The sequence below is a fragment of the Kribbella sindirgiensis genome (assembly GCF_004331435.1).
GTDB classification, from domain to species: Bacteria; Actinomycetota; Actinomycetes; order Propionibacteriales; family Kribbellaceae; genus Kribbella; species Kribbella sindirgiensis.
In genome coordinates, this window is the sequence record NZ_SJKA01000025.1 from 1 (window position 1) to 57,671 (window position 57,671).

Sequence of the window (57,671 nt, forward strand, 5' to 3'; positions counted from 1 at the left end):
GGGCTGTGGATCGTCCACACCGCCGACAAGATCCAGCAGATGTGGGTCACCATCCAAGCCATCGCCGCCCTCGCCAAACGCGGCACCAACCCCAACCCCGCCACCAACCCCACCACCGACGCCGGCGCGCTCGTGGATCCCGGTCTACCGGCGCCCGCGGCCGCCGGCCCAGGATCCTGGGACACCAGACCCGATCCCGATCCGGGCGCCACCCCCGACGACACCCCCGACGACACCCCCGACGACAACACCGCCACCAGCACCGCTACGAGTGCCGCTACGAGTGCCGGTGCGGGGGCGGATGCTGGCGCGGGTGCGGGTGCTGGTGCGGATGCCGGTGCGGGGAGGGATGTGCGCACCGCCGAGCAGCGGCGCGCGGATGTGGCCGCGGACCTGTTCGAGCACATCCTGCGCAACGGGCTGGACTGGCTCGACCGCCGGCTACCCGACCAGCACCGCCGCCGCCCCCACATCGAGGTCCTCGTCCCCGCCTCGACCCTGCTCGGCCTCGACAACGACCCCGCCGAACTCACCGGCTACGGACCTATCCCCGCCGAGATGGCCCGCCGCATCGCCGCCGACGGCACCTGGCGCCGGCTCCTCACCGACCCCGCCAACGGCACTGTCCTCGAGGCCTCCACCACCCGTCACGACCCGGGGGTAATGGTCACCGAGACCCTGCTCGCCCGCCACCCCGTCTGCGCGTGGCCCGGCTGCAATCGCACCTCCCGCGAATGCGACCGCGACCACCTCACCCCGTTCGCACAATCCCGACACACAACCCTGACCGGACTCGCGCCCTACTGCGAATACCACCACGTCATCAAGGACACCAAAACCTGGGGCTGGAAAACCACCGCCCACCCCAACGGCTCCATCACCCTCACCACCCCCACCGGCCACCACTACACCACCGTCCCACCTGCCCGCGGACCCATCACCCAGCAGCCCGACGCACATCCCACCGCCCGCCCCCGGCAGGCAGTTCACGACCCGCCACCGTTCTGAAGGCAGGAGGCATGCCGGCTCCGGCGCCATCACGGGCAACGCCGGCTCCGGCAAACGCCATCGCCGGCACGCTATCGGCGAACTCGGATTTCGCGATCACCGCCACAACCAGCCCGCGCAACCACGCACAACTCTCAATGCACCGACACGGCCCAGCTCTCGCCCGTCGAGCTTCGGCCACCGCTCTTAACGGGCTTCGGGCGCTGATCGGACCGTCGCGAGGTACTCCGCAACCTCTGCCTGCTTGAACCAGTTTGCCCAGCCGAGTACGTCGGCGTTGAAGCGGGGATCGGTCAGGGACAGGTCCGCGCCGTGTTCTACCAGGACGCGGAGGGTGTCGAGGGAGCCGTTGCCTGCGGCCAGATGAGCAGGGGTGAAGCCGTCCTTCGTGCGCTCGTTGACAGGAAAGCCGAGGTCGGCGAGTTGCGGGACGACCTCCCAGCGCTGGGCCGCGGCGGCTTCGGCGAGGAGGGCGGGGCGATCGGCCGGGGTGAGTTCGCCGGCGAGGGCGGCCGCGAACGGGTCCTCGGGATGGGCGCCGCGGTAGAAGTCGCGGACCGTGCCGACCTCGGCGCCGTGGTGGATCAGCTCGTCGAGGATGTGCAGCGCGAACGAGGCCCCGTCGTGCTCGGCGTACGCCCCTGCGGGCTCGCCCATCGGGCGGTCGAGTTCATCGGCGCTGACCGCGGCGAGCCGGCGGCGCCAGACGGCGTACGCGTGATCCAGAGCTGCGAGGGCGTCCGCCGCGGATGTCGGCGTCGGCGGCTGGCCGTCCTCGGCGAGAGGCTGGTGGCCGAACCAGGTGGCCGTGCGGTCCTCCTGCAGGATGTCGACGATGTGGGTGATCCGCCACGCGAGGGTGGTGAACGGCGCCGGATCCGGCGGGATTCGAAGACCGTCGGCGGAGAAGCCATCGGCCGCATACCCGCCGTCGGACGGCCGGATCGTCCAGCAGCCGTCGAACGGTTCCCAGAAGTACTCCTCGTCGGTCAGTCCTTCGACCCGGTTGCGGAGCCGTTGCCACGCGAAGTCGGAAAGGTCCAGGAGGTTCTGCGAGAGCGTCGTCATGAAATCCACCGTACGACGACCTGCGGACAGGATCGGTCCGCAGGTCGAGGCAGAATGGACGAATCATGGACACGGCGGCCCGTCTGCTCCGACTGCTCTCGCTGCTCCAGTCGCGCCCGCAGTGGGACGGCGCGGACCTGGCGGCGAGGCTCGACGTCACGCCTCGGACCGTACGACGTGATGTCACGCGACTGCGGTCACTCGGGTACCCGGTCGACGCCGAAGCCGGGATCGGCGGCGGCTACCGTCTCGGGCCCGGTGGACGGCTGCCGCCGCTGCTGCTCGAGGACGAGGAAGCGGTCGCGATCGCAGTCGGACTCCGCGTCGCGACGACCACGACGGTGTCGGGGGTTGAGGAGGCCGCGATCTCCGCACTGGCGAAACTCCACCAGGTGTTGCCGGCGCGGCTACGCGAACAGGTCGCGGCGATCGCCGCGCACACCAGTCAGCTGCCGCAGGGAGAGTTGCCGACGGTCGACGGCGAGGTGCTGATCCTGCTGGCCGCCGGGTGCCGTGACACCGAGGGGATCCGGTTCCGCTACCGCACCCACGGCGGCGACGAATCCGAGCGCAGTGTCGAGCCGCTGCAGATCGTCCACACCGGACGGCGCTGGTACCTGGTTGCCCGCGACCGGGACCGCCAGGCCTGGCGGACCTTCCGCGTCGACCGGATCACCGAGCCCGTGCTTACCGGCGCGCGCTACCGCTTCGAGGATCCGCCCGACCCGATCGCCCTCGTTGCCGAAGGCACCGGAGTGGCGCCGTGGGACATCGTCGCCCGGATCCGCGTCCAGGCTGACGCCGCCACGGTCAGCAAGGTCTTCCCTGCCCGCGAAGGCATCGTCGACCCGATCGACGCCAGCACCTGCGAACTCCGCTTCGCCGCCAACGACCTCGGCCCCCTGATCGCCCAGACCCTCCGCATCCGCTGGCCGTTCGAGATCCTCGGCCCACCCGAACTCCGCACCGCCGTCCACGACCACGGCCGCCGCCTGCTTGACTCCTAGCTGTCGGCCAGTGCCTTGCGGATGCGTTTCTCCGAGACCGGGTACGGCGTGCCGAGGGTCTGGGCGAACAGGCTGATGCGGAGTTCTTCGAGCATCCAGCGGACCTCGAGCAGTTCGGGACTCGGGTACTTGCCGGTCGGTACCGCGCGGAGTCTCTTGCGGTACTCGTCGGTGAGCATGTCGACGACGGCCATGCCGGAGCGGTCGCGGGCGGCGTTGGTGCCGAGCTTCTCCAGGCGTTGCTCCATGCCGCGCAGGTAGCGCACCAGGTCGGGCAGTCGCTTCGCGCCGGTCTCGGTGATGAACCCCGGATGAACGAGTCCTTCGAGCTGCCCCCGGACGTCCGACAACGCGGCGAGGAGAGCCGGAGAAGACGCGCGGGAGATCTGCTTGTCCACGGTTCGCGCATGCCCCAGCACCTGCTCGACCTGCTGCAGGATCGTCAGCACGGTGTCGGCGAGCTCCGACCGTACGGCGTCCCGCAGGATCGAGAACGCGGTGAGATTCCACGCCGGCCCGCCCGCCGCTGCCATCAGCTGATCGACGGCGGCCGCGATCGCGTCGTCGAGCAGTTCGCCGACGTTGCGATGCGGGCCCGCCATCAACGTCATCTTCTGCTGATTGCTCAGATTCCGTTGTACGACGTCGATCACCGAAGGCATCGTGAGGAGCAGAAGCCGCCGCGTGCCCGCCCACATCGCGGCAGCCTGGTCGCGCTCGGTCTCCTGCAGGCGGATCGCGACACTCTTGCCCTCGTCGACGAGCGCGGGGTAGCCCGCGACGGTCAGCCCGTTGCGGTGCTCGGAGAAGCTGCGGGGGAGATCACCGAACGTCCAGTCGGTCAGCCCGGACTTCTCGAGCCCGCTGACGGCCTTGGACGCGACCTGCGAGATCGCGGCCTTGGTCTTCGGCTTCAGCTTCTCCTTCAGCTTGGCGAGATCCTTGCCCTCGGCCACGGTCTTGCGCTTGTCGTCCTCGACCCGGAACGTCATCCGCAGGTGTTCGGGCACCCGTGTCCAGTCCCAGTCCTCCGGCTCGATCACCACGCCGCGCAGCTCCCGCAGTGCGCGCGCCATCGCGTCGGTGAGCGGCCCGGACGCCGGGTCGAGCTCGGGGAGGATCTGCCGGGCGTGGTCGGGCGCGGGCACGATGTTGCGCCTGATTGCCTTCGGCAAAGATTTGATCAGGGTCGTGACGAGCTCCTCGCGGAACCCGGGCACGCTCCACTCGAAGCCGTCCGCGCTCACCTGGTTCAGTACCAGCAGCGGAAGGTGCACGGTGACACCGTCGGCGTCGGTGCCGGGCTCGAAGGCGTACGTCAGGTCGAACGTCATCCCGTTCTGCGTCCAGCGCAGCGGGAACTCGTCCTCCTTCACGTCCGCGCCCTCGCGGACCACCAGCGAGCGCTCGAAGTCGAGCAGGTCGGCGTCCCGCTGCCGGGCCGTCTTCCACCAGGTGTCGAAGTGCCGGCCGGTGACGACCTCGGGGCCGAGACGCTCGTCGTAGAACGCGAACAGCGTCTCGTCGTCGACCAGCAGGTCGCGCCGCCGGGTGCGTTCCTCGAGCTCCTCGACCTCTGCGATCAGCTTGCGGTTCTCGTGGAAGAACTTGTGGTGCGTGTCCCAGTCGCCCTCGACCAGCGCGTGCCGGATGAACAGCTCGCGCGACACCTCCGGGTCGACCTTCCCGTAGTTGACCTTGCGCCGCGCGACGATCGGTACGCCGTACAGCGTGACCTTCTCGTACGCCATCACGGCACCGGCCTTGCGTTCCCAGTGCGGTTCGGAGTACGAGCGCTTGATCAGGTGCGGGGCGAGATCCTCGGCCCACTCCGGCTCGATCTTCGCGTTCACCCGCGCCCACAGCTTCGACGTCTCGACCAGCTCCGCGGCCATCACGAACTGCGGCGGCTTCTTGAACAGCCCGGAGCCGGGGAAGATCGCGAACTTCGTCCCGCGCGCGCCGAGGTACTGGTGCTGGTTCGCGGGGTCCTTCATGCCGAGGTGGCTGAGCAGACCGGACATCAGCGCGATGTGGACGCTCTGTGGGTCGGCCGGCTCGCCGCTGTTGAGTTTCACGCCGATCTGGGACGCGACCTGACGCAGTTGCGCGAAGATGTCCTGCCACTCGCGGACCCGGAGATAGTTCAGGTACTCGCTGCGGCACATCCGGCGGAACTGGTTCCCGGACAGCTCCTTCTGCTGCTTCTTCAGGTACCCCCAGAGGTTCAGGTACCCGAGGAAGTCGCTGTTCGGGTCCCGGAACCGGGCATGCGCCTGCTGGGCCTGCGCCTCGGCGTCGGTCGGGCGCTCGCGCGGATCCTGGATCGAGAGCGCGGCGGCGATCACCATGACCTCGCGAACGCAGGCGTGCTTGTCGGCCTCGACGATCATCCGGGCCAGCCGCGGATCGAGCGGGATCTGCGCGAGCTGCCGCCCGATCGGGGTCAGCCGGCCGCCCTTCGGGGTGTCGATCGCGCCGAGCTCGGTGAGCAACTGCAGGCCGTCGGTGATACTGCGCTTGTCGGGTTCGTCGATGAACGGGAACGCGGCGATGTCACCGAGCCCGATCGCGGTCATCTGCAGGATGACCGACGCGAGGTTGGTGCGCAGGATCTCCGGATCGGTGAACTCCGGCCGTCCGGTGAAGTCCTCCTCGGAGTACAGCCGGATGCAGATACCGTCGCTGGTCCGGCCGCTGCGGCCCTTGCGCTGGTTCGCGCTGGCCTGCGACACAGGTTCGATCGGCAGGTGCTGGACCTTGGTGCGGTGGCTGTAGCGCGAGATGCGCGCCGTACCGGGGTCGATCACGTACTTGATGCCGGGGACGGTCAGCGAGGTCTCGGCGACGTTCGTGGCGAGGACGATCCGGCGGTTCGGGTGCGGCTGGAAGACCCGGTGCTGCTCCGCGTTCGAGAGCCGGGCGTAGAGCGGGAGGATCTCGGTCGTCCGGCGCTCGCCGCGGAACTTGTCGTTCAGTGCGTCGGCGGTGTCGCGGATCTCGCGCTCGCCGGACAGGAACACCAGTACGTCGCCGTCCGCCTCGTACTCGAGCTCGTCGACGGCGTCCAGGATCGCCTGCGTCTGGTCGCGGTCGATCGTGCTCGGGTCCTCGGGATCGTTGACCGGGCGGTACCGCACCTCGACCGGGTAGGTCCGGCCGGACACCTCGACGATGGGCGCCGGCGTGCCGTCGGCAGCCGCGAAGTGCGCGGCGAACCGCTCCGGGTCGATGGTCGCCGAAGTGATGATGACCTTCAGGTCCGGACGGCGGGGGAGCAGGCGTTTGAGGTACCCGAGGATGAAGTCGATGTTCAGGCTGCGCTCGTGCGCCTCGTCGATGATGAGCGTGTCGTAACGGGTCAGGTCGCGGTCGCGCTGCAGTTCGTTCAGCAGGATGCCGTCGGTCATCAGCTTGACCAGCGAACGCTCGCTGACCTTGTCGGTGAACCGGACGGCGAAACCGATCGTCTCACCGAGCTCCGAGCCGAGCTCCTCCGCGATCCGCTCCGCGACCGTGCGGGCGGCGAGCCGGCGGGGCTGGGTGTGGCCGATCATCCCGTGCACGCCGCGGCCGAGCTCGAGGCAGATCTTCGGGATCTGGGTGGTCTTCCCGGACCCGGTCTCGCCCGCGACGACCACGACCTGGTGGTCCCGGATCGCGGCCGCGATCTCGTCCTTCAGCTGGCTGACCGGCAGCTCTTCCGGGTACGTGATCTCGGGCACGGCGTTGCGCCGTACGTCGACCCGCCGCTCGGCCTGCTCCACGGCCCCGGCCACGCTCTGCAGCTCGGCGGCGCGCTTGCGAGCATCCGTCGTACGCCGAACCCGCTCGAGCCGCCGCCCGAGATGCTCCCGGTCGTACGCCGTCAAACCGTCCAGCCGAGCCGCGACCTCGCCGAGGTTCACGTCGGTGACAGCAGTCTGATCCGAGGAGGGTTTCCGCCCACCACGCCGCCGCGACGGACGCCGCCGCTTCGCTGGGTCCTGGGAGAGGGCTGGGGTAGGACTCGTGGACTCGGTCCGGGCATCAGGCATAACCAGACCAGTTTAGGCGGCCCACCCCAGCACCTCATCCGGATTTCACTTGTGCTCAGTCGTGGGGTGACGGGACCTTCACCGCGAGGACCGGGACCGGGGACTCGAGGAGGACGCGTTGGGCGGTGCTGCCGAGGATGAGTTTGCCGACCGGGCTGCGGCGGCGCAGGCCGAGGACGATCAGGCCGACGTCCTCGGCGGCGGCCGCCTTGAGGAGCGCGCCGGCCACGTCGCCCTCGGAGACTGCCTGCTGGATCGTCACCTCGACGCCGTGCTCGCGCAGCTTGGCCTCGGCGGCTGCCAACTCGTCGGCGTTGGCGTAGCGGGCGTCGATGTAGGCGTCGCCGCGGCTCGTGTTCAGCAGCAGGATCGAGGCCCCGCGTAGCTCGGCCTCGGCCGCCGCAGCGGTCAGCGCCGCCTCACCCTCGGGCGTTGGTACGTATCCGACGAGAATCTTCACGGGCCCACTCTCCCATCAATCGTCCTCGCCGAAGGTCAGGCGGTCGCGGGTGGGCCGGGTGCCGCGGATCCGCGCGACGATCCGGGGCAGGTACGGGACGAACAGCGCGAGCACCGTCAGCACGATGATCACCGCGCTCAGCGGGCGGGTCACGAACACGCTCGCGTCGCCGTTCGAGATCACCAGCGCCCGGCGGAACTGTTCCTCCATCGTCGGCCCGAGGATCACGCCGAGGATCACCGGCGCGATCGGGAAGTCGAGTTTCCGCATGAAGAACCCGGCCACGCCGATCACCAGCGCCATCAGCACCTCGTAGCCGGAACCGGACAGCGAGTACACCCCGAGGCACGCGAAGACCAGAATTCCGGCGTACAGCAACGGCCGGGGGACCTTGAGGACCTGGACCCAGATCTGGATCAGCGGCAGGTTCATGATCAGCAGGATCAGGTTGCCGATGTACAGCGACGCGATCAGCGTCCAGACCAGGGTGCTCTGGTCCTCGAACAGCTGCGGCCCCGGCTGCACGTTGAAGATCTGGAACGCCGCGAGCATCACCGCGGCCGTCGCCGACGTCGGCAGGCCGAGGGTCAGCAGCGGTACGAGGACGCCCGAGAACGACGCGTTGTTCGCCGCCTCCGGTCCGGCCACGCCTTCGATCGCGCCGTCGCCGAACTCGTCCCGGCCCTTCTTGCGCGCCTGCCGCCGCTCGATCGAGTACGACAGGAACGTCGGGACCTCGGCGCCGCCGGACGGGATCGCCCCGAACGGGAACCCGAGCGCGGTGCCCCGCAGCCACGGCTTCCACGACCGCCCCCAGTCCGACTTGTTCAGGTACCCGGTCCGCAGCCGGCCCTTCTCGAGTACGGCGGGACGCTCCGGCGTGGACCGTAGCTTCGAGGCCACGTGCAAGGTCTCGCCGATCGCGAACAAGCCGACGATCACGATCACCACGTCGATCCCGTCCAGCAGCCGCAGCGTGCCGAACGTGTACCGCGGCGCGCCGGACAGGCTGTCCAGACCGATGAGCCCGATGAACAGCCCGACCACCAGGGACAGCAGCCCGCGGACCAGCGAGTGCCCGACGAGCGCGGTCACCGCGACCATCGCGAGCAGTGTGATCGCGAAGTAGTCGGTCGCCTGGAAGTGGCTCGCCAGGCTCCCGATCGGCTTCGCGACGAACGTCAGCAGCACCGTCGAGATCGTCCCGGCCACGAACGACCCGATCGCCGCGGTCGCCAGCGCCGCCCGGGCCCGGCCCTTCAGCGCCATCTTGTGACCCTCGATCGCGGTCGCCACCGAGGCCGACTCGCCGGGGGTGTTGATCAGGATCGACGTGGTCGACCCGCCGTACATCGCGCCGTAGTAGATCCCGGCGAACAGGATGAACGCGCCGATCGGGTCGGAGAAGTTGAACGTGATCGGCAGCAGCAGCGCGATCGTCAGCGCCGGGCCGATCCCGGGCAGGATGCCGACGAGCATGCCGAGCGTCACGCCGAGGATCGCCCACAGCAGGTTCATCGGATCGAGCACCGTGCCGAAGCCGTGCAGCAGGTCGCCGAAAACACTCAAACCGATCACAGGCCCAGCACCCCTCCCGGCAACGAGATGTCCAGGAACTGCGTGAACGCGATGTAGACGACGACGGTCAGTACGACGGCCACGATCGCGTCCCGTACCACCTGCCTGCTACCGAGCACCCGGGCCGCCGCGAAGAACAGCAGTGCGGTGGCGATCACGTACCCCAGCGGGACCACGAGCAGCGCGTACAGCACCAGCAACGCAGACACCGCCACCGGCTCGAACCAGGTCCGCCCGCTCTCGCGCGCAGTCCTAGGCGCCCGCAAACCCTCCACCAGGTAGGCGATCGAAAGGACCAGCCACGCGACCGTAACGAGCAGCGGGAAGAAGCGTGGTCCCGCCGGGTCCAGCCCTTTCGGGCTCCGGATGTCGAAGACGCCGATCAGGAACGTCGTACTCAGCACGATCAGCACGAGGGCGGCGATGATCCGCACCAGCCGCGACGCCTCGACCTCGACCTCCGACGCCTTGACCGTCTCAGCCGGCGTGTTCACTGACTCTTCCGAGGTGCTCACAGGATCCGCAGCTCCTTCTCCAGCGCCTGGACGCGAGTGGTTTCCTCGGCGATGAACCTGGTGGCGTCGTCACCGGTCTTGAAGAAGTCGGTCCAGCCGTTCTTCTTCCGGATCTCGGCCCACTCCGGCGACTGGTTCACCTTCGTCACGAAGTCGATCAGCCGTTGCCGGTCCGCGGCCGGTACGTCCGGCGGCGCGACGATCGCGCGCCAGTTCTGCACCTCCGCGTCGTACCCCTCGGACTTCATCGTCGGGAGCTGCTTGCCGTTGAGCGTGACCGGCTCGGTGCCGGAGGTGGCCAGGACGCGCATCTTCCCGGCGGTGATCTGCTCCTCGAACTCGCTCAGTCCAGAAATGCCGACCGTCACGTCGCCGGACAGGATCGCCGCGGTCGCCTCGCCGCCGCCGGAGTAGCTGATGTACTTCACCTTCGACGGGTCCGCGCCGGCTGCCTTCACCAGCGTGCCGGCGGTGATGTGGTCGGTGCCGCCGATCGTGCCGCCGCCCCAACTCACCTTCGACGGGTCGGCCTCGTACAGCTCGACGAGGTCCTTGAGCGACTTCAGCGGCGAGTCCGACTTCACCACCAGCACCTCCTGCTCGGCGGTCAGCGTCGCGATCGGCGTGGTGTCCGAGACGGTGATCTGGGACTGGTTCAGGGTCAGGGCGCCGACCATGACCAGGCCGGTGATCATCAGCGTGTGCGGGTCCTTGCGGTTCTTCGTGACCAGCTTGGAGATGCCGACCGCGCCGCCGGCGCCGGTCACGTTGACCACGGAGACCGCTCGCTCGCCGAGCAGCTTCTTCTCCTGGACCACGTGCTGGAACTGCCGGGCGGTCAGGTCCCAACCGCCACCAGGCGCGGCGGGGACCATGATCTCGACGTTGCGGCTCGGGAAGTCGCCGGCGACGCTGCCGCCGTCGAGCGTCTTCTCCAGGGCCGAACACCCGCTGACCAGCAGGCTGACGGCCAGACCCGCGGCGACCAGCACCGTGCGGGGTCGCGACATGAGCAGTTACCTCCTGAGGGCGAGGGGAACTGTCGGCGACCGTAGCAGCATTCCACCAGGAGGTACAGAGATTCCGTTGGGTGGCACGCCGGGTTATGGTCGGGCCATGAGTGAAGGTGACGGAGTACGGAGTGTGCACCGGGCGCTGGACCTGCTCGAGCGGTTCGACGACGAGCATCCGACCTGGTCGCTGGCGGCGCTGACCGCGGCGAGCGGGCTGCCGAAGACGACGGTGCTCCGGCTCGTGACCACGCTCGAGCAGCGCGGTCTGGTCGCGGCGATCGGCCCGGGCAAGTACGCGATCGGCCCTGGGTTCCTGCGCTGGTCCCGGCTGAGCAGCGCGACGATGGAGATCCCGCCGGCGGTCCGCGCGGCGATGGGCAAGCTGTCGGCCGACACCGGCGAGACCGCGAACCTGTACATCCGCGTCGGCCGGACCCGGGTCTGTCTCGCGCAGGCGCCCGGCACGTTGAGCGTCCGGCACATGGTGGTCGTCGGGTCGTCGATGCCGCTGTGGGGCGGGGCCGCGTCGAAGGTGCTGCTGACGGATCCGCCGGTGCTCGACGTCGACCCGTCGCTGATCGAGGAGCTCGCGCTGGAGGCGCCGCGGCAGCCCGGGTTCGCGAAGAAGCTGCGGGCGGCGGTGACGGATGCGGCGGCGCGCGGTTTCGCGGTCAGCCACGGTGAGCGTGAGCTCGGCGCGTCGGGTGTCGCGGCCCCGGTACGGCGTACCGACGGGCGGGTCGTCGCGGCGATCGCGATCGGCGGGCCGACGACCCGGTTCAGCGACGACCGGTTGCCGCCGTACATCACCGCCGTACGACGCTGCGCCGAAACCATCCTGCGAACGGGCTGGAGCGGTTTCAGTGCCTCCTGACGCTGATCTGCTGGCCGGTGTGCGGGTGCTTGATCTGACGAATGTGCTCGCGGGGCCGTTCGCCGGGTACCAGTTGGCGCTGATGGGGGCTGAGGTGATCAAGGTCGAGGTGCCCGGCTCGGGGGATCTCGCCCGGAACCTCGGCGGCGACCCGGACCTGTCCAAGGACGGGCTCGGCGTCTCGTTCCTCGCCCAGAACTCGGGGAAGCGCTCGCTCACGCTCAACCTGAAGAGCGCCGCCGGCCGCGAGGTCTTCGAGCGGCTGGTCCGCGAGGCGGACGTGCTGCTGGAGAACTTCCGCCCAGGAGTACTCGAACGGCTCGGTTTCCCGGTCGACGTACTGCGGTCGCTGAATCCGGGGCTGGTGTACTGCGCGGTCTCGGGGTTCGGCCAGACCGGGCCGATGCGCGGTCGGCCGGCGTACGACCAGATCATCCAGGGACTGTCCGGGATCATGAGCGTCACGGGAACCGCGGAGACCGCGCCGATCCGGACCGGATTCCCGATCGCGGACACGCTCGGCGGATACGCGGCGGCGTTCGCGATCTCCGCGGCGCTGGTGAAACGGGCCCGCACCGGCGCCGGAAGCTTCCTCGACGTCTCGATGCTGGAAACCGCGGTCGCCGCGATGGGCTGGGTGGTCTCGGACTACCTGGTCGCGGGCCGCCAACCCGGTGCCATGGGCAACGAGAACGCGACCTCGGCGCCGTCCGGCACGTTCCGGACCGCGGACGGGGCACTGAACATCGCGGCGAACAAGCAGGAGCAGTACGTCGAACTGTGCACCCTCCTGAACCGCCCCGAACTCGTCACCGACACCCGCTTCACAACTCGCGAGTCCCGCAAAGCACATCGGATCGCGCTGACGGAAGAACTCGAGAAGACGCTGACGCAGAAGTCCGCCGCGCACTGGGACGAGTTGCTCGCGAGTTCCGGCGTACCTGTCGCTCCGGTGCTGACCGTCGAGCAAACGCTCTCGCTGCCGCAGCTCGCCGACCGCCAACTCCTCCACGCGGTTGAGATGCCCGACGGCCGCGACCGCGAACTCCGCGTCCTCGGCAGCAGCGTCCACGTCGATAGTGCCTCAGTCGGACCGTCAGCCCGTCCGCCGAGGCTGGGTGAGCACACGGACGACATCCTCACCGAACTCGGCTATACCCCGGACGAGATCGGCACCCTCCGCGCGGAAGGAGCAGTATGAGCAGCGAGTCGGCTGACTGGTGGAGTACTGGGATCTCGGATATTCAGCCTGGGGTGATTCGGTTCCACGGGTATCCGGTGGAGCAGCTGATCGGTGGGGTCACGTTTCCGCAGATGATCTGGCTGATGGTCCGTGGTGAGCTGCCGACGCCGGGTGAGGCGCGGCTGGTGGAGCAGACGCTCGTCGCCGCGGTCGACCACGGGCCGCAGGCGCCCTCGATCGCGGCCGCCCGGATGGCCGCGTCCTGCGGTCTGGCGCTCAACAACGCGATCGCCACCGGCGTGAACCTGCTCGGCGACGTCCACGGGGGCGCCGGACAGCAATGCCTCGAAGTCCTGTACGACCTGCGACGCACGGTCGACGCCGGCACCGACCCCACGACCGCCGCGCAGGACCTCGTTGCCTCGTACAAGGAACGCAAGGCGTACGTCCCGGGCTTCGGGCACCGCTTCCACCCGCACGACCCGCGCCGCGATCCGCTGGTCGCCGCCGCCCAGCAAGCAGTTGCCGACGGCACCATCACCGGCCGGCACTTGGAAGTCGGCATCGCCCTGGAATCGGCCCTCGCCCCGATCCCGATGAACGTCGACGGCGCCACCGCGATCATCTACGCCGAGCTCGGCCTCCCCGCCGAACTGGCCCGCGGCCTCTTCATCCTGTCCCGCTCCGTCGGTCTCCTCGCCCACGCCCGCGAACAACAACAAGAACCGACCCGCATCAAAGGCCCCCTGCCGAAAGCAGTCATCCCGACCTACACCGGCCACCCGCCGCGCTCACTCTGACCACTCGGCCGGTTAGGGTCGGGCGCATGGTCGAGCTGCAGGTGGTTCTCCCGGACGAGTCGGCGACGATGCCGCCCGAGCGACTGGTCGAGCTGGCGATCGCCGCCGAGGACCTGGGGTACGGCACGGCCTGGTTGCCCGACCACCTCCTGCCGCCGGGCGAGTTCGGCTCGACGTACGGCGGTGTGTACGAACCTCTTGTCACGATCGGGTACCTGGCGGCGCGCACAAGCCGCATCCGGTTCGGCACCTCGGTGCTCGTCCTCCCGATGCGCAGCCCGTATGTGGTCGCGAAGCAGGCGGCGACGCTGCACCGTCTGTCCGGCGAGCGCGTCGTCCTGGGGATCGGCGCGGGGTGGGCGAAGGCCGAGTTCGCCGCGGTCGAGGCCGTGTTCGAGGAGCGCGGACGCCGTACGGACGAGTCGCTCGCGATCATCCGTGATCTGTTCGAGGGCCGGGATCGCGGCGGGGTGTTCGAGCCGAAACTCCGGGCGCCGCTCCCGCTCATGATCGGTGGCACGACGGTACCTGCGTTGCGCCGCGCTGCGCGGTACGGCGACGAGTGGCAGGGGCTCGGTCTCGATGGTGCCGGGTTCGCGGCGGCGGTCGCGCGGCTGAGGTCCTTCGGTGACCGGCCGATCAAGGTCGGGACACGACTCGACTGGTCCGCCGGCGATCCCGAGCCGGTCGTCGCGGCAGCGCGTGAACTCGTCGACGCAGGAGCCGAGACGCTGGCGGTGTCGTTCGGTGACGAGCAGACCGCGCTGGACCGGATCACGCGGTTCCATGACCTGTTCACGGCGGGCTGAGCTCAAGTGACGGTGTGGATGCTGGACAAGTCCGCGGAGTGGGTTGCGGGGGCGGAGTCGGAGACCGGACAGTCCAGCGACGCTGTGTGGGCCTCGCAGTTGTTGAGCGATGACCTGATGCGCTGGTCTCGGTGGTGGCTCGGGCTCGGCGCCTTCGTCGTCGCGTTCTTCGCGGCGGGGACTGCTGGGACGCTCGGGATGCTGCTTGTCCTCGACGGCTCCGACGACGAGGGTCCCGTGGTCGTGGTCGTCGGCATCCTCGTGGTCGCGGTGGCGACGCTGGCGGGCTGTGGGGTCGTGCTGTGGCGGCTCCACCGATCTGGGCGTCGGCTGGCGCGGGCACTCCGTTGGTGGCTTGGGCTCAGAGCTGTCGCCGTCCCCAGCCGGGGGTTCGCCGGGTGGCTCGCGCCGCGGGCCGTGCTGTTCAAGCCTGTCGTGTTCGTGCGCGTCCTGACGGCGACGCTGTCCGGCCTGATCGGGATCTTCGGGCTGAGCATGATCGGGTACTCCCTCACCCAGGAGGCGATGCTGCTGCTCGCATCGATCCTGTGGGGGCTATTGGGCACGGCATGCTGCGTCGGTCAGCTGGGCGGAGTCATGCGGCTCGTCTGCGGGCTCGCCGACGACGACCCGCTGTGGTCTACGGTGGGCTGAGCTTGCCGCGCAGGACCTTGCCGGTCGCGTTGCGCGGGAACTCGTCCAGTACGACGATCTGGCGCGGTGTCTTGTACCGCGCGAGATTCGCCTTCACGTGCGTCAGCAGCTCGTCCTCGGTGGCCGGCGAGTGGAGTACGACGTACGCGATGAGCCGCTGGCCGAACTCGTCGTCGGGGACACCGGCGACGACCGCCTCGGCAACCGCGGGGTGTGCGGCGAGGCACTGCTCGACCTCGACCGGGTACACGTTCTCGCCGCCGGACACGATCATGTCGTCCTCGCGCCCGTCGACGAACAGGCGCCCGGCGGCGTCGAGATGGCCGAGGTCGCCGGTGCTCATCCGGCCGTCGACGACGGTCTTGCTCGAACCGTCGGAGTACCCGCCGAACACCAGCCCGCCGCCCGCGAAGATCCGCCCGGTCGTGCCGGTCGGCGCCAGGCGGTCGTGGTCGTCGAGGATCCGGATGGTGCTGCCGAGACACGGCCGCCCGACCGTCCCGGGTGCGGCGAGCAGGTCGGCGGAGGTCGCGATCGTGGCGATGCCGACCTCGCTCGATCCGTACGCGTCGCACAGCACCGGTCCGAAGCGCTCGATGAACCGCTCGGCCAGCGGCGCACCGAGCTGGGACGCGCCCGAGATGACGGCTCGCAGCGAGCGCAGGTCGTACTCCGCGATCTCCGAAGGACCGAGGTCGAGCAGCCGGCGCAGCATCACCGGTACGGCGACGATCGCGCCCGCTCGGGTTGCTTCGACGTCGGCGAGCAAGGTGGTCGGGTCGAACCGCGGTCGCAGGACGAGCGGTGAGCCGAGGAACAACGCCAGCATCGAGGTGAGGAGCCCGAGCCCGTGGAACAGCGGCGGACACACCACCATCGGCTCACCCGCCCGCAACCCGAAACGGCTCAGCGCACTCCCTGTCAGCCCCGCCAACCCCGCCGCGGTCGGCACCCGAGGCGCCGCCTTGGGCGTCCCGGTAGTCCCCGAGGTCAAGATCGTGATGTGCCCAGCGGCCCCGGGCACTGGCGCCGCCGACGCCACACTCCCAGCCAGACCATCCAAACTACGAACTTCACCAACCGATTCATCGGGGGTGGACAGGATTGCCTGGATACCTGGGGGTGGGGTGAATTCTGGGTCGTGGATGAGGAGGTCCGGGCGGTTGCGTTCGAGGACCGCTGCGAGTTGTGGTGGCGCGAACTCGGTGTTCACGAACAGGACGTCGGCGCCGACCCGGGACGCCGCGAGGGTTGCCTCCAGGAAGCCGCGATGGTTCCGGCACAGCACCGCGACCTTGCTCCCGGCAACGATTCCGTAGTCCGCGTGCATCCCGGCCGCGATCCGCTCGCACCGCCGATCCAGCTCCGCGAACGTGATCTCGTCGTCGCCCGTGATGACGGCCGCCCGCTCCGGATACCGGATCGCGGCGATCACCCCGAGCGCCGCCATCGACTGACCCCAGGTGCGCAGTGCCCGCTCGATCCGCACGAGCTGCGCCGGCCCGGCCGACTTCCACACCCCGGACCTGACCAGCGCGATCGACAGCTCGCCGACCTCGGCTGCGCTCCGCACCAGCCACTCCGGCGGTCGCAGCGGCCCGATCGGGCGGATCGGCCGGATCGTCATCATCGCTTCTTCCCGCCTCCCGTACGCCGGAAGTACTGCTCGAGCATCCGATCCGTCGGCACCCGCAACAGGTTGCCGAGGGCATCGGCCGGCCGAACGAACGGCGGCGTGATGTTGTGCGGCCGCTCCGCCACCGCCGTACACACCTGGTCCGCCGCCTGCTCCGGCGTGAGCCCTGGCATCTTGTTGAGCAGCGGCGTCGGCTCACTCATGCGCGTGTGCACCAGACCCATGTAGATCGTCGAGGTCGTCACGCCGTCGCCGCGGACCTCCTGCGCTACGCAGCGCAGCCACACGTCGAACGCGCTCTTCGACGCCAGGTACGCCGACCAGCGGGCCATCGGCGGCGTACGGACGCCGGCCGTCGACACGTTCACGATGTGACCGGACCCGCGCTCGCGCATCGACGGCAGCAGTTCGAGCACGAGCTTGGCCGGCCCGAGGTAGTTCACCGCGTTGGTCCGCTCGATGTCGTGGAACCGCTGGTACGTGTCCGCGATCGATCGCCGGATCGACTTGCCGGCGTTGTTCACGAGCACGTCGACCCGCTCGTGCTCGGCCAGCACCGTCCGCACGAGTTCCTCGATCGCCGCCGGATCCGCCAGGTTCGCCGGATACACGTACGCCGTCCCGCCCCGCGACCGGATGTCGTCCGCCACGAGCTGCAGCTGGTCCGCCGTCCGCGCCACGAGCAGCACCGTCGCCCCAGCAGCGGCCAGCCGACGCGCGGTCGCCTCACCGATCCCGTACGACGACCCGGTCACCAGAACCACCTTGCCCCGAACCGCCGCCGCCAGCCGCTCGTCGGAGACTCCGGCCCGCCCGTTGGTCAACGCGACGAGCAACGACCACCCCAGAGGACGCTTCCGAGTCACCATGCGCCCGACATTACCCGCTGGTAGCCGTCCGCGGCAGGTGTGATTCAGCCGGTCGTCGATTGCGGAGCGATCCAGCTGGACAGCAGGCGCAGACTGTCGGCCGTCGGTGAACCCGGTTCCACTTGGTAGACGCACAGGGTCTGCTCGACGTCACCCGGTGCCTGGAACGACTCGTACGCGAAGTCGAGATCGCCTGCGACCGGGTGGTGGTAGATCTTCGAGCCATGCGTCCGGCGCAGGACCTGGTGGTCGTTCCACCAGCCGGTGAACTCGGGGCATTTGAGTGTGAGCTCACCGACGAGGTCGGCGAGCTGACGGTCGTTCGGGTACCGGCCGGCTTCGAGACGAAGCATCGCGACGGTTTCGGCGGCGATCCGCTCCCAGTCGCCGACGCGCTCACGGGCCTCGGGATCGAGCAGGTAGTACCGCGCGAGGTTGCGGCGCGTCGCCGGCATCGCGTCGAAGTCCGTCAGCACCGCACGCGCGAGCCGGTTGGTCGCGAGCACATCGGTACGCCGGCCGAGGATGAACGCGGGTACGTGCTCGAGCGTCTGGAGCATCAGGTGGAGACCCGGCCGGACGCGCTGGGGTGCCGCCGGCGTACGACGTACCGGGGGCCGGCGCTGCAGGAGGTCGGTGAGGTGTTCGCGCTCGACCGCGTCGAGCTGGAGCGCGCGAGCGAGAGCGTCGAGGACCTCGGTGGACGGATTCCCAGCGCGCCCCTGCTCCAGCCGGGTGTAGTACTCCGTGCTGACGCCCGCCAACCGCGCGACCTCGTCGCGCCGCAGACCAGGGACGCGCCGCCGGCGTCCGTCCGCGGGCAGGCCGGACCGGTCGGGTGCGATCGCGGCTCGCCGCGACCGCAGGAAGTCGGCGATCTCCGTACTGCGTTCCATGTCCCCAGTGTGATCGCACACCCGTGTTCGTCAGGTGCGGCTAGGTGGCCCTGCTGGTACCAGCCTTGCCGATGCCTGCCTGGACAAGGCCTGCTCGAGCGCTCCGAACGCCTTTCCTGACTGGTGTCCTGGATCAGCGGACGGCGTTCGCCGGACGCGACATCTCGAAAGGTACTCATCACATGTCTGTTCACAGTAAGCCCCTCGCGGGCCGGGTCGCGGTGATCACCGGCGCATCGAGCGGCATCGGCGAGAGCACGGCCGAGCACCTGGCCGGACTCGGCGCGACCGTCGTGGTGCTGGCCCGGCGCGCGGATCGCCTCCGCGAGCTCGTCGCCCGGATCGAGAAGGACGGTGGCCGCGCTCTTGCGCTGGCCGTCGACGTCACCGACGCAGCAGCGGTGCAGGCGGCGGCCGATCGGGTCGACGCCGAGCTGGGTGGTGCCGACCTGCTGTTCAACAACGCGGGCGTCATGCTCCCCGCACCCGTGGAGGAGCGCGCGACCGGGCAGTGGCAGCAGCAGATCGACCTCAACATCGGCGGCCTGATGAACGTCATCGGCTCTTTCACGCCGCAGCTGGTCACAGCCGCTGCCGAGCGTGGCGTGGCGGATCTGATCAACACGTCGTCGATCGCGGCGCAGAACATCTTCCCGAACTTCGCCGTCTACTCGGGCACCAAGGCGTACGTCACCCACCTGTCCCGGCATCTGCGCGCCGAGCTCGGCCCGAAGAACGTCCGGGTGTCGGCTCTCGAACCGGGCATCGTCGGCACGGAGCTGCAGGGCCACGTGACCGATGAAGGCGCGCGGCAGTGGCTGGACGGCGCCAGGCAGACGATGGAGTGGCTGACCCCGGACGATGTCGCACAGGCGATCGGCTTCATCGCCACGCAGCCGCCCCGGGTCAACTTTCAGCAGGTCACGATCATGCCGACGGCTCAGACGAGCTGAACGCGCTGGAGCCATTCGGCCACCAAGGCGCCGAAGAGCGCGGGTTGTTCGAGTTGGAGGTTGTGGCCGGCGATGTCGAGGACGGCGTAGGTGGCGCGCGGGTAGTGGGGGAGCAGTTCGTACAGGTCCTCGTACCCGGTCACGGCGTCCTGCCGTCCGCACATGATGAGGGACGGTCCGTCGTACGGCGGGCCGCTCTCCGGGGCCGTCGTGAGCGCCCAGTTCTTCTGGATCCGATCCATCGCGGCCGTGTCGGCGACGGCGAGACCGGGCGCGACATCCGAGCGGTACGCCGCCAGCGCGGCCGATGTCTGGACGACGGCGAGATCGGTGAAGTCCTCACCCTCTTCGAGCGATTCGAGCACGCCGGGCTCGGTCCGCAGTACGACGTGCTCGGGCAGCTTGCGGTCCTTGTGCCAGAGCTGGCCGGTCGGGCAGATCATGGCGAGACCGCGGATCTGCGACGGCCGCTCCGCCACCAGCCCGCGGGCGAGGTATCCGCCGTACGACTCGCCGATCAGCAGGAACGGCTCGTCGCCGATCTGCTCGTCGATGAACGCTCGCAGCGCCGCCATGATGCCGTCGGAGCTGTCGATGTCGCCGGCCGGGCTCTGACCCATCCCGGGCAGATCGGGGTAGAGGCGGCGGTAGCCGGGCAGCTGGCTGAAGACCGGTTCGAGACAGCCGGTCATCAGCCGGTGGTCCGGTGTCCAGCCGTGCAGTGCCAGAACGGGTACGCCGTCGCCGTGGGACACGAAGTGCAGTGCCATGAAATGCCTTTCGCCGAGCAGGGTTGGAGCGAAACCCAGTTGTAGCAAGACGTTCCGACAGTTTTAGAGTCTGGGCATGGCCCGTCGCTCAGCACTCCCTCCCGTCCATGATGCCGCCGTCCTGCGCGCCCGCCTGGACCGCGCCCGCGAGGCCGCGGCCGGTACCGGCCTGGTGATCGCGCCCGGCTCGGACCTGCGCTATCTGATCGGTCAGCCGGGTGGCTCGTTCGAGCGCCTGACGGCTCTGGTGATCCCGGCCGACGGCGCCCCGGCGCTCGTCGTGCCGAAGCTCGAAGCGCCAGGTTTCGACGGGCTCGAGGAGCTCGGGGTCGAGGTCCTCACGTGGGTGGACGGGGTCGACCCGTACGCCCTCGCAGCGGAGCGGTTGGGTGGTGCCGAGCGCGTCGCGGTCAGCGACTTCACGCCGGCGCTGCACGTTTTCGGGATCCGGGACGCGCTGCCGAAGGCGGAGCAGGTGCTGGCCGGGCCGATCGTCCGTGAGTTGCGGATGCGGAAGGACGCGGCGGAGATCGCCGCGCTGCGGAAGGCGGGCGCGGCGATCGACCGCGTGCATGCCCGCGTCGGCGAGTGGCTGCGACCCGGCCGGACCGAGGCGGAGGTCGGTGCCGACATCGCGGCCGCGCTGGTCGAGGAAGGCCACACCGAAGCGGACTTCGTGATCGTCGGCAGCGGCCCGAACGGCGCGAGCCCGCACCACGCCCTGTCCGACCGGGTGATCGAGACAGGCGACGTCGTGGTCGTCGACATCGGCGGTCCGGTGGCCGAGGGCTACAACTCCGACTCGACCCGCACGTACGCCGTCGGCAACCCGCGGGACGCCGACATCGCCGCGACGTACGCCGTACTGCAAGAGGCTCAGCAGGCCGCGGTGGATGCCGTCCGGCCCGGGGCGACCGCGGAGTCGATCGACGCCGCCGCGCGGGACGTCATCACGGCAGCGGGCTTCGGTGACTACTTCATCCACCGCACCGGCCACGGAATCGGGCTGGACGTCCACGAGGAGCCGTACATCGTCGCGGGCAACGACCTGCGACTGGAGGAAGGGATGGCGTTCAGCATCGAGCCGGGCATCTACCAGGCCGGTCGGTGGGGTGCGCGCATCGAAGACATCGTTGTGGTGACCTCGGACGGCGTCGAGTCGATGAACAACCAGCCGCATGACCTGGTGGTTCTGACCTAGCCTGCCCGGAAGGTCTTGCGGTAGGCGAGTGGGGAGACGCCCAGCTCGGATCGTAGGTGGTGGCGCAGGGAGGCCGCCGTACCGAGGCCGGCCTCGTCAGCGACTCGGTCGACGGACAGGTCGGTGGTCTCGAGCAACTGGCACGCGTGGCGTACGCGCTGCTGCAGCAGCCACGTGCCGGGGGACTGGCCGGTCTCGGCCTTGAAGCGTCGGCTGAACGTGCGCACGCTCATCCGCGCGTGCTCCGCCATCGCCGCGAGGCTGATGTCGTCAGCGAGCCGTTCGAGCACCCAGGCCCGCGTCGGCGACGTACCTTCACTGCCTTCCTCGGGTACGGCGCGCTCGATGTACTGCGACTGCCCGCCGTCGCGCCACGGCGGTACGACGCAGTGCCGGGCGGCCCGGTTGGCGACCTCGCTGCCGAAGTCGCGGCGGATCAGGTGCAGACAGAGGTCGACGCCCGCGGCCAGGCCGGCGGAGGTGAGTACGTCGCCGTCGTCGATGAACAGCTTGTCCTCGTCGAGCTTGACCTGCGGATACACGCTGCGGAACAGCTCCGCCCGCCTCCAGTGCGTCGTCGCGGGCCGCCCGTCCAGGTAGCCGGCGGCGCCGAGGACGAACGCGCCGGTGCAGATCGAGGCGATGCGCGTACCCGGCCGGATCGTGGCGAGCGCGGCGGCGAGATCGTCGGGCAGCGTGCCGTCGTACCGCGGCTGGGGGATGTAGGTGCCCGGGACGATCACCGTGTCCGCTTCGGCGAGCGCCTCGGGGCCGTAATCGGGGACGAGGTTGAAGCCGGCGCCCGCCCGCACCGGTCCGCCGAGGCCGCAGATGCGGACGTCGTACAACTTGGTGCCGTCGGCCTTGGTGGCGGCGCCGAGGACGGTCGGCGGGATGGTCAGGTCGAATCCGACGACCGGCTCGAGCGCGAGCACGGCGACGATGTGCGGACCGACGGCGGCCAGATGACGACGCATGGCCATATCTTGACACATGTTGTCTGTCTGGCCACTAGTTCGATGACGGTCGAACCGTCACTCTGGTCCGGTGACGCAGATTCTGGAGACGAAGAAGGCCCCGCGGGTGCATCTTGCCTGGGCGGTCGCCGTGGTCGGGTTCGTGACGCTGATCGGTGCGGCCGGGTTCCGGTCGGTGCCGAGTGTGCTGCTCGATCCGCTGCACGAGGAGTTCGGGTGGTCGCACGCGACGATCTCGGCGGCGGTGTCGATCAACCTGCTGCTGTTCGGCGGGATCTCGCCGTTCGCGGCAGCCCTGATGGACCGGCTCGGGCTGCGCAAGGTGGTCAGCGGCGCACTGGTACTGATCGCGCTGGGCAGCGGCCTGACCGTCTTCATGACCGCGTCCTGGCAACTGCTGCTCTGCTGGGGTCTCCTGGTCGGCGTCGGCACCGGGTCGATGTCCATGACCTTCGTGGCGACGATCACCGGGCGCTGGTTCGTCCACCGCCGCGGTCTGGTGACCGGGATCCTCACAGCGGCCGGTGCGACCGGACAGCTGATCTTCCTGCCGCTGATCGCGTCGCTGGCGTCGAACTACGGCTGGCGGGTGCCTGCTCTCGTAGCAGCCGGTGCAGCGCTGGCCGTCGTACCGCTGGTGCTGTTCTTCCTACGGGACTACCCGAGTGACGTCGGCTTGCGTGCGTACGGCGCTCCGGAGGGCAGTACTGCGGGGCAGCGGGTTGAGACGACCGGTAGTAGTGCCATGCGAGCGCTGAACGCCCTGCGGATGGCGGCGCGGCGGCCGGCGTTCTGGATGCTGGCGGGTGGTTTCGCGATCTGTGGCGCGTCGACGAACGGTCTGATCGGGACGCACTTCGTGACGGCGGCGCACGACCACGGTATGCCGGTCACGACTGCCGCGTCGCTCCTCGCGCTGGTGGGTGTGTTCGATGTGGGCGGGACGATCCTGTCCGGGTACCTGACCGACCGGTGGGACCCGCGGTACCTGCTGATCGCCTACTACTCGCTGCGCGGCCTGTCCCTGCTGGTCCTGCCGTCGCTGCTCGGACCGACAGCTGCGCCGAGCACCTGGGTGTTCATCATCTTCTACGGACTGGACTGGGTGGCGACCGTGCCGCCGACGGTGGCGCTGTGCCGCGAGTGGTTCGGTGAGGACGGGCCGATCGTGTTCGGCTGGGTGTTCGCGTCGCACCAGGTCGGTGCCGCGCTGGCCGCGACGGGTGCCGGTGCGATCCGGGACGCGCAGGGCAGCTACAACCTGGCGTGGTACCTGGCCGGCGGGCTCTGCGCGGCGGCCGCCTTGATGTCCGCGAGCATCGGACGCCGCCTCGTCACCACCTGACTCCGTCCGCTAGCCTCGACATAAGTTGAGGTTGGAGGGATGAGCGATGGACATCGAGCCGGGTGAGTTGACGGTCGGGCAGCTGTCGCAGCGCAGTGGCGTGGCGATCTCGGCTCTGCACTTCTACGAGCGGCAGGGGCTGATCCTCAGTCGCCGTACGTCGGGGAACCAGCGGCGCTACAAGCGGGACACGTTGCGGCGGGTCGCGTTGATCAGGATCGCCCAGCGGGTCGGCGTACCGCTGGCGGAGGTGGCCGCGATCCTCAAGCTGCTGCCGGAGAACCGCACGCCGACGCGCGCCGACTGGGAGCGCATCTCGGAGTGCTGGCAGGCCGAACTGGACCGTCGCATCGTGCACCTCGAACAGCTCCGCGACGACTTCAAGGACTGCGTCGGCTGCGGCTGCCTCTCGCTCGACCGCTGTGCCCTGGCCAATCCGTACGACGCCCTTGCCGCACAAGGGCCCGGCCCGCGCCGTCTGATGAGTACCGAAGGCGAACCCTGCCACCCGGGCAAGTGCGCCTGACGTTATCCACAAGGCCAGGGCCGGACCGAGCGGACTGGGGGTGGCGGCGTCTAGGGTCTTCGGTATGGCTGAGACCGAGGCGATGCTGACGCTGACCGACGACCGGGCGAAGGTCGCGGGTGACCTGATCCGGGCGATCGCGGGTGACGAGGCGCGGCTGCGGACGGATCAGGAGACCGCGGTTGCCGCGTTGTGCGAGGCGGCGGCGCGGGTGCTCGTGGTGCAGGCGACCGGCTGGGGGAAGTCCGCGGTCTACTGGGCCGCGACGGCGATCCGGCGCGCCGAGGGTTTCGGGCCGACGCTCGTGGTCTCACCGCTGCTCTCGTTGATGCGTGACCAGGTCGCGGCGGCGAGTCGCGCAGGGCTGCGCGCCGCGACGCTGAATTCGAACAACATCGACGAGTGGTCGAGTATCGAGCACGACCTGCGCTCCGGTGCGGTGGACGTGCTGCTGGTGTCGCCGGAGCGGCTGGCGAACCCGGGCTTCGGGCGGCGGGTGCTGGACAGTCTGGCCGGGGAGATCGGGCTGCTGGTGATCGACGAAGCGCACGCCGTGTCGGACTGGGGTCACGACTTCCGCCCGGACTACCGCCGGGTGTCCGAAGTGCTGCAGCAGTTGAACCCGAAGACGCCGGTGCTCGCGACGACAGCGACCGCCAACTCGCGTGTGACCGAGGACGTCGCGAAGCAGCTCGGTGCATCGACACTGGTGCTGCGTGGTCCGCTGGCGCGATCGAGTCTGCAGCTCGCGGTGGTGGACGCGCTGTCGCCGCTGGATCGGTTCGCGTGGGTCGTCGACGTGCTGCCGACGCTGCCCGGATCGGGGATCGTGTACGCGTTGACGGTGGCCGACGCGCAGCGCCTGGCCGCGGTGGTCCAGGAGGTCCACGGGGGAGACGTACCGGTAGCGGCGTACACAGGTCAGCTGGAGGCGGGGGAGCGGGAGCGGCTCGAGGACGCCCTGCGCGCGAACCAGTTGAAGGCGCTGATCGCGACGTCCGCGCTGGGCATGGGGTACGACAAACCTGACCTCGGGTTCGTCGTGCATGTCGGGTCGCCGCCCTCGCCCGTCTCGTACTACCAGCAGGTCGGTCGTGCCGGCCGCGGCATCGACCACGCGGTGGTGGCGTTGCTGCCGTCCGACGCGGATGCGGGCGTGTGGGACTACTTCGCGACCGCGACGATCCCGGTGCCCGAGAACGTGCAGCGCTTGCTCCGGGCGCTGGAGGGCTACGGGCCCGATCAGCCCGCGACGGTGCCGGGGCTGGAGGCCGAGACCGGACTGCGCCGGACCAGGGTCGAGCTGATGCTGAAGCAACTCGCGGTGGACGGCGCCGTCGAACGGGTCGAGCGCGGGTGGATCCGGACCGGCGCGGAGTGGACCTTCGACGCGGCCCACTACGACGGCATCGTGTCCGTCCGTCGGCGCGAGGCCGACATCATGCGCGCGTACACCCGCGGCGATCGTTGTCTGATGCAACTTCTCCAGGAGTCGCTGGACGATCCGTCGGCGGAGCCGTGTCGCCGCTGCTCGGTGTGCCTGGGTGCGTTGCCGGAGCCGTTGGTGGAGCGGCCCGACCCGGAGACGGTCGCGACGATCACCCGATCGCTACGCGGCGAGGTGCACGTCCTGGAGACCCGGAAGATGTGGCCGGGCGGCGCGTTCGGTGCCCGCGGGAAGATCCCGCCCGCGCTCTCCGCCGAGCCGGGCCGCATCATCGTGTACGCCGACGCGCCCGAGTGGCGTGAGGTGTTGCAGGGCGCGTTCAGCAGCTCGCCCGCGCCTGATGCGGTCGAGGCGTTGCAGGCCGGCGCTGTCGCGGCGCTGTCCCGTTGGCGTGGTTCATGGTCGGCGCGGCCGGATGTCGTCGTACCGCTTGCTGCCGGGGGATATCGGGAGCTCACGTCCGCGGTGGCCGATCACGTGGCCGGGGTCGGCCGGTTGGAGCGCGCGGAGTTGACCGTCGATCGGACCGGTTACACCGACGACCTGTCGTCGGCCGAGGAGGCGAAGGTCTGGCGCGACGGCCTCGAGGTGGACGACCTGACAGCTCAGGCCGTCACGGCACGCACCGTCCTGCTGCTCGTCGACTCCACGTCATCCCAATGGCCGGTCACCGTGGCGGCCGCCAAGCTTCGCGAAGCAGGCGCCGCCGCAGTCCTGCCACTGGTGATCCACAAGCGACCCTAGACCCGCGCCCGTCGCCAGCCGTCGAGCGTCTCCGACCAAGCCTCGACCTGCTTCCCGAGGTCGGCCAGCACCTCGGGCTCGCGCGCGGCCAGGTCGGTGGTTTCGTGCGGATCGGCGGCGAGATCGAACAACATCCGGCCTGCCACTCGTGGTGCCCCGAGTCGTTCGGAAGGATCGGCGACGAGCTTCCAGCGGCCGCGGCGCACCGCGAGCTGACCCTCGTACTCCCACGACAACACCCGCTCCGGCTCGGTCCGCCCGTGGGCCAGCGTCGGCAGCAGGTCCTCTCCGTCGAGATCCGCGTCCGGTGCGAGACCGGCCGCGGCGAGGATCGTCGGCGCGACGTCCATCATCATCGACGGCTCGTCACACGTCCGGCCCGCGGGCAGTCCGGCCGGCCACGACCAGATGCCGGGTACCCGGATCCCGCCCTCGAAGACCGACCCTTTGTGCCCGCGCAGTCCACCGGTCGAACCGCCGGCGTACGCGATCTCCTCGCCGCCGAGCCAGTTGCGTTCCTCCGCCGACGGCCCGTTGTCCGACGAGAAGAAGATGATCGTGTCGTCGAGCCGCCCGGTTCGCTCCAGCGCCTCGACGATCCGCCCGACGCCGTCGTCGACGCGGCTGACCATCGCGGCCATCACCTGCTGGTCCCACGGCAGGCCCGCGTACTGCGCCATCGCGTCGGCCGGCGCGTGCATCGGGTAGTGCGGCGCGTTGTAGGCGACGTAGCAGAGGAACGGATCGCTGACCTCCGTGACGAACTCGACCGCGCGGTCGGTGATCAGGTCGGTCAGGTACTCGCCGTTGTGCCAGACCTCGTCGTCGTCCGACCACAGGTCGTGCAGCGGATTCCGCACACCCCAGTACATGATGTGCGAGTAGTAGTCGACGCAGCCGGCCCGGAACCCGAAGTGGTGGTCGAACCCGAACCGGAGCGGCGCCGACCCCGGCTCGACGCCGAGGTGCCACTTGCCGAACACCGCCGTACGCCATCCGGCCGTCGACAGCGCCGCGGCGAGCGTGGACTGCGGCGGCAGACCGTGGGTGTCCCGGCGGGCGCCGAGGATCGACTCGACTCCGGCGTGCGCCGGGTGCCGGCCGGTCAGCAGTGCGGCCCGCGACGGCGAGCAGACGGGGGAGTTCGAGTACCAGTCGGTCATCCGGATGCCGCGCGCGGCCAGCGCGTCGAGATGCGGCGTCCGGATGTGAGGGCTGCCGTAGCAGCCGAGGTCGCCCCAGCCGAGGTCGTCGGTGTAGATGATCACGATGTTCGGACGGGGCACGCGGGACTCCTACTGCGCGGCGGCGACTGAGGTCTCCAGCAAGGATTTCAGATCGGCGAGCAGCGACGGCCAGCCCTCCTGGATCATGGTGCGGATCGTGCTGTCCGGCTCGAAGCCGCTGTGGATCACGGTCAGCTTCACCTGGCCGTCGACCGGCTCCAGTTCGAAGGTCGCCGTCGACAGCGGCTCCCGGCTGGTCTTCTCGTACGTCTCCTCGTCGAACCCGACCGCTTTCGCGAACTCGGGCGTGATGTGGTGCCAGGCGTAGGACAGTCGCGTGTACGGCGTGTGCTCGATGACGACCTGCCCCGGTCCGGAGATCGCGACGTCGCCCTGGTGCCACACCATCGGGGAACCGGGCTGCCAGTCGGTCTCGTGGTGGAGTTGCCAGTACTGCTCGGTGAACGCCGCGTCGGTCAGTGCCTGCCACAGCCGCTCGGGCGTGGTCCGGATGTAGGTCGTGTACACGAAGTCGTTCATCTCGTCCTCCAGAGCCGTCTTGAGGTCGGCGAAGAACTGCACCCGCCGACGGTCGTACTGATGGATCCAGCGATCGGCGATGGCGTTGATCGGCTCGGCGTTCAGGTGGTGCAGCTTCTCCCGGCCGCGCCGTACGGTGCTGACGAGGTTGGCGCTCTCGAGTACGGCGAGATGCTTGCTGACGGACTGCCGCGCCATGTCCAGCTCGGCGCACAGCTCGCGCAGCGTCTGCCCGTTGCGCGCATTCAGCAGGTCGAGCAGCCGGCGCCGGCTCGGATCCGCGAGCGCCCGGAACACCTCGTCGTCCATCGCACTCCGATCGCATTCATGCAGCCGTTTGGCTGCCTTTCCAACATAGGCAGCCAATTAGCTGCATGTCAACCTGAACGGCCCTGGGCGAGGATGTCGCCGTGGACATCGTGAGCCTGGGCTACCGGACGGATCTGCTGCTGCTGGCGCTGAGCGGCAGCACCATGCACGACACGGGGGAGTACGTCGTCGTGCGGACGCCCGGCAACCCGGGCTTCTGGTGGGGGAACTTCCTGCTCTACCGCACGCCGTTCGCGCCCGGGGACACGAAGCGCCGGCTCGACGACTTCCGGCGCGAGTTCCCGGACGCGGACCACGTTGCCATCGGCATCGATACCGTGGACGGCGAGATCGGGGCCGAGAACGAGCTGACCGCCGCCGGGCTCACAGCCGACGGCAGTGTCGTGATGACGGCCGATCGCGTCCTTCAACCGCAGCGGCCCAACACGGACTCGACGTACCGCTTCCTGAGCAGTGACGACGACTGGGAGCAGCTGTACCACCAGAGCCTCGCCACCGCGACGATGACGGTCGACGCCGCGTACGAGGAGTTCACGCGGCGCAGGCTGGCGGCGAAACGTGAGCTGGTCGATGCCGGTCACGGGAAGTGGTTCGGCGCGTTCGACGGAGATCGGCTGCAGAGTGCGCTCGGGTTGATGTTCGACGGCAAGGGACTGGCCCGGTTCCAGGACGTGCAGACGTCCCCCGAGGATCGCGGTCGCGGCCTGGCCACCACGCTCGTCCATCACGCGTCGACGTACGGGCTGACCGAAGGCGGTGCGCGGACTCTGGTGATGGTCGCGGATCCGGAGTACCTCGCGATCCGGATCTATCGCTCGCTCGGATTCACCGACTCGGAGACCCAGCTCGGGTTCGCGAAGCCACCTGCGTGACGTCCACATGAAACAGTGGACCCATGACTGAGGGACGTGGGGTTGTGCTGGTCACCGGTGGGAGTCGCGGGATCGGGGCGGCCGCATCGCTCGCGCTCGCGACGGACGGCTGGGACGTCGCGGTGAACTACCGGACCCAGGCCGACGAGGCCGCGCGGGTCGTGAAGGCCTGCGAGGAACGTGGCGCCCGCGCGATCGCCGTCCAGGCCGACGTCGCCGAGGCCGAGCAGGTCGAGCGGCTCTTCGAGACGGTCGCCGCGGAGCTGGGCCCGATCGGTGCGGTGATCAACAACGCCGGCGTCGTCTCGCCCGCCGGGCGGGTCGCGGAGTACGACGCGGAGCGGCTCGACCGGGTGTTCCGGATCAACACGGTCAGCGCGTTCCTCGTCGCGGGCGCCGCGGTCCGCCGGATGTCGACGGCGTACGGCGGGGACGGTGGCGTCATCGTGAACATCTCCTCGCGCGCGGCAGTGCTCGGATCGGCGGGGGAGTACGTCGACTACGCGGCGAGCAAGGCCGCTGTCGACGCGCTGACGACCGGTCTGGCCAACGAGGTCGCGAAGGAAGGCGTCCGCGTCCTCGGCGTCCGGCCGGGCCTGATCCAGACCGACATCCACGAGCCCGGCCGCCTGGACCGCCTCGGTGCGACCCCGCCGCTGGCGCGACCCGGCAAGCCGGAGGAGGTCGCCGAGGTGATCGCGTTCCTGGCCTCGGACCGTTCCTCCTACATGACCGGTACGACGGTCGACGTCTCGGGCGGCCGGTGACGGATGGGACTGCGGCCGGTAGACCTCGCGCGCCGGGCCGGGGTGTCGACTCAGCTCGTCCGCAACTACGAGGCGTCCGGGATCCTGCCGCCGGCGCCGCGGTCGGACACCGGGTATCGCCAGTACGGTCCTGAGCATCTGCAGGCGTTGCTGACGTACCGCGCCCTCTACCCGGGGTTCGGTGCCGAGACCGCCACCGAGATCATGCGCGCCGTCCACAACGGCGACGAGGCGCTCGCTTACCGGCTGGTGGACGCGGCGCACGCCGCCCTGCACGAGCAGCGACTCGCCACTGACGCCGCCAGCGAGGCCCTCGGAGCATTGGCCGCGGAGTACGTCGACGAGCAGCCCGTCACGGGACCGTCCCTGCTCGTCGGCGAACTCGCGCACCGCTTGGGCGTCCGTACGTCGGCCCTCCGCGTTTGGGAGGCCGCAGGCCTGCTCGCTCCGTCGCGCGAACCGGGCACGAAGTACCGGCGTTACGGCCCGGAGGAGGTACGGGACGCGCGGATCATCCACATGCTCCGCCAGGGCCGGTACTACTTCGAGCAGATCAAGCCGGTCCTCGACGGACTGCGCCGTACCGGCAGCACCGACGCGTTGCGCACCGCGATCGCCGAGCGCCGCGCCGCCCACGACCGCCAAACCAAGGCGATGCTGTACGGCGCGGCGCTGCTCCACGAGCTCATCACTGCGGGACAGCAAGACGGGTCGGCACCGACCGCCCTCGCACAGTGACCAGGTCGCTCTGCCGCCACTGATCGGACTCGCCCGGCGCCGCCTTGTCGACCGCGGTCATCGAGGCGATCAGCCGGCCCGGCGCGGTCTTGGCGAGCTCGCTCAGCCGTGAGGCCTCGTTCACCGGGTCGCCGATCACGGTGTACTCGTGCCGTCGGACGTCGCCGACCGTACCGGCCACCACGATCCCGGCCGTGACACCGATCCCGGCGGTTGCCTCCGGCAACTCGGCGGCGAGCCGCCGGGACAGCTCCCGCCCTGCGGCGAGTGCGCTGCCCGCCGGGTCCGCCAGCTCGGCCGGCGCCCCGAAGACCGCCAGCACCGCGTCACCGGCGAACTTGTTCACAAACCCGCCCTGCCGGTCGACCTCGGCCACCACGATGGCGAAGAACCGGTTGAGCAGCTGCACGACCTCGGCCGGCGGCCGCTGCGCCGCCAGCTCGGTCGATCCGACCAGGTCGACGAACAGCACCGCGGCGTACCGCTCCTCGCCGCCGAGGCTGTCGCTGGTCAGCGCCTCCTGGACGACGTCCGGCCCGACGTACCGCCCGAACAGGTCGCGGATGCGTTCCCGCTCACGCAGCCCGTCGGCCATCCGGTTGAACCCGGCCTGCAGCGACCCGAGCTCGGTGCCGTCGAAGACCGGGATGCTCACGTCGAGCCGCCCCTCGCCGATCAGACTCAACGCGTCCCGCACCGACCGCACCGGCGCCACCACGGACTTCGCCGACAGCCAGGTGAGCAGGCAACCGTTGCCGAGCGCCACGATGCCCAGGGCAAGGATCACGACCGAGAGCCGGGTGGAGCTGACGTTGCCGTCGATCAGCGCGAGCACGGCGGCCAGCATCAGCCCGGCCACGGGTACGCCGGAGCCGACCGCCCAGAAGAAGACCGTGCGCGCCTTCAGCCCGGCCGCGAGCAGGCGCCGGGGCGGCGGGGAGTCGACGAGCGCCCGCGCGGCGACGGGGCGGAGGGTGAACTCGGTCAGCAGGTACGAGACCGTGGAGGTGATGATCATCCCGTCGATCACGGTGAGCGCGACGCGCAGCGCGTTCTCCGGCTGCAGGATCAGCGTCATCACCGAGAACAGCACGGCGGCGCCCAGCCAGAGCAGGACCTCGATCAGGGTCAGTCGCAGCGGCAGTTGCAGCGTCGCGATCTGCTCTTTCCGCGTCGCCGGGCGCTCCAGGTCGATCCAGGCGGTGACGCGGTGCGTGAGGCGGGTGCTCCAGAGGTAGCAAACCGCCACGGCGAAGAGGAAGTACGCCGGGATGACGATCGCGTCGATGAGCTGGAGCTGGTCGACCAGCGACGGTCCCGGCAGCACGAAGGCGGCGAGGACGAAGGTGACGAAGGCACCGATCAGGTTGGTGCCGACCGAGAACACGGTGAGCAGCAGGTGCAGGCGGATCCGCAGCCGTTGCGGGCTCTGGTCGGCCGGCCCGAGCAGCCAGGACCCGAACGGCCGCCGTTTCAGCACCAGCTCGGGGTTCCGCTGGGTCGTCATGAGACCAGTTTGCCGTGTCAGCACCGTTCGAGGGTTTTGGCACGGTGGTGCGGCTGGCTCAGATTGGTCGTCCGAACCGACCGGGACGTAGGTAGTGTTCCCCGGACGCCTCACTCGGGGAGCATCCCTTGACGCACGATCGCCACTCCTACGCCGAGCCGAATGTGGTTCGGACCACCCACCTCGAGCTCGACCTCGCGCTCGACTTCGACGAGAAGGTGCTGGCCGGCAGTGCCACGCACACTCTCGCCTGGACCGGTGCGACCGGCCGGCTGGTCCTGGACACCCGCGACCTCACGGTGCTGGGTGTCGAAGGGCTGACGGCCGACGGCTGGGAGCCGCTGGAGTACAGCCTCGCGGTTCCGGACCCCGAGCTGGGTTCGGCGCTGACCATCCGGACGGCGGGCCACCCGCGGGTCAAGGTGAGTTACCGGACCGCGCCGACCGCGACCGGTCTGCAGTGGCTGGAGCCGGCGATGACGGCCGGCGGCGTGATGCCGTTCATGTTCAGCCAGTCGCAGGCGATCCACGCGCGCAGCTGGGTTCCGGTGCAGGACACGCCGAGTGTGCGGTTCAGCTACGCCGCGCACGTGACGGCGCCGCCGGAGCTGATGGTGCTGATGAGCGCCGACAACGGTACGACGTCGCGCCGCACCGGCTCGTACGACGTGGTGATGCCGGAGCCGATCCCGTCGTACCTGCTGGCGATCGCCGCGGGCGACCTGGTGTTCGAGCCGCTCGGTGAGCGGTCCGGCGTGTGGGCCGAGCCCGCGACCGTGCGGAGGGCCGCGACCGAGTTCTCCGACACCGAGGAGATGATGCGGGTCACCGAGGAGCTCTTCGGCCCGTACCGCTGGGGCCGCTACGACCTGCTCGTGCTGCCGCCGTCGTTCCCGTACGGCGGTATGGAGAACCCGCGGATGACGTTCGCGACCCCGACCGTGGTGATCGGCGACAAGTCGCTCGTCAGCGTGATCGCGCACGAGCTGGCGCACAGCTGGTCCGGCAACCTCGTCACGCAGGACAGCTGGGACGACATCTGGCTCAACGAGGGCTTCACGTCGTACGTCGAGAACCGGATCGTCGAGGCCGTCTATGGGACCGAGTTCGCGGTGATGGAGACCGCGATCAAGCAGCACGCGACCGTCGTGAAGCTGGACCCGCTGACACCGGCCGAGCTCGCGGTCGAGCTGCCGGGCCTGCACCACCGGTCCGAGTACCACGGGACGACGTCGACCGGCCCGCTGAAGGGCTCTTGGTTCCTGTCGTGGCTGGAGGAGCGGTTCACGCGGGAGGTGTTCGACCCGTTCCTGCGCGGGTACTTCGACGCGTTCGCGTTCCGCAGCATCAACACCGACAACTTCGTGGAGCACCTGCGGGAGCACCTGACCGGGCCGCACCCGGACGTGGTGACCGAGGCCGAGCTGGCCGCCTGGCTGTACGAGCCGGGGATTCCGGCGTTCGCGCGGCGCGCGGTGTCGGCCCGGTTCCAGATCGTCGACGAGGCGCGCGGTCTGTGGCTGACGACGGGCGAGCTGCCGCACGGAGCGGAGCGGTGGACGACGCAGGAGTGGCTGCGGTTCCTCGACGCGGCTCCCGACGTACTGAGCCCGCTGCTGCTGCAGCAGCTCGACCGCGCGTTCGGCCTGACCGGGACGGCGAACGGTGAGATCGCGCGGCGCTGGTACCAGATCGTTGCTGCCAGCAGCTACGAGGCGGCGTACGCCGAGATGGCCGAGTTCCTCACCACGGTCGGCCGGATGAAGCTGGTCCTCCCGGTGTACCAGGCGCTGGCCGGTACGGACCGGGCGTTCGCCGCGGAGGTCTTCGCCAAGGCCCGCCCCGGATATCACCCGATCACGACCGCGGCGGTGCTCAAGATCCTCGGCCAGTAGACTGGGTGTCATGATGACGCGAATTCCTGACGGGAGGATCGATCCCGCTGCTCGATGAGCGGGATCCGGGTGCGGAGCCGCAAGGACCTCAGGCACCAACGCCGCCGCAAGTCCCACTCGTGCTGGGACCATCTGCTGATCGCGCCGCTCTGGCCGATGTACGACGTGAACCTCGGGACGCTGCTCCGGACCTGTGACGCGGTCGGCGCGTGTCTCGCCGTACCGAAGCTGCCGTGGGTGCCCGATGCGCTTGCCAAGGGCAACACGCTGCGCCGGCGGACCTGCGTTCACTGGACCGGGCACGATCCGGTGCGCTGGCTGGTCGATCAGCGGAGCCGGCCGGACACCACGGTGATCGGGGTCGAGTTGGCCGACGAGGCGATCCGGCTGGCCGATCTGCCGCCGGCCCGGAACCGGACGATCGCCGTACTCGGGCACGAACGCACCGGTATCCCGCCCGAAGCGGTCGACGAGCTGGACGTCGTGGTCGAGATCCCGATGATCGGGACCGGCGCCAGCCTGAACGTCGCGGTCGCGGGTTCGCTCGTGCTGTACCGGCTGGCCGGACTGCTGTAGCCGCTACAGGTCGAGCGTCCGCCGGTGCACCTGGTACTGCGGGCGGTACCCGAGGCGGTCGTTGGTGCGCCGCATAGCCGTGTTGGTGTCGACCGTGTCGGTGAGCAGGCCGTCGAGATCGGGGAAGCGGCGACGGATCTCGTGGATCTGGGCGGCCTTCATCCACAGCGCGAGCCCGCGGCCGCGGTGCTCGGGGAGGACGGCGGTGCCGTAGTTCTGGCCGTCGCCCTTCCCGTCGCCCGCGACGACGACCTCGGTGAAGCCGGCGATACGGCCGGTGGCGTCGACCGCCGCGACGACCGAGAGCCGTTCGCCGCGCTGCTCGATCAGCTGTGCGGCGTGCCTGGTCCGTTCGACGTCCCACACGTCCACGCCCGTGTCGATCGTGCCCGACGGCGCGTCGTTCATCCCCGTGCGGGCGTCGGTGAAGGTGTGCACCAGTTCGTCCGGCGCTGCCCCTTCCCAGGACACCAGCCGGTAGCCGGGGACCTCCGGTACGTCGGGCGTTGTCGTCGTCGAGAGATCGAGCCGCGCGTAGATCAGCGTCAGGCCGATCGTGAACCCGTGACGCCGGAGGAAGTGGTCGCCGACCGAGTTGACGTCGACATCCGTGACCAGCGTCCGTACGTCGTGGTCGCGCGCGCCGGTGACGACGGCGCCGAGCAGGAGCGTGCCGATCCCACGGCCGCGCTCGGCCGGGTGCACGGTGATCTCCAGGTCGCCCAGGTGCGCGTGGGACTTGCGGCTGCTCAGGCGCAGGAACGCGGAACCGACCGGCGTACCGTCGGCCTGCGCAGCCAGCCAGGCGATCCGGCGGCTGAACGGCTTGTGGTCGGGATCCGTCAGCGGAATCAGTCGAATGCTCAAGACGTCAAGATAACGCCGTCCCGGGATCACGTGCCGCGTGCCCATCCATCCGCTACCGTGGCGCGCAGGCCGAACGGGGAGCGGGGAGAGGAGCCAGGGGTGGAGCAGCTGGACGAGGACGCCCGCCGGGACCGGATGATCCGCACGATCGGTGCCGATCACATCGCGCTCCGCGAGCAGGTGCTCGCGGAACTGCGGCGGCGGATCGTGGACGGTGAGTACCACGAGGGCGAGCGGCTGACCGAGACGCGTCTCGCGGACGACTTCGGGGTGTCACGAAACCCGGTCCGGGAAGCACTGCGTGTGGTGGAGGCCGAAGGCTTCGTCCAGATCCTTCCGCGCCGCGGCGCGGTTGTCGCGACCCTCGACGAGACTGCGGTCCGGGATCTGTTCGCCGTCCGGGAGCAGCTCGAGACGCTCGCTGCCGGGCTCGCGGCGGAGCGGGCGACGCCGGCGGGGATCTCGACCCTGCGGCGGCTGGTCGAGGAGGCGAACGACGCCACGAAGGCGGAGGACTTCGACCGGGTCGCCGAGCTCAACAGCGAGTTCCACCGGGCCGTGATCGAGGTCAGCGGGAACCGCTGGCTGCTCTCGATCTCGGCCGCGATGTACCACCACGTTCACTGGGTGTTCCGGGTCGGCGCGGCCCAGCGCGCGCCGCACTCGTCCGAGGAGCACGTCCGGCTGGTCGAGGCGATCGAAGCCGGCGACTCTGCCGCCGCAAGCACAGCCGCCCGCCTCCACGTAGAAGCCGCTGCCAAAGCCGCCCTGATCCGAAAAACCTGACGTCAGCGGCCTACTGCGTAGCCCTGCATGCCGCGTGGGTTGGCTGCGGCCGCGAGTACGCCGTCGGCTTCCTTCCGGACCGCGCACAGCCGGCCGAGGCTCCACGGGTCGGACTCGGTCACGACGTGCCCACGCCGTACCAGCTCGTCCATGACGACCCGGCCGACCCGGCTCTCCACCACCAGCCCACCCGGCTCGCTGGCTCGCGGGTAGAACGACGACGGGAACCCGGTGGTGTGCCAAGCAGGCGCGTCAATCGCCTCCTGCAGGTCCAACCCACCGCCGAGATGCCGCAGCAGGAACAGCAACTGCCACTGGTCCTGCTGGTCACCACCAGGCGAACCGCAGGCCATGACCGGCTGACCGTCCCGCAGCACCAGCGTCGGCGTCAGAGTCGTCCGCGGACGCTTCCCAGGCGCAAGCGACGCCGGTAGCCCCTCCTCGAGCCAGAACATCTGCGCCCGACTCCCCAGACAGAACCCAAGCTCCGGAATCGTCGGCGACGACTGCAACCAGCCGCCGCTCGGCGTCGCCGAGATCATGTTCCCCCACCGGTCGACCACATCCACGTGGCAGGTGTCCCCACGCGTCTCACCGACCGGAGAAACGGTCGGCTCACCCGTCGTCGCATCACCCGTCTCGTTGCCCGCAGCAATCGACGGCAGCCTCGGCGTACGCCCGTCCGGACTACCCGGCCGCAACTCCAGCGACGCCTCCGAACCGATCAGCTTCGCCCGCTCAGCGGCATACCCAGGAGACAGGAGCGTGTCGAGCGGTACGTCGGCGCCGTCGCCGTACCACGCCTCCCGGTCCGCGTACGACAGCTTCATGACCTCGACCGTCGCGTGCACGCCCTCGGCGGTATCGAGGTCGACGTCACCGAGCTCCGCGAGTACCGCGAGTGACTGCAGCAGACCAGGGCCCTGGCCCCACGGACCGGTCTTGGCGACCGTGTAGCCGTTCCAGTCGTACGTCGCCGGGTCTTCCCACGTCGCCTCGAACGCCGCCAGATCGTCGCCGGTGATCAAACCGGCGTGATCCGACCCGCTGGAGTCGCGATGCGGCAGCCGCGAGAACGTGTCGATCGCCTCCGCGACGAACCCTTCCCGCCACACCTTCCGCGCCTGCTCGATCTGCGCCTGCCGGTCCGCTCCGACGGCCTCTCGCACCAGCTTCTCGAGTGTCGCGGCGTACGCCTCGTTGCTGAACCGGCCCGTCACCGGACGGCCGTCCTTGAGCCAGAGCGCTGCGGACGTCGGCCAGTGCTCCTCGAAGAGCTGCTGCACGGTGCCGATGGTGTCGGCGATCCTCGGCACCAGCGGATGCCCGTTGCGGGCGTAGTCGATCGCGGGCTCGAGTACGACGCTCAACGGCAGGGTGCCGTGGTCGCGCAACAGGAGCAGCCAGGCGTCGACCGCGCCGGGAACCGTGGCCGCGAGCGGACCGGAACCGGGCACCAACGTCAGACCGAGTGACCGGTAGTGCTCGATGGTCGCACCGGCCGGCGCGACGCCCTGACCGCAGAGGACCCGCGGCGCCGGGTCGTCGGCGGTCGCGATGATCGCCGGCACCTCCCCGCCCGGACCGTTGAGGTGCGGCTCGACCACGTGCAGCACGAACCCGGCGGCGGCGCCCGCGTCGAACGCGTTGCCGCCCAGCTCGAGGATCCGCATGGCCGACTGCGACGCCAGCCAGTGCGTGGACGAAACCATCCCGAACGTGCCACGGAGGGTAGGACGAGTGGTGAAGCTCATGGGGCCTCCCGGCCTGGACTGAGGAGCTGAGATTGCGAAGCGACCGGTCGTACGTCGGGACCGGTGCCGTCGTCGTTGACGAGGTGACACGCGACCTGATGTCCACCTTCCCCGATCGTCCGCCGTTCCGGGACGACTGTCCGGCATGTGTCCACCGCGACCGGGCATCGGGTGTGGAAACGGCAGCCGGGTGGCGGGTCGATCGCCGACGGAAGGTCGTCACCGAGCAGAACGGGCCGGCGGGCGCGCTGCTCGGCGGGATCGGGGACCGGCGCGGCGGACAGCAGCGCCTGCGTGTACGGGTGCGCCGGGCTCCCGAAGATCCTCGCGCGCGGTCCCTGCTCGACCAGCTGCCCGAGATACATCACCGCAACCTCGTCCGCGAGGTACTCGACCGCGGACAGGTCGTGCGTGATGAACAGGCAGGCGAAGCCGAGATCACGCTGGAGATCGGCGAGCAGATTGAGTACGGCGGCTTGCACCGAGACGTCCAGCGCACTGGTCGGCTCGTCCGCGACGAGCAGCCGTGGCTCGGAGATCAGCGCGCGGGCGATGCTGACGCGCTGGCGCTGACCGCCGGACAGCTCATGGGGTGCACGCTGCGCGACCTCCGGACGCAAGCCGACCCGGCGCAGTGACTCGGACACCTTGGCGGAGATGTCCTTGCGCCGCATGAGCCGCAGCGGTTCGCCGACGATGTCGCCGACGGACAGTCGCGGGTCGAGCGAGCCGGCCGGGTCCTGGAACACGATGGACACGTCGCGGCGGTGCGGCCGGAGCCGGCGCCGGTTCAGGTGGGTGATGTCGGCGCCCGCGAGCCGGACGGTTCCGCCGGTCGGTTCGAGCAGCCGGACGATGCAGCGGCCGACGGTCGACTTCCCGGAGCCGCTCTCGCCGACGAGTGCGACGACGGAGCCCTGCCGGATCCGCAGCGTGACACCGTCGACCGCCCGCACGGGGCCGAAGTGCATGACGAGGTCCTCGACCTCCAACGCGAGGGAATCCATCAGACCTCCACGGGTTCGCGGACCGGGTTCCAGCACGCGACGCGATGCGGGCGGTCGGTGAGTTGCGGCTGGGACGACGTACAGGTGTCGAGGGCGCGTGGGCAGCGGTCGGCGAACGTGCACGCGTCGGGTTGCTCGGTGAGCACCGGGACGAGGCCGGGAATCTCGTTCAGGCGCTGGGCGTCGGCGTGCCGTCCGGCGGCGGGGGAGGCCCTGAGCAGACCGACCGTGTACGGGTGCTCCGGGTGTGCGAACAGGTCGTGTACGTCGGCGGTCTCCACGACGCGTCCGGCGTACATCACCGCGACGCGGTCGGCGAGATCGGCGACCACTCCGAGGTCGTGCGTGATCAGCACGATGCTGGTCCCGAGGCGCTCGCGCAGACCACGCAGTACGTCGAGGATTCCGGCCTGGATCGTGACGTCGAGGGCCGTGGTCGGCTCGTCGGCGATCAGCACCTTCGGGTCGCAGGCGACCGCCATCGCGATCATCACGCGCTGCCGCATGCCGCCGGACAGCTGGTGCGGATAGTCCCCGACGCGGCGCTCGGCGGACGGGATGCCGACGAGCTTGAGCAGTTCGATCGCGCGGGCGTGCGCCGCCTGGCGGTTGAGGCCGATATGCGTCCGCAGGACCTCGATGATCTGGTGGCCGACGGTGAAGACCGGGTTCAGTGAGGTCATCGGCTCCTGGAAGATGTACGCGACCTCGCGGCCGCGGATCGAGCGGAGCGTTCGCTTGTCGGCGCCGATCAGCTCGGTCCCGTCGAGCTCGACCGAGCCGTCGACGGTCGCCGTCCGGGGGAGAAGGCCGGCGATGCTCATCGCGGTGACGCTCTTGCCGCAGCCGGACTCACCGACCACGGCCAGGACCTCGCCGTCCCCGACGTCGAAGCTGACCCGGTCGACCGCCGACAACGGCCCGTCTTCGGTACGGAAGGTGACCGAGAGATCTTTGACTGCCAGTACAGGTTTCATCGGCGGCTCGCCTTCGGGTCGAGGGCGTCGCGGAGGCTGTCGCCGACGATGTTGAACGCCAGCGTGAGCAGCATGATCGCGACACCCGGCATCACCGCGGCCCACGGCGCCCGGGACGCGAACTGCTGCGCGTCGGCGAGCATCGTGCCGAGGCTCGGGGCGGGTGGCTGGATGCCGAGGCCGAGGAACGACAGCACGGCCTCGCCGAGGATCGCCGCCGGGATGCCGACGGTGGCCTGGACGATGATCGCGGAGCCGGCGTTCGGGAAGATGTGCCGGCCCAGCACCCAGGCGTCGCTCGCGCCCTCGACGATCGCCGCGGCGACGAAGTCGAGCGACTTGATCCGCAGCGTCTCCGACCGGACGATCCGGATCATGCCGGGGATCTGCGCGATCCCGATCGCGATCGCCGCGTTGCCGAGGCTCGCGCCGCGGATCGCGGCGAGCCCGACCGCGAGGATCAGGAACGGGAACGCGAGCACCAGGTCGGTGAGCCGGGAGATCAGCGCGTCGACGGTTCGGAAGTACCCGGCGATCAGCCCGAGCGGTACGCCGACCACCAGCGAGAACGCGACCGCCAGGACACCGACGTGCAGCGACGCGCGCAGTCCGAACATGATCCGCGAGAGCACGTCGCGGCCGAGGTCGTCGGTGCCAAGCAGGTACCCGGCGGTGCCCGGGGGAGCGAATGCACGGTCGAGGTGGGTCTGGGTGGGCTCGTGCGGCGCCAGCCAGTTGGCGAAGACCGCGAGGATCACCGCGATCGCCAGCACTGCGAGCCCGGTCAGAGCGAGCGGGTTGTGCAGGATCCGGCGTACCACTCGGCGGCGGTTGCTGCGGAGCGGCGCCGCCGTCAAAGCATCAGTGACATCAGCGACTGCCATCACGCTTCACCTCGCACGCGGATCCGCGGATCGATGACGGAGTACAGCAGGTCGACCAGCAGATTGATGACGATGTACGACGTCGCGGTCACCAGCACGACCGCCTGGATCACGGGATAGTCGCGCTGGAAGACCGCGTCGACGGTCAGCTTGCCGAATCCGGGGAGCGCGAAGATCCGCTCCGTCACGACCGCGCCGGAGATCAGCGCGCCCAGCTGGAGGCCGACGATCGTGACGACCACGATCAGGCTGTTGCGCAGGGCGTGCTTGCCGACGACCGCCTTGGGCGGAAGACCTTTGGCTTCCGCCGTCCGGATGTAGTCGGCGGACAGCGCGTCGAGCATCGAGGACCTGGTCTGGCGCATGATCACGGCGGACAGACCGGTGCCGAGGATCAGCGCCGGGAGGATCAGGTGGTGCAGGTTCGCCACCGGGTTGCTGAAGAACGGGACGAAACCCGAGGCAGGAAAGAGGCCGAGGGCAACCGACAGGTACAGGATCGCCATCAGCCCGAGCCAGAAGTGCGGCACCGACAGACCGAGCAGGGCCAGCGCGTTCGCGGCCCATTCCGCCGGGCGCCCACGACGTACGGCGGCGATGACACCGGCGCCGACCCCGATCACGCTCGCGATCAGGATCGCCAGGACCGACAGCTCGATCGTCACCGGCAGCGCGCTCAGGATCATCGACCGCACCGGCGTACCGGTCCGGATCGACTGCCCGAGATCACCGCGCGCCGCGTGGCTCACGAACTGCCAGAACTGCACGAGCCACGACTGGTCGAGCCCGTACTGCTGCCGGATCGCCCGCAGCGACTCCGGATCGCGGTCCTCACCCGCCAGCGCCAGCGCCGGATCCCCCGGCAACGCCCGCACCCCGGCGAACACCACGATCGTCGCGAGCACGAGCGTCACCGCAGACTGCCACAAACGATTGAGGAGATACCTTCTCACTTCGCAAATCCCGCGAAGGCCGTGCGGATCACGCCGTCGGGGTAGACCTGGATGCCCAGGAGCTTCTTCGAGACGCCGGTCAGGTTGCGCTGGCGGTACATGTAGATGATGGGGTCGTCCTGCTGCAGCAACGTGGTGACCTCGCCGTACAGCTTCACGCGCTGGGCCTGGTCGGTGGACTGGCGCGCGTCGGTCAGCAGCTTGTCGAGGGCCGGGTTGCTGTAGCCGGAGACGTTCTGGCTGCCGGTCGTGCCGACGAAGTTGTAGATGTTCGCGTCCGGGTCGACCCGCCCGGACCAGCCGAGCTGCAACAGCTGGAAGTCACCACGGTCCTGCTGGTCCAGCAGAGCGGCGTACTCGACCGGCTTGATGACCAGATCGAACCCGGCGTCCTTCACCATTCCCTGCAGCGCCTGTGCGAGGCGCAGACTGTCCGGGTTGTTCGACGTGATCATCTCGACCTTGTACGGCGTACTCACGCCGGCGTCCGCCAGCAACTGCTTGGCCTTCGCGGGATCGTGCGCCGGGCACACCTGCGCCGCGTCGGAGGTGAACTCGCTCTTCGGCGAGATCGGCGAACAGGCGACCGTGTTGAGCCCGTTGAAGATCGACTTCACCAGCGCTTCCCGGTCGATCGCCAGCGCCAGCGCCTGGCGGACCTTCGGGTCCTTCGCGATCGGGGTGTCGAGCTGCTTCTGCGGGTTGCCGATGCCGTTGGCGTTCCCGATGTTGATGGTCAGGCCCTGGTAGCCCAGCGACTGCGACTGCAGCACGCTGACAGTGTCGTCCTTCTGCAGCGTCGGGGCGTCCTGCGACGACAGCGAGTCCGCGACCTGCGCGTCCCCGGACTTCAGGTTCGCGGAGCGGATGCTGGAGTCGGTGATGATCCGGTACTCGATCGCGTCCAGGTGCACCTTGGCGGCGTCGTAGTACTGCGGGTCCTTGACGACCTTGATCGAGTTCTGGGCGACCCGGCTGGCGAACTTGAACGGGCCGACGCAGACCGGCGCGGTGGAGAAGTTCGCGCCGAGCTTGGCGACCGCGGCCGGGCTGAGCACCATCCCGGCCCGGTCGGCCAGCGCGGCGGCCAGCGGGGCGAACGGCTTCGAGAGCTTGATGACCACGGTCTTCGGGTCCGGCGTCTCGATCGCGGTGACCGGGCCGAGCTCGCTCTTGCGCGCCGAGCCGGCCAGCGTGAGATCGCGGTTCAGCGAGATCTTGACCGCGTTGGAGTCGAACGTGCCGCCGTCGGCGAACTTCACGCCCTCCTTCAGCGGGATCGTCAGGCTGAGCCCGTCGGACGAGACCGTCGGCAGCGCGGTCGCGAGCTGCGGGACCAGCTTGGCGTCAGGGCCGAGGTCGTAGAGCTTCTCGCACATCGTGTGGAAGACGTACCGCGAGTACAGGCTGCGCGACAGCGTCGGGTCCAGCTTGTCCGGATCGGCGGACAGGGCGACCGTCAGCGTGCCGCCCTGCTTCACCTTCGCCGCGTCGGCCGCCTCACCGAACACATCCTGCCCGCCGGCCGACTGACTGCTCGACGGATTGTCACCGCCGGCCGGCTCGACCGGCGAGCAGGCCGTCGCGACCAGGGCCGACGCAACGACGGCCGCGCCGATCCCAGCCGCGGTACGACGGCGGGTGCCGGAGATGAAACGGTTCAGTGCGAGTCGACGAGTCATCGCGGTAGCTCCTGAGTAGGCGGGTTCTTGTCGACTGTTTCATGTATACAACCGGAGTGCGCAAGTGATTCGGCGAGTTTGAGTGAACCTTTTACGACCACCCGCCGTACTCCGTGTGGGACCCCTACGGCCTGCCCGCGTGTCCTCGAGTCGTGGCAACCCTCCAGCTGAGTGGGTGGGCCGTGTGTTGGTCAGCCGGTGACTGGGTAGGTGAGGGCTCCGGCGGGGACCGCTTGGTTGCCGAGAGCAATCGCCATCAGGTTCGGGCCGTCGTACTGCGGATGGTGGATGCCGAACTCGGTCGCCTGCCGGAAGCCGAACCGCGGGTAGTACTCCGCGTGGCCGAGGACGATGGCCGCGGGCTCGGGCCGGTCACGCGCCGTCGTCAACGCGGCCCGAACCGCGGCCCCACCGGCCCCTTGCCCTTGGTACGCCGGCAGCACGGCGACCGGCCCGAGCGAAAGCACCGGTACGTCGCCGACGTGACAACGGGTGAGCAGCGTGTAGGCGATCGGCTTGCCGTCCGGCGCGGTCACCACGAACGAGAGGCCGGGGATCCAGGCGACGGGATCGGCCCGCAGATCGTCGAGGAACGTGACCTCGTACTCACGCCCGAAGGCGTCGCGGGTGATGTCGCGGAGCGGTTCGATGTCGGACGGAGTCTCGACACGGGTGTTCCAGATGATGGACAACAGAGGTCCCTTTCGGAGGTTCAGCGGATGAGTTGAATGACCGATGGCGCTACCGGGCATCCGGCAACGCGGCCTCGCGCGGTCATCAACTCACCTCCCTCTTCCTCCGAAGTCGTGACCAACTTTAGCCGACTGCACGGCGTCAATCATCCTGAATTCGTCAGCTGAACAAGGGGTCTTCAGTGAACGTGAACCGCAAGTGTGCTGGAAGTTGGAGAAGGTACGCCCTGGGGGCCGGCGCCGTCGCCGCGCTCCTGACGACCGCCGCGTGCGGGTCGGCGAACGCGGCGGACGGGGGCAAGCCCTCGGACCAGCAGAGCGCGACCACCTCGGCGAGCGTGACCACGTCGGCTCCGGTGGAGTCGACGGAACCGGCGGCCTCGACGTCGGCCGCGAAGCCGTCGACGAAGCCCACGGACGCCAGTGTCGACCTCTGCACGATGGCGGACCTGTCCTTCACCGTCACGAACTACGACGCGGTGGGCGAGGACGTTCGGCATCTGATGCTCGTGGCAACCAACACGAGCGCCAAGAAGTGCGACGTGCAGAACTACCCCGAGGTCACACTGGGCAACGCCAAAGGCCACGCCCCGGTCAAGGAGGGCATGACCGACGACGAGCCGGTCACACTGGCTCCCGGCGAGAAGGCGTACGCCGGCGTACTCGCCACCGGCGGCAAGATGGACACCTATCCGGTGACCTTCATGACCGTCGGCCTCGGCAGCCCCGGCGGTGAGGCTCCGGCGGAGAAGCCGGTCAAGGTGAAGATGCCGGTCACCTCGTTCGAGGCCGACGACGGCCAGCGCGTCACCTCCTGGGCCGGCACCGAGGGCCTCGCGATGCGTCCCGTCACCCAGTCCTGACTCACCACTCGACGACGAGCGGATCCTTGGACGGCGGACCCGCCGGACTCCAGACCTCGTCGACGAGTCGATACGGATGCCAGCGGCCGTCACGGTCCAGTCTGAGCTGGACGTCCACGCCGAGCGTCAACTGGTTCGCCGAGGCACTGATGGTCAGGTCGTCGTCCGCGGCGAGCAGCTCCGTCCGCGCTCGGTTGAGCTCGGCCGGGTCAGGGGTCCAGGTGTGCTCGAGTACGTCGAGACCGGGCGCGCCGCCGTACTGCCAGGCGTGGATGCCGGGGGCAAGGTCCCGGCCGGTCGACTCGGTCAGCGTTGTGACGAGTTGCGGGAAGTCCGTCGCGAGGCGGACGGCGTCCTGCCATTCGTCGAGCGGCCGTGGCTCGGCGGTGCCGTGGAGGAGCGCGTTCAGGATCGAGCGGGCCCGGCGGGCCGCGTCGAGCACGAGCAGTTGGAGCGCCTCCGGCCCGAGGTCGCCGGGCGGTTCGATCCCCGCCACCGCGAGCTCGTCGAGGGCAACCCGCGCCGGGAGCTCCGGCGGCTCGGGGAGCTCGCCGGGTGTGGCGGCGAGCACGTCGGCGACTGCGACCCCGGCCTCAGTGGGTTTGGCGGCCGACGCCTGCAGCTCGTCGAGCAGTGCTTCACGAGTATGGCCGCGGAGGAGCAGCAGCACGAACGGGTCGGCGTCGAGGAGCCAAGCGACCTGATAGCAGAGAGCGGCCGCGTGCTGGCAGGGGAGTTCCCAGGCGTCGCACGTACAGCTCGGGTCGAGATCGCCGATGCCCGGTAGCAGCGTGACACCGGCGTCGGACGCTGCTTCGACCAGGCTGTGCGGCATCTCGCCGTCGAGCAGCGCGGCGATGTGACCGGCACGTGCGGCGACCTGCTCGCGGAATCGGCGCCAGTCGTCATCGCTCAGTTGGTCGACGTGCACCACGGACTCGTACGTGTCCTCGGGCGAGTAGACAGTGGCCGCGATCCGTCCAGGGCTGATGGTGATCGTGCCCACCTGCCCGGAGTTCGCGTACCGGCGGCCCTTCCGTAGCTGACCGGCGTCCAGCGACGTGTCCTCCATCGCCTGCACCCAGGCCCGGGCCCACCACGAGCGGCCGCGGGTGCTGCGGTGCTGTGCCGTGAAGGCCGGGAAACCTTGCGCCTCGGTCATCGTGCACCCCCTCGCAGCTCGACCAGGTCGGCCAGTTCAGCGTCGGACAGTTCGGTCAGCGCTGCCTCACCGCCGGACAGCACGGCCTCGGCCAGCTCGCGTTTGGCGGCCAGCATGCCGGCGATCCGGTCCTCAATGGTGCCCTCGGCAATCAACCGGTGCACCTGCACCGGCCGGGTCTGCCCGATCCGGTACGCGCGGTCGGTCGCCTGGTCCTCGACCGCGGGATTCCACCAGCGGTCGAAATGCACGACGTGATCGGCGCGGGTCAGGTTCAGCCCGGTCCCGGCCGCCTTCAGCGACAGCAGGAACACCCGGACCTCGCCGGCCTGGAACCGGTCGACCATCTCCTCGCGGCGCGCGACCGGCGTGCCGCCGTGCAGGAGCTGGGTCGGGATGCCGCGGTCGGCGAGATGCCGTTCGAGCAGTCGCGCCATCGCGACGTACTGGGTGAAGACGAGCACGGCGCCGTCCTCCGCGACGATCGTCTCGAGCAGCTCGTCGAGCAGTTCGAGCTTGCCCGAACGGCCGGTCAGCCGCGCGTCGTCCGGCTCCTTCAGGTACTGCGCGGGATGGTTGCAGATCTGCTTCAGACCGGTCAGGAGTTTCACGATCAGGCCGCGGCGGGCCATCCGGTCGCTCGCCTGGACCTCGGCCATCAGCTCGCGAACCGTTGCCTCGTACAACACGACCTGCTCGCGGGTCAGCGACACCGCCTGGTCGGTCTCGGTCTTCGGCGGCAGCTCGGGCGCGATCCCCGGGTCGGACTTCTTCCGGCGGAGCAGGAACGGCTTGACGAGTTTCGCGAGCCGCGCCGCGACCTCCTCGTCCTTGTCCGCCTCGATCGGCTGCGCCCACTGGTTGCGGAACGATCCGAGCCGGCCCAGCAGCCCGGGCGTCGTCCAGTCGAGGATCGCCCACAGCTCGGACAGGTTGTTCTCCACCGGGGTGCCGGTCAGCGCCACCCGCGCCTTGGCCGGCACGGTCCGCAGCGCCTTCGCCGTACCGGACGAGGGGTTCTTCACATGCTGCGCCTCATCGGCTACCACGAGCGCCCACGGATGACCGGCCAGCCGTACGGCGTCACGCCGCAGCGTCCCGTACGTCGTCAGCACGAAACCGTCCCGCGTGTCGTCGAGCGAACGGGACGTGCCGTGGAAGCGCCGTACGGGAGTGCCGGGGGCGAAGCGCTGCACCTCCCGCTCCCAGTTCCCGAGCAGGGAGGCCGGGCAGACGACCAGCGTCGGACCGGCGGTGTCGGCGGACTGCTGGCGGTGCAGGTGGAGCGAGATGAGCGTGATCGTCTTCCCGAGGCCCATGTCGTCCGCGAGGCAGCCGCCGAGACCGAGGGATGTCATCCGGGACAGCCAGCGCAGACCGCGCAGCTGGTAGTCGCGGAGGGTCGCCTGGAGAGCGGCGGGTGCTTCGAGCGGATCGTCGGCGCGGTCCGGGTCGGCGATCTTGGCGCGGAGGTCGTCGAGCCACTTCGCCGGCGTGACGGTGACCTGGCGCCCGTCGATCTCGGTGGTGCCGGTGAGCGCGACACCCAGAGCGTCGATCGCGGTGACAGGTTTGAGGATGCGTTCACGAGCCTTGCGGGCGAGGTCGGGATCGATCAGCATCCACTGGTCGCGGAGCCGGACGACCGGTCGGGTCGCCTCCGCGAGTTGATCGAGCTCGGCCTCGGTCAGCGGGTCGTCGCCGAGGGCCACCTGCCAGCTGAAGTCGAGGGTGCGGTCGCCGCCGAAGAAGCTCGGGAGATCGCTGGGCGGCCCGTCCGTTGACGTGATGGCGGCGCGTGCGGTGAGCTCCCGTCCGAGGCTGCGCGGCCAGTGCAGGTCAATGCCCGCGGCCGCGAGCCGCTGCGCCGAGCCTGCCAGGAGCTCGGCGACTTCTTCGTCTGCGAGTTCCATGCGGTCCGGTACGGCGGAGTCGAGCAGGCGGCCGAGTGGTCGCCAGACGCGTGCTGCGCGGCGGATCGCGAGGGTGGCGTCGATGCGTGCGCGCGGGCCGAAGCCGGGGACGTCGGTGGACCAGACGTCGTCCGCGTCTCTGACCAGGGTCGGGTCCTTGAGGCTGTGCAACTGGACCATGGCGCTGAAGGCGAGCGAGTCGGCCAGCTCGATCCGGAGCGAGATCCGGACGCCGGTGTCGAGTCCGGCCGAGACCTCGTCGGCCCAGGTCCGCAGTCGGTCGGCGCGTTGCGGTGCGGCCGCGGTGAAGAGGTTGGTCTGGTGCGCCTTCGCTGCGGCGGGAGAGCGGGGCATGCCGTCGGCCACGGCATCCAGGAACTCCCGCAACAGCTCCTCGGCCACAGGTACCCGCAGGTCCGTGAGGGGGAGGGCTCGGGCTGCGGCTGGCATTGCTTCGGCGAGCTCGAGGACGCGGGTGATGTCGTCGCTGTCGAGGGGGCCGACCCGCCAGGCGTCGTGGCCCTCGGGAGTGACGCCGGGCAGGAGTTTGCCGCGGGCAACCAGTTGGAGGGCGACGAGAGAGGCGCCACCCCAGAAGGCCGCGGACGGGTGCGCCCCGGGTGCCCGGCGCATCCGTCCAAGGATCGGAACCGCCTCGGCCACCGGCAGTTCGACAGCACGTACAGCCTGCTGACGCCCACTACCGTCGATCAGGTCGAGCTCGACCTGATCGCCGACGCCGAGGGGGAGGGGGCCGCCGTCCGGGTCCCAGAACGCCACTCGACTCGTGCGTGGTGGATCGGCCGGCCGGAACACCACCGCACACCCAGCCAGCTCCTGCCCCGTGCCCACCAACCCGACGACCTCCGCCTCGCTCAGAACAACATCAACAAGAAACTCAGACCGGGACTGCTTCGGTGTCCGCCGTTCCGGGCTGGTCGAACTGGGTGCGGTGCAGCTCCTCGTACCGCCCGCCGGCGGCGAGCAGGTCCGCGTGCCGGCCGCGTTCGACGATCTGACCGTTCTCGATCACGAGGATCTGGTCGGCGGCGCGGATGGTCGACAACCGGTGCGCGATCACCACGGCCGTCCGTCCGGACAGCGCCTCGGTCAGTGCCGCCTGGACCGCGGCCTCGTTCGTCGAGTCCAGCGCGGCGGTCGCCTCGTCGAGGATCACCACCCGCGGCTGCGCGAGCAGCAACCGGGCGATCGTCAGCCGCTGCCGCTCACCACCCGACAACCGGTACCCACGCTCACCCACGACCGTGTCGAGCTGATCAGGCAGCGACCGGATCAGCTCACCCAGTCGAGCCCGCTCGAGTGCATTCCACAGGTCCTCCTCGGTCGCCTCGGGACGCGCGAGCAGCAGGTTCTCCCGGATCGAGTCGTGGAACAGGTGCCCGTCCTGTGTGACCATCCCGAGCGTGTCCCGCAACGACTCCGCGGACACATCCCGTACGTCGACGCCGGCGAGCTTCACGGCTCCCGAGTCCACGTCGTACAACCGGGGAATCAGCTGCGCGATCGTCGACTTGCCGGCGCCCGACGAGCCGACCAGCGCGACCATCTGCCCCGGCTCGGCGCGGAACGAGACGTCGTGCAGCACCTCGACGCCGCCACGCGTGTCCAGCTTCGCGACCTCTTCGAGCGACGCCAGCGAGACCTTGTCCGCCGACGGGTACGCGAAGCTGACGCCGGAGAACTCCACCGCGACCGGGCCCTCGGGCACGCGGCCCGCGTCCGGCTTGTCCTTGATCAGCGGCTCCAGGTCCAGCACCTCGAAGACGCGCTCGAAGCTCACCAACGCGGTCATCACCTCGAGCCGCGCGCTCGCGAGCGCGGTCAACGGTGAGTACAACCGGGTGAGCAGCAACGCCATCGCGACGACCGCGCCCGCGTCGAGCTGGTCACGCAACGCGTAGAACCCACCCAGGCCGTAGACGACCGCCAGTGCCAGCGCGGACACCAGCGTGAGCGAAGTGACGAAGATCCACTGCACCATCGCGGTCCGGACGCCGATGTCGCGCACGCGCCGCGCGCGCACGGCGAACTCCTGGGACTCGCGAGCCGGCCGCCCGAACAGCTTGACCAGCGTCGCCCCAGGCGCCGAGAACCGCTCGGTCATCTGGGTGCTCATGGTCGCGTTGTAGTCCGCCGCTTCCCGCTGCAGTCCGGCCAGCCTGGTCCCGATCCGGCGCGCAGGCACGACGAAGACCGGGAGGATGACCAGCGCCAGCAAGGTGATCTGCCACGACACGCCCAGCATCACCACCAGCGTCAGCACGAGCATCACGAGGTTGCTGACGACGCCGGACAGCGTGTCGCTGAACGCCCGCTGCGCGCCGATCACGTCGTTGTTCAGCCGGGAGACCAATGCGCCGGTCCGCGTGCGGGTGAAGAACGCGATCGGCATCCGCTGGATGTGGTCGAACACCGCGGTCCGCAGATCGAGGATCAGCCCCTCGCCGATGCTCGCGGACAGCCAGCGGGTGACCAGGCTCAGCCCGGCCTCCGCGACCGCGATGGCCGCGATCAGCAGCGACAGCTGCAGGACGAAGCTGAGCGCCTTGCCGCCCACGATCGCGTCGACGACCCGCCCGGCCAGCACGGGTGTGGCGACCGCGAGGACAGCACCGCCGGTGCTGAGCGCCAGGAACGAGACGAGGTACCGCCGGTGCGGCCGGGCGAAGGCGAGGATTCGTTGCAGGGTGGCTCGGGAGAAGGGTCTCTTCTCGTCTTGCGCGTGCATCGCGTGGTAGAGCGAGTTCCACGCGGTCATTTCCATACTCACGGCTGTGCTCCGCTGAATCGATCGGCTGGGACGGTCGATGATTCCGCACACCACCGACAAAACCTCACGCTAGAACCTCGACGGAACTTGAGGTCAACTGCGTACACTGTACGAAGAATAGCCGGTGAGAAGGAATCACGCACATGAAGCAGGAGCACAGCGGCAGTGGAGACCCCGCGAAGAGTCTCGAGCTGCTGTGGCGCCGCCGTCCCGCGCCGTCCCGCGGGCCGAAGCCGGCGCTGACCGTCGACGGGATCGTCGCGGCCGCCCTGCGGATCGCGGACGCCGACGGGCTGGCTGCGATGTCGATGCGCCGGGTTGCCGACGAGCTCGGCGTCGGCGCGATGACGCTGTACCGCTACTTCCCGGGCAAGGGCGAGTTGCTCGACGTCATGCTCGACACCGTGTACGGCGACTTGCCGCGCCGCGTCGTACCGGGGGACTGGCGGGCGGCGCTCGACGAGGTCGCTCGCGAGAACCGGGAGCTGTACCTGCGGCACCCGTGGCTGCTCCAGGTGGCGATCAGCCGGCCGCCGCTCGGCCCGAACGTGATGGCGAAGTACGAGTGGGAGCTGACCGCGGTCGAGGGGATCGGCCTCACCGATCTGGAGATGGACGCGACGGTCGCCCTCGTCAACGGCTACGTGCACGGCGCCGTCCGTACGGCGGTCGAGTCGCGCCAGGTGATCCAGCGGTCCGGGATGACGGACAAGGAGTGGTGGCTGGCGCACGTGCCGCACCTGGACCAGATCGGCGACCTGAAGAAGTTCCCGCTCTCGTCCCGGGTCGGAACCGCCGTCGGGAGTGAGTTCGATGCTCCTTATGATGCCGAACATGCGTTCGAGTACGGTCTGGAAAGGCTGCTGGACGGTGTGTCCGCGCTGGTCGCGAACCGGACTGCGCCAGAAGGGTGAATGCAGTTGTGAGTGAGTACTCACTCAGTTACCTTTGACGGCGTGAGCCCACGAGCGACCCCACTGCCCCCCGAGGAACGGCGCGCTGCCATCCTCGCGGCCGCGCTGCCGTTGCTGGAGGAGTTCGGCACCGAGGTCAGTACCAAGCAGATCGCCGAAGCGGCAGGGATCGCCGAGGGGACGATCTTCCGTGCGTTCGGCAGCAAGGACGCACTGGTCGAGGCCGCGATGGCGACCGCGTTCGACCCGTCGGACCTGATCCACGCCCTCGAACAGGTCGATCGCACGCTGCCGCTGCGGGAGCGGACCGTCGTCGCGGTCGAGATCAGCCAGGAGCGGTTGCGCCGGGTGTTCAAACTGCTGTTCGCGCTGCGGATCCGCCGGCCACCCGAGTTCAAGCACTCGACGCCGATGGACGAGGCGCGGCGCAAACGTCAGAACGACCTGGCCAACGCCGCATTCGCCGACTTGCTGCGACCGGACGCCGACCAGTTGCGGCTGCCACCGGAGGACGTCGTACGGATGATCGGCCTGCTCACGTTCTCGGCCACCCACCCAATGGTTTCCGGCGGCCACGTGCTGACCGCCGAGGAGATCGTCGACTTCGCCTTCGACGGACTCCGCAAGCATCGAACCGGTCAGCCACCGGCTTCCGAGGACATCGTCGGATTCGCGCTCGACGGTGCCCGCCATCACGACTCTGGGGATGATTGATGTTACTTCGCGTCTTGCGTACGCACCTGCGTCCGTACGCGGGAAACCTGCTCCTGGTGGTCGTCCTGCAACTGATCGGGACGATCGCCTCCCTCTACCTGCCCAGCCTGAACGCCGACATCATCGACAACGGCGTGGCCAAGGGCGACACCGACTACATCATGAGCACCGGCGGCTGGATGCTCGGCGTCAGCCTGGTGCAGATCGCCTGCACGATCACCGCCGTGTACTTCGGTGCGAAGACGGCTGCCCTGTTCGGACGTGACGTCCGCGCCGCCGTGTTCCACCGGGTCGGCGAGTTCTCCGCGCGGGAGGTGAACCAGTTCGGTGCGCCGACGCTGATCTCGCGCAGTACGAACGACGTCACCCAGATCCAGATGCTGGTCGTCACCACCTGCACGATGCTGGTCGCCGCGCCGATCACGATGGTCGGCGGCGTGATCATGGCGGTCCGCGAGGACGTCGGCCTGTCCTGGCTGGTGGCGGTCGCCGTACCGCTGCTGGCGCTCTGTATCGGGTTCATCGCGAGCCGGATGGTGCCGCAGTTCCGGAAGATGCAGAAGAACATCGACGGGGTGAACCGGGTGCTGCGCGAGCAGATCGCGGGCATCCGGGTGGTCCGGGCGTTCGTCCGCGAGCCGCACGAGGTCGAGCGCTTCGGCGAGGCCAACGCGAACCTGACCGACACCGCGATCCGGGCCGGCCGGCTGATGGCGCTGGTGTTCCCGACGGTGATGCTGATCCTGAACGTGTCGAGTATCGCGGTGCTGTGGTTCGGCGCCTCCCGGGTCGAGAACCAGACCATGGAGGTCGGCGCACTGACCGCGTTCCTGAGTTACCTGATCCAGATCCTGTTCTCGGTCATGATGGGCGTGTTCGTGATGATCATGGTGCCGCGCGCATCGGTCTGCGCGGACCGGATCTCCGAGGTCCTCGACACCGAGTCGTCGGTGCGGCCGCCGGTCACGCCGATCGGCAGCTTCACCGGCCGCGGCCAGCTGGTGTTCGAGCGGGCCTCGTTCAAGTACCCGGGCGCCGCCGAGCCGGTACTGCGCGACGTCAGCTTCGTCGCGTCGCCGGGTCAGACCACCGCGATCATCGGCAGCACCGGCGCCGGTAAGACCACGCTGCTCTCGCTGGTGCCGCGGTTGTTCGACGCGACCGAGGGGCGGGTGCTCGTCGACGGTATCGACGTACGGGAGATCGAGCCCGAGGCGCTGTGGGAGCGGATCGGTCTGGTGCCGCAGCGTCCGTACCTGTTCTCCGGAACGATCGCCAGCAACCTGCGGTACGGCAACCCGGACGCGACCGACGAGGAGCTCTGGGAGGCGCTGGAGATTGCCCAGGGCAAGGACTTCGTCGAGGCCATGCCGGAAGGGCTGAACGCGCCGATCGCGCAGGGCGGCACGAACGTGTCCGGCGGTCAGCGGCAGCGGCTCGCGATCGCGCGGGCGCTCGTCCGGAAGCCGGAGATCTTCTTGTTCGACGACTCGTTCTCGGCGCTCGACCTGTCGACGGACGCCCGGTTGCGGGCGGCGCTGCGGCCTGTCACCCGCGACGCCTGCGTGGTCGTCGTCGCCCAGCGGGTCTCCACGATCGTCGACGCCGACCAGATCGTCGTGATCGAGGACGGCGCGATCGTCGGCAAGGGCACCCATCAGGAGTTGCTCGACACGTGTCCGACGTACGTCGAGATCGTCGAGTCCCAGCGTTCCGCGGAGGAGGCGGCATGAGCGAGTCGGAACAGCCTGCTGCGGAAAGCAAGGGCTCGGAGAACAAGACGGTCAAGGCCACTGAGCGGCCGACCACCGGGCGTGCGTTCGGGCCGCCGGGAGGGATTCCGGGGGACAAGTCGATCGACTTCCTGCCCTCGGCGAAGCGGCTGCTCAAGCGGCTGCGTCCGCACCGGGTGCAGGTGTCGGGTGTCGTGCTGCTCGCGATCTTCAGCGTCGGCCTGTCGGTGCTCGGCCCGAAGATCCTCGGGCGCGCGACCGACATCATCTTCGCCGGTGCGATCGGCAAGAGGTTCCCGAGCGGTTTGAGCAAGGAGCAGGTCATCGAGCAGACCCGCGCGTCCGGCAACGGCCGGCTGGCGGACCTGCTGCAGGGAATCGACCTGATCCCCGGCGTCGGCATCGACTTCGATGCCCTGCGCAACGTCCTGCTGCTGGTGCTGGCGTTGTACGTCGGCGCGTTCTTCCTGTCCTGGGCACAGGGCTACATCCTGAACGGCGTCGTCCAGCGGACCATTCTGGACCTGCGGTCCGAGGTCGAGGAGAAGCTGAACAAGCTGCCGCTGAGCTACTTCGACGGCGCGCCGCGCGGTGAGCTGCTCAGCCGGGTCACCAACGACATCGACAACATCTCGACCAGCCTGCAGCAGACGCTGAGCCAGTTGCTGACGTCGCTGCTGACGGTGATCGGGGTGATCACGATGATGTTCGTGATCTCGCCGTTGCTGGCGCTGATCGCGCTCGTCACGATCCCGATCTCGATGGTGCTGACGGCGGCGATCGCGAAGCGTTCGCAGGTCCGGTTCGTCGCGCAATGGCGGCATACCGGCGCTTTGAACGGTCAGATCGAGGAGGCGTTCACCGGGCACGAACTGGTGAAGGTCTTCGGCCGGCAGAAGGAGATCGAGGCGAGCTTCGCGGAGAAGAACGAGGAGCTGTACAAGGCCGCGTTCGGGGCGCAGTTCATCTCCGGTCTGATCATGCCGCTGATGATGTTCATCGGGAACGTGAACTACGTGGTGATCGCGGTGGTGGGCGGTCTGCGGGTCGCCTCCGGCACGATGTCGCTGGGTGACGTCCAGGCGTTCATCCAGTACTCGCGGCAGTTCACCCAGCCGCTGACCCAGGTGGCCTCGATGGCGAACCTGCTGCAGTCCGGTGTTGCGTCGGCGGAGCGTGTGTTCGAGGTGCTGGACGCCAAGGAGCAGGTGCCGGACGACGCGACCCCGGAGAAGGTCACCGACTCTCGCGGGCGGGTCGAGTTCGAGCACGTCTCGTTCTCGTACGACCCGGAGAAGCCGCTGATCACCGACCTGAGCCTGGTCGCCGAACCGGGTCAGACGGTCGCGATCGTCGGCCCGACCGGCGCCGGGAAGACCACGCTGGTCAACCTGATCATGCGGTTCTACGAGCTGAACGGCGGGCGGATCACACTCGACGGCGTCGACATCACCGACCTGACCCGGCACGACCTGCGCTCGCGGATCGGCATGGTGCTGCAGGACACCTGGCTGTTCGGCGGCACGATCCGGGACAACATCCTCTACGGCAACCTGAAGGCCACCGAGGAGGACATGCTGGCGGCCGCGAAGGCGACGTACGTCGATCGCTTCGTGCACAGCCTGCCGGACGGGTACGACACGGTCATCGACGAGGAAGGCAGCAACGTCAGCGCCGGTGAGAAGCAGTTGCTCACCATCGCCCGCGCGTTCCTCGCCGACCCGCAGTTGCTGATCCTCGACGAGGCGACCAGCTCGGTCGACACCCGTACGGAGGTCCTGGTGCAGCGCGCCATGGCCGCCCTGCGCTCCGACCGCACCAGCTTCGTCATCGCCCACCGCCTGTCCACCATCCGCGATGCGGACCTCATCCTCGTCATGGAAGACGGCGCCATCGTCGAACAAGGCAACCACCGCGAACTCCTCGCAGCCGACGGCGCCTACGCCCGCCTCTACAACGCCCAGTTCAGCGGCGCAGTAGTAGACATCGACGAAGAAGCAGCCGCCCTACCAACCCCCACCCCAGCCGGCCGCCCCATAGCCCGCTGACTGGAACAGGACGGGGACACCATCGAGGTGCCCCCGTCCTGCTGCCTGTGGATAACTCCCGCGCCGAACTCGCGAACTATGCGGTACTTGGCAGATGCCCAACAACGCAGACGTCCTCCGGGAACGCAGCGCCCGCACAGCGCGCCGAGTTGCCGCACAACTGAGCATCTCCGACGCTGCGGACGTCATGACGCTGCGGGACGCCTACCTCGTCGCGTACGAGTTTCCGGCGCCGCTGATGGTCAGGGTCGCCGACACCATGCTCGCCGATCTCAGGGACGACATCGCCGTACGGAAGGTCGATCGCATCGTCGCGCTCGGCCGGGACGGGCATCACCTTGCGCTGGCGATGAGGCAACTCGACGGCCAGTTCTTCGGTCGGCATGGGGCGAACCTGGTGCTGTCACGGATCCTGGTCGAGAACGCGCTCCAGGATCTGGAACGCCATCAGGGCTTGGCGTTTCCCCAGTTGCAGGCGTTTCGGGGCGCGGCGGGGCGGGTGGATCCTGCGGATACGGTGGGTGGGCTTCGGATGCTGACCGACTACCTGCACGACGAGGGGGTGCCGGTTGGGCGACCGGGAAGCCGGGTGACAGTCGTCGACACGAGTTTCAAGGGCAGCGTGCAGGAGTTGCTCGCCGCGGTGTACCCGGAGACGGAGTTCATCGGACGGTACGCCTTCTACGGTGAGTCGCCGGATGACCCGCATCCCGGGAGCAAGAAGGGGTACGAGGTGCACCTGCCCGCAGCGGAGACGCAGCACGGACGAGCTCTCGACATCCTCCCGGCCGATGAATCCAAGACGTTCGCACACCGCATTGCGCTGCATAGCATCGAGAAGTTGCTGAACGGTCCGATGTCGAGCCCGGAGCGGATCGGCGAGCGCGGACCCGAGCAGTCCGGTCAAAGACACGACCCGGAGCTCCTGAGGGGCTTGAGGCCGGCGCGGGTGTCGGCCCGGCTGCGCGATCCTCGCGTACGAGAGGGCGTGAAGGTAGTGAACCTGAAGGCCGTCGAGGATCTGGCGCGGGATATCGCCGTACTGCGTGATGCCGGGGGCAACTACCGGGGCTGGTTGGATGACTGGAGCGGGCGGTATCGGCGGGAGAT

49 protein-coding genes (1 of these 49 running past the window's edge) are annotated in these 57,671 nt (G+C 69.4%); 24 read left to right on the forward strand and 25 right to left on the reverse strand.

Annotated features, from left to right (window positions below; all coding sequences use genetic code 11):
* The coding region (locus tag E0H50_RS43620) for an HNH endonuclease signature motif containing protein (protein ID WP_202868525.1) at positions 1-1,008 on the forward strand (1,008 nt) is incomplete at its 5' end.
* Positions 1,009-1,194: 186 nt separating this feature from the next.
* Here E0H50_RS43620 and E0H50_RS38875 read toward each other — a convergent pair.
* Positions 1,195-2,076, reverse strand: coding sequence for a DinB family protein (locus tag E0H50_RS38875; RefSeq protein WP_131296163.1), 882 nt, complete (start codon positions 2,074-2,076; stop codon positions 1,195-1,197).
* 65 nt (positions 2,077-2,141) lie between these two features.
* Here E0H50_RS38875 and E0H50_RS38880 point away from each other — a divergent pair, with 65 nt between their 5' ends.
* The gene (locus tag E0H50_RS38880) at positions 2,142-3,083 is read left to right on the forward strand and encodes a helix-turn-helix transcriptional regulator (protein WP_238151644.1); all 942 of its coding nucleotides are present in this window, start codon (positions 2,142-2,144) and stop codon (positions 3,081-3,083) included.
* Here E0H50_RS38880 and hrpA read toward each other — a convergent pair.
* The 5 genes from hrpA to E0H50_RS38905 are packed head-to-tail and all read right to left on the reverse strand — an operon-like array spanning position 3,080 to position 10,683.
* Positions 3,080-7,120 carry an ATP-dependent RNA helicase HrpA gene (hrpA, locus tag E0H50_RS38885; RefSeq protein WP_131296165.1) on the reverse strand — a complete coding sequence of 1,347 codons (4,041 nt, stop codon included), beginning with the start codon at positions 7,118-7,120 and terminating at the stop codon, positions 3,080-3,082. The genes E0H50_RS38880 and hrpA overlap by 4 nt on opposite strands.
* 55 nt (positions 7,121-7,175) lie before the next feature.
* A complete protein-coding gene (locus E0H50_RS38890; RefSeq protein WP_130385540.1) occupies positions 7,176-7,580 on the reverse strand; it encodes a universal stress protein in 405 nt (134 codons plus the stop codon).
* A gap of 15 nt (positions 7,581-7,595) precedes the next feature.
* Positions 7,596-9,158: a tripartite tricarboxylate transporter permease gene (locus E0H50_RS38895; protein WP_131296166.1), complete on the reverse strand. Its 1,563-nt coding sequence runs from the start codon at positions 9,156-9,158 to the stop codon at positions 7,596-7,598.
* Positions 9,155-9,673, reverse strand: coding sequence for a tripartite tricarboxylate transporter TctB family protein (locus E0H50_RS38900; RefSeq protein WP_238151645.1), 519 nt, complete (start codon positions 9,671-9,673; stop codon positions 9,155-9,157). Before E0H50_RS38900 ends, E0H50_RS38895 begins: the two co-directional genes overlap by 4 nt.
* Complete coding sequence (locus E0H50_RS38905) at positions 9,670-10,683, reverse strand: Bug family tripartite tricarboxylate transporter substrate binding protein (RefSeq protein ID WP_131296167.1); 1,014 nt, start codon at positions 10,681-10,683, stop codon at positions 9,670-9,672. Before E0H50_RS38905 ends, E0H50_RS38900 begins: the two co-directional genes overlap by 4 nt.
* 106 nt (positions 10,684-10,789) lie before the next feature.
* On the opposite strand from E0H50_RS38905, the gene E0H50_RS38910 reads away from it, so the two are divergent.
* The 5 genes from E0H50_RS38910 to E0H50_RS38930 are packed head-to-tail and all read left to right on the forward strand — an operon-like array spanning position 10,790 to position 15,006.
* Complete coding sequence (locus tag E0H50_RS38910; RefSeq protein WP_131296168.1) at positions 10,790-11,560, forward strand: IclR family transcriptional regulator; 771 nt, start codon at positions 10,790-10,792, stop codon at positions 11,558-11,560.
* On the forward strand, positions 11,550-12,761 hold the full coding sequence (locus tag E0H50_RS38915) for a CaiB/BaiF CoA transferase family protein (protein WP_202868526.1): 1,212 nt from the start codon (positions 11,550-11,552) through the stop codon (positions 12,759-12,761). Before E0H50_RS38910 ends, E0H50_RS38915 begins: the two co-directional genes overlap by 11 nt.
* On the forward strand, positions 12,758-13,543 hold the full coding sequence (locus tag E0H50_RS38920; protein ID WP_131296169.1) for a citryl-CoA lyase: 786 nt from the start codon (positions 12,758-12,760) through the stop codon (positions 13,541-13,543). Before E0H50_RS38915 ends, E0H50_RS38920 begins: the two co-directional genes overlap by 4 nt.
* A 26-nt stretch (positions 13,544-13,569) precedes the next feature.
* Positions 13,570-14,352 carry an LLM class flavin-dependent oxidoreductase gene (locus E0H50_RS38925; RefSeq protein WP_131296170.1) on the forward strand — a complete coding sequence of 261 codons (783 nt, stop codon included), beginning with the start codon at positions 13,570-13,572 and terminating at the stop codon, positions 14,350-14,352.
* A gap of 6 nt (positions 14,353-14,358) precedes the next feature.
* On the forward strand, positions 14,359-15,006 hold the full coding sequence (locus E0H50_RS38930; protein ID WP_131296171.1) for a hypothetical protein: 648 nt from the start codon (positions 14,359-14,361) through the stop codon (positions 15,004-15,006).
* Here E0H50_RS38930 and E0H50_RS38935 read toward each other — a convergent pair.
* The 3 genes from E0H50_RS38935 to E0H50_RS38945 are packed head-to-tail and all read right to left on the reverse strand — an operon-like array spanning position 14,993 to position 18,407.
* Positions 14,993-16,633 (reverse strand): AMP-binding protein, encoded by a 1,641-nt coding sequence (locus E0H50_RS38935; RefSeq protein ID WP_238151646.1) that lies wholly within the window; start codon positions 16,631-16,633, stop codon positions 14,993-14,995. The genes E0H50_RS38930 and E0H50_RS38935 overlap by 14 nt on opposite strands.
* Positions 16,633-17,511 carry an SDR family NAD(P)-dependent oxidoreductase gene (locus tag E0H50_RS38940; protein WP_131296172.1) on the reverse strand — a complete coding sequence of 293 codons (879 nt, stop codon included), beginning with the start codon at positions 17,509-17,511 and terminating at the stop codon, positions 16,633-16,635. Before E0H50_RS38940 ends, E0H50_RS38935 begins: the two co-directional genes overlap by 1 nt.
* 44 nt (positions 17,512-17,555) lie before the next feature.
* The gene (locus tag E0H50_RS38945) at positions 17,556-18,407 is read right to left on the reverse strand and encodes a helix-turn-helix transcriptional regulator (RefSeq protein WP_131296173.1); all 852 of its coding nucleotides are present in this window, start codon (positions 18,405-18,407) and stop codon (positions 17,556-17,558) included.
* A 182-nt stretch (positions 18,408-18,589) separates the two neighbouring features.
* Between E0H50_RS38945 and E0H50_RS38950 the strand changes: the two genes are divergently transcribed.
* Positions 18,590-19,360, forward strand: a complete 771-nt coding sequence (locus E0H50_RS38950) for an SDR family oxidoreductase (protein WP_131296174.1) — start codon at positions 18,590-18,592, stop codon at positions 19,358-19,360.
* Here the strand turns inward: E0H50_RS38950 and E0H50_RS38955 are convergent.
* Complete coding sequence (locus E0H50_RS38955) at positions 19,348-20,130, reverse strand: alpha/beta fold hydrolase (RefSeq protein WP_131296175.1); 783 nt, start codon at positions 20,128-20,130, stop codon at positions 19,348-19,350. The genes E0H50_RS38950 and E0H50_RS38955 overlap by 13 nt on opposite strands.
* Positions 20,131-20,206: 76 nt before the next feature.
* Here E0H50_RS38955 and E0H50_RS38960 point away from each other — a divergent pair, with 76 nt between their 5' ends.
* The gene (locus E0H50_RS38960) at positions 20,207-21,331 is read left to right on the forward strand and encodes a M24 family metallopeptidase (RefSeq protein WP_131296176.1); all 1,125 of its coding nucleotides are present in this window, start codon (positions 20,207-20,209) and stop codon (positions 21,329-21,331) included.
* On the opposite strand, the gene E0H50_RS38965 is transcribed toward E0H50_RS38960, so the two are convergent.
* Complete coding sequence (locus tag E0H50_RS38965) at positions 21,328-22,308, reverse strand: GlxA family transcriptional regulator (RefSeq protein WP_131296177.1); 981 nt, start codon at positions 22,306-22,308, stop codon at positions 21,328-21,330. The genes E0H50_RS38960 and E0H50_RS38965 overlap by 4 nt on opposite strands.
* Before the next feature lie 70 nt (positions 22,309-22,378).
* Here E0H50_RS38965 and E0H50_RS38970 point away from each other — a divergent pair, with 70 nt between their 5' ends.
* From E0H50_RS38970 to E0H50_RS38980, 3 genes are all read left to right on the forward strand, one after another.
* Complete coding sequence (locus tag E0H50_RS38970; RefSeq protein ID WP_238151647.1) at positions 22,379-23,653, forward strand: MFS transporter; 1,275 nt, start codon at positions 22,379-22,381, stop codon at positions 23,651-23,653.
* Positions 23,654-23,699: 46 nt separating this feature from the next.
* Entirely contained in the window at positions 23,700-24,179 is a 480-nt protein-coding gene (soxR, locus tag E0H50_RS38975) for a redox-sensitive transcriptional activator SoxR (protein WP_131296178.1), read from the forward strand.
* A 64-nt stretch (positions 24,180-24,243) separates the two neighbouring features.
* Positions 24,244-26,370 (forward strand): RecQ family ATP-dependent DNA helicase, encoded by a 2,127-nt coding sequence (locus tag E0H50_RS38980; protein WP_131296179.1) that lies wholly within the window; start codon positions 24,244-24,246, stop codon positions 26,368-26,370.
* On the opposite strand, the gene E0H50_RS38985 is transcribed toward E0H50_RS38980, so the two are convergent.
* Positions 26,367-27,656: a sulfatase family protein gene (locus E0H50_RS38985; protein ID WP_131296180.1), complete on the reverse strand. Its 1,290-nt coding sequence runs from the start codon at positions 27,654-27,656 to the stop codon at positions 26,367-26,369. The two genes, E0H50_RS38980 and E0H50_RS38985, sit on opposite strands and share 4 nt — an antisense overlap.
* A gap of 9 nt (positions 27,657-27,665) precedes the next feature.
* Positions 27,666-28,445 carry an ArsR/SmtB family transcription factor gene (locus E0H50_RS38990; RefSeq protein WP_131296181.1) on the reverse strand — a complete coding sequence of 260 codons (780 nt, stop codon included), beginning with the start codon at positions 28,443-28,445 and terminating at the stop codon, positions 27,666-27,668.
* Positions 28,446-28,546: 101 nt separating this feature from the next.
* On the opposite strand from E0H50_RS38990, the gene E0H50_RS38995 reads away from it, so the two are divergent.
* Genes E0H50_RS38995 through E0H50_RS39005 form a run of 3 tightly spaced genes read left to right on the forward strand, consistent with a single transcriptional unit; the run spans position 28,547 to position 30,843 of the window.
* On the forward strand, positions 28,547-29,338 hold the full coding sequence (locus tag E0H50_RS38995; protein WP_131296182.1) for a GNAT family N-acetyltransferase: 792 nt from the start codon (positions 28,547-28,549) through the stop codon (positions 29,336-29,338).
* Between the two features lie 23 nt (positions 29,339-29,361).
* Entirely contained in the window at positions 29,362-30,105 is a 744-nt protein-coding gene (locus tag E0H50_RS39000) for an SDR family oxidoreductase (RefSeq protein WP_131296183.1), read from the forward strand.
* 3 nt (positions 30,106-30,108) lie between these two features.
* Positions 30,109-30,843 carry a TioE family transcriptional regulator gene (locus E0H50_RS39005; RefSeq protein WP_131296184.1) on the forward strand — a complete coding sequence of 245 codons (735 nt, stop codon included), beginning with the start codon at positions 30,109-30,111 and terminating at the stop codon, positions 30,841-30,843.
* On the opposite strand, the gene E0H50_RS39010 is transcribed toward E0H50_RS39005, so the two are convergent.
* Positions 30,794-32,350 (reverse strand): adenylate/guanylate cyclase domain-containing protein, encoded by a 1,557-nt coding sequence (locus E0H50_RS39010; protein ID WP_131296185.1) that lies wholly within the window; start codon positions 32,348-32,350, stop codon positions 30,794-30,796. The two genes, E0H50_RS39005 and E0H50_RS39010, sit on opposite strands and share 50 nt — an antisense overlap.
* Positions 32,351-32,478: 128 nt before the next feature.
* Between E0H50_RS39010 and E0H50_RS39015 the strand changes: the two genes are divergently transcribed.
* Both E0H50_RS39015 and E0H50_RS39020 read left to right on the forward strand, forming a co-directional pair.
* Positions 32,479-34,245: a M1 family metallopeptidase gene (locus tag E0H50_RS39015; RefSeq protein ID WP_131296186.1), complete on the forward strand. Its 1,767-nt coding sequence runs from the start codon at positions 32,479-32,481 to the stop codon at positions 34,243-34,245.
* A 54-nt stretch (positions 34,246-34,299) separates the two neighbouring features.
* A complete protein-coding gene (locus E0H50_RS39020; protein WP_131296187.1) occupies positions 34,300-34,821 on the forward strand; it encodes a TrmH family RNA methyltransferase in 522 nt (173 codons plus the stop codon).
* A 3-nt stretch (positions 34,822-34,824) separates the two neighbouring features.
* Here the strand turns inward: E0H50_RS39020 and E0H50_RS39025 are convergent, their stop codons facing one another.
* A complete protein-coding gene (locus E0H50_RS39025) occupies positions 34,825-35,688 on the reverse strand; it encodes a GNAT family N-acetyltransferase (protein ID WP_131296188.1) in 864 nt (287 codons plus the stop codon).
* 99 nt (positions 35,689-35,787) lie between these two features.
* Here E0H50_RS39025 and E0H50_RS39030 point away from each other — a divergent pair, with 99 nt between their 5' ends.
* Positions 35,788-36,474, forward strand: a complete 687-nt coding sequence (locus E0H50_RS39030) for a GntR family transcriptional regulator (protein ID WP_131296189.1) — start codon at positions 35,788-35,790, stop codon at positions 36,472-36,474.
* A 2-nt stretch (positions 36,475-36,476) separates the two neighbouring features.
* Here E0H50_RS39030 and E0H50_RS39035 read toward each other — a convergent pair whose 3' ends face one another.
* From E0H50_RS39035 to E0H50_RS39065, 7 genes are all read right to left on the reverse strand, one after another.
* Positions 36,477-38,228, reverse strand: a complete 1,752-nt coding sequence (locus E0H50_RS39035; protein ID WP_131296190.1) for a gamma-glutamyltransferase family protein — start codon at positions 38,226-38,228, stop codon at positions 36,477-36,479.
* A complete protein-coding gene (locus E0H50_RS39040; protein ID WP_131296191.1) occupies positions 38,225-39,235 on the reverse strand; it encodes an ABC transporter ATP-binding protein in 1,011 nt (336 codons plus the stop codon). Before E0H50_RS39040 ends, E0H50_RS39035 begins: the two co-directional genes overlap by 4 nt.
* A complete protein-coding gene (locus tag E0H50_RS39045) occupies positions 39,235-40,212 on the reverse strand; it encodes an ABC transporter ATP-binding protein (RefSeq protein WP_131296192.1) in 978 nt (325 codons plus the stop codon). Before E0H50_RS39045 ends, E0H50_RS39040 begins: the two co-directional genes overlap by 1 nt.
* Positions 40,209-41,096: an ABC transporter permease gene (locus tag E0H50_RS39050; RefSeq protein WP_131296193.1), complete on the reverse strand. Its 888-nt coding sequence runs from the start codon at positions 41,094-41,096 to the stop codon at positions 40,209-40,211. Before E0H50_RS39050 ends, E0H50_RS39045 begins: the two co-directional genes overlap by 4 nt.
* Entirely contained in the window at positions 41,096-42,049 is a 954-nt protein-coding gene (locus tag E0H50_RS39055) for an ABC transporter permease (protein ID WP_131296194.1), read from the reverse strand. Before E0H50_RS39055 ends, E0H50_RS39050 begins: the two co-directional genes overlap by 1 nt.
* Positions 42,046-43,731, reverse strand: a complete 1,686-nt coding sequence (locus tag E0H50_RS39060) for an ABC transporter substrate-binding protein (protein WP_131296195.1) — start codon at positions 43,729-43,731, stop codon at positions 42,046-42,048. The genes E0H50_RS39055 and E0H50_RS39060 overlap by 4 nt, the downstream gene beginning before the upstream one ends.
* Positions 43,732-43,922: 191 nt before the next feature.
* Complete coding sequence (locus tag E0H50_RS39065; RefSeq protein ID WP_238151649.1) at positions 43,923-44,423, reverse strand: GNAT family N-acetyltransferase; 501 nt, start codon at positions 44,421-44,423, stop codon at positions 43,923-43,925.
* Between the two features lie 182 nt (positions 44,424-44,605).
* Here E0H50_RS39065 and E0H50_RS39070 point away from each other — a divergent pair, with 182 nt between their 5' ends.
* Positions 44,606-45,286 (forward strand): DUF4232 domain-containing protein, encoded by a 681-nt coding sequence (locus E0H50_RS39070; RefSeq protein WP_131296197.1) that lies wholly within the window; start codon positions 44,606-44,608, stop codon positions 45,284-45,286.
* Between the two features lies 1 nt (position 45,287).
* Here E0H50_RS39070 and E0H50_RS39075 read toward each other — a convergent pair whose 3' ends face one another.
* From E0H50_RS39075 to E0H50_RS39085, 3 genes are read right to left on the reverse strand one after another with little or no spacing between them, the layout of a single operon-like run.
* Positions 45,288-46,448: an SWIM zinc finger family protein gene (locus tag E0H50_RS39075; protein ID WP_131296198.1), complete on the reverse strand. Its 1,161-nt coding sequence runs from the start codon at positions 46,446-46,448 to the stop codon at positions 45,288-45,290.
* Positions 46,445-49,213 carry a DEAD/DEAH box helicase gene (locus E0H50_RS39080; RefSeq protein ID WP_238151650.1) on the reverse strand — a complete coding sequence of 923 codons (2,769 nt, stop codon included), beginning with the start codon at positions 49,211-49,213 and terminating at the stop codon, positions 46,445-46,447. The genes E0H50_RS39075 and E0H50_RS39080 overlap by 4 nt, the downstream gene beginning before the upstream one ends.
* A 46-nt stretch (positions 49,214-49,259) precedes the next feature.
* Positions 49,260-51,140, reverse strand: coding sequence for an ABC transporter ATP-binding protein (locus E0H50_RS39085; protein ID WP_202868532.1), 1,881 nt, complete (start codon positions 51,138-51,140; stop codon positions 49,260-49,262).
* 155 nt (positions 51,141-51,295) lie between these two features.
* Here E0H50_RS39085 and E0H50_RS39090 point away from each other — a divergent pair, with 155 nt between their 5' ends.
* From E0H50_RS39090 to E0H50_RS39110, 5 genes are all read left to right on the forward strand, one after another.
* The gene (locus E0H50_RS39090) at positions 51,296-52,066 is read left to right on the forward strand and encodes a TetR/AcrR family transcriptional regulator (protein WP_131296200.1); all 771 of its coding nucleotides are present in this window, start codon (positions 51,296-51,298) and stop codon (positions 52,064-52,066) included.
* Between the two features lie 42 nt (positions 52,067-52,108).
* Complete coding sequence (locus E0H50_RS39095) at positions 52,109-52,780, forward strand: TetR/AcrR family transcriptional regulator (protein WP_238151651.1); 672 nt, start codon at positions 52,109-52,111, stop codon at positions 52,778-52,780.
* On the forward strand, positions 52,780-54,513 hold the full coding sequence (locus E0H50_RS39100; RefSeq protein ID WP_131296201.1) for an ABC transporter ATP-binding protein: 1,734 nt from the start codon (positions 52,780-52,782) through the stop codon (positions 54,511-54,513). The genes E0H50_RS39095 and E0H50_RS39100 overlap by 1 nt, the downstream gene beginning before the upstream one ends.
* Positions 54,510-56,561, forward strand: a complete 2,052-nt coding sequence (locus E0H50_RS39105; protein ID WP_131296202.1) for an ABC transporter ATP-binding protein — start codon at positions 54,510-54,512, stop codon at positions 56,559-56,561. The genes E0H50_RS39100 and E0H50_RS39105 overlap by 4 nt, the downstream gene beginning before the upstream one ends.
* A 94-nt stretch (positions 56,562-56,655) precedes the next feature.
* Positions 56,656-57,671: the 5' portion of an ABC transporter permease gene (locus E0H50_RS39110; RefSeq protein WP_131296203.1), read on the forward strand. Its footprint extends 310 nt past the window's final position; only the first 1,016 of its 1,326 coding nucleotides appear in the window; the start codon lies at positions 56,656-56,658; its stop codon lies off the right edge, out of view.

Excerpts from the sequence above, each read along its gene's own strand:
- E0H50_RS39100 (WP_131296201.1), top strand. The coding sequence starts at position 52,780 with ATGTTACTTCGCGTCTTGCGTACGCACCTGCGTCCGTACGCGGGAAAC.
- E0H50_RS38940 (WP_131296172.1), bottom strand. The coding sequence starts at position 17,511 with ATGGTGACTCGGAAGCGTCCTCTGGGGTGGTCGTTGCTCGTCGCGTTG.
- E0H50_RS39050 (WP_131296193.1), bottom strand. The coding sequence starts at position 41,096 with ATGGCAGTCGCTGATGTCACTGATGCTTTGACGGCGGCGCCGCTCCGC.
- E0H50_RS38965 (WP_131296177.1), bottom strand. The coding sequence starts at position 22,308 with ATGCGTCGTCATCTGGCCGCCGTCGGTCCGCACATCGTCGCCGTGCTC.
- E0H50_RS39000 (WP_131296183.1), top strand. The coding sequence starts at position 29,362 with ATGACTGAGGGACGTGGGGTTGTGCTGGTCACCGGTGGGAGTCGCGGG.
- E0H50_RS39020 (WP_131296187.1), top strand. The coding sequence starts at position 34,300 with ATGAGCGGGATCCGGGTGCGGAGCCGCAAGGACCTCAGGCACCAACGC.
- E0H50_RS39010 (WP_131296185.1), bottom strand. The coding sequence starts at position 32,350 with ATGACGACCCAGCGGAACCCCGAGCTGGTGCTGAAACGGCGGCCGTTC.
- E0H50_RS39035 (WP_131296190.1), bottom strand. The coding sequence starts at position 38,228 with ATGAGCTTCACCACTCGTCCTACCCTCCGTGGCACGTTCGGGATGGTT.
- E0H50_RS38960 (WP_131296176.1), top strand. The coding sequence starts at position 20,207 with ATGGCCCGTCGCTCAGCACTCCCTCCCGTCCATGATGCCGCCGTCCTG.
- E0H50_RS39045 (WP_131296192.1), bottom strand. The coding sequence starts at position 40,212 with ATGAAACCTGTACTGGCAGTCAAAGATCTCTCGGTCACCTTCCGTACC.
- E0H50_RS39085 (WP_202868532.1), bottom strand. The coding sequence starts at position 51,140 with ATGACCGCGTGGAACTCGCTCTACCACGCGATGCACGCGCAAGACGAG.
- E0H50_RS38920 (WP_131296169.1), top strand. The coding sequence starts at position 12,758 with ATGAGCAGCGAGTCGGCTGACTGGTGGAGTACTGGGATCTCGGATATT.
- E0H50_RS38880 (WP_238151644.1), top strand. The coding sequence starts at position 2,142 with ATGGACACGGCGGCCCGTCTGCTCCGACTGCTCTCGCTGCTCCAGTCG.
- E0H50_RS39040 (WP_131296191.1), bottom strand. The coding sequence starts at position 39,235 with ATGGATTCCCTCGCGTTGGAGGTCGAGGACCTCGTCATGCACTTCGGC.
- E0H50_RS38950 (WP_131296174.1), top strand. The coding sequence starts at position 18,590 with ATGTCTGTTCACAGTAAGCCCCTCGCGGGCCGGGTCGCGGTGATCACC.
- E0H50_RS38945 (WP_131296173.1), bottom strand. The coding sequence starts at position 18,407 with ATGGAACGCAGTACGGAGATCGCCGACTTCCTGCGGTCGCGGCGAGCC.
- E0H50_RS38955 (WP_131296175.1), bottom strand. The coding sequence starts at position 20,130 with ATGGCACTGCACTTCGTGTCCCACGGCGACGGCGTACCCGTTCTGGCA.
- E0H50_RS38980 (WP_131296179.1), top strand. The coding sequence starts at position 24,244 with ATGGCTGAGACCGAGGCGATGCTGACGCTGACCGACGACCGGGCGAAG.
- E0H50_RS38935 (WP_238151646.1), bottom strand. The coding sequence starts at position 16,633 with ATGACGATCCGGCCGATCCGCCCGATCGGGCCGCTGCGACCGCCGGAG.
- E0H50_RS38875 (WP_131296163.1), bottom strand. The coding sequence starts at position 2,076 with ATGACGACGCTCTCGCAGAACCTCCTGGACCTTTCCGACTTCGCGTGG.
- E0H50_RS39060 (WP_131296195.1), bottom strand. The coding sequence starts at position 43,731 with ATGACTCGTCGACTCGCACTGAACCGTTTCATCTCCGGCACCCGCCGT.
- E0H50_RS38910 (WP_131296168.1), top strand. The coding sequence starts at position 10,790 with ATGAGTGAAGGTGACGGAGTACGGAGTGTGCACCGGGCGCTGGACCTG.
- soxR (WP_131296178.1), top strand. The coding sequence starts at position 23,700 with ATGGACATCGAGCCGGGTGAGTTGACGGTCGGGCAGCTGTCGCAGCGC.
- E0H50_RS39005 (WP_131296184.1), top strand. The coding sequence starts at position 30,109 with ATGGGACTGCGGCCGGTAGACCTCGCGCGCCGGGCCGGGGTGTCGACT.
- E0H50_RS39075 (WP_131296198.1), bottom strand. The coding sequence starts at position 46,448 with ATGACCGAGGCGCAAGGTTTCCCGGCCTTCACGGCACAGCACCGCAGC.
- E0H50_RS38905 (WP_131296167.1), bottom strand. The coding sequence starts at position 10,683 with ATGTCGCGACCCCGCACGGTGCTGGTCGCCGCGGGTCTGGCCGTCAGC.
- E0H50_RS39105 (WP_131296202.1), top strand. The coding sequence starts at position 54,510 with ATGAGCGAGTCGGAACAGCCTGCTGCGGAAAGCAAGGGCTCGGAGAAC.
- E0H50_RS38925 (WP_131296170.1), top strand. The coding sequence starts at position 13,570 with ATGGTCGAGCTGCAGGTGGTTCTCCCGGACGAGTCGGCGACGATGCCG.
- hrpA (WP_131296165.1), bottom strand. The coding sequence starts at position 7,120 with ATGCCTGATGCCCGGACCGAGTCCACGAGTCCTACCCCAGCCCTCTCC.
- E0H50_RS39090 (WP_131296200.1), top strand. The coding sequence starts at position 51,296 with ATGAAGCAGGAGCACAGCGGCAGTGGAGACCCCGCGAAGAGTCTCGAG.
- E0H50_RS38990 (WP_131296181.1), bottom strand. The coding sequence starts at position 28,445 with ATGGACGACGAGGTGTTCCGGGCGCTCGCGGATCCGAGCCGGCGCCGG.